Here is a 57,331-nt window from a genome sequence, read left to right as displayed (position 1 = left end):
GAAGTTTCTGGCTGCTGGTGTTCCTGACGGTGCTCTTCGGCTGGACCGCGCTGGTGGGCGTGGTGCGCGCCGAGTTCCTGCGCGCGCGCAACCTCGAGTACGTACGCGCCGCCAAGGCGCTCGGCGTGAGCAACTGGACCATCATGTTCCGCCACATGCTGCCCAACGCCATGGTGGCGACGCTGACCATGCTGCCGTTCATCGTCACCGGCACCATCAGCACCCTCGCGGGCCTCGACTTCCTCGGCTTCGGCCTGCCCTCCTCGGCGCCCTCGCTGGGCGAGCTGACGCTGCAGGCCAAGCAGAACCTGCAGGCGCCCTGGCTCGCGTTCACCGCCTTCACCGTCTTCGCCCTGATGCTGTCGCTGCTGGTCTTCATATTCGAAGGCGTGCGCGACGCGTTTGACCCCAGAAAGACCTTCTCATGAGCGCCAATATCCTCGAGGTCCGCGACCTGAAGGTCAGCTTCACCCAGGACGGCAAGCGCAGCCTCGCGGTGAAGGGCTTGAGCTTCGACATCCCGCGCGGCGAGACAGTGGCCCTGGTCGGCGAGTCCGGGTCCGGCAAGTCGGTCACCGCGCTCTCGACCGTTTCGCTGCTTGGGGACGCGGCGCATGTCGAAGGCTCGGTGCGCTACAACGATCAGGAGATGATCGGCGCCGACCTCCAGCGACTGCGCAAGGTGCGCGGCAACGACATCAGCTTCATCTTCCAGGAGCCGATGACCTCGCTCAACCCGCTGCACACGCTGGAAAAGCAGCTGGGCGAGAGCCTCGCGCTACACCAGGGGCTGACCGGCGAGAAGGCCCGGGCGCGCATCCTCGATCTGCTGAACAAGGTCGGCATCCGCGATCCCGAAAGCCGGCTTTCCGCCTACCCGCACCAGCTTTCCGGCGGGCAACGGCAGCGGGTGATGATCGCCATGGCGCTGGCCAACGGGCCCGAGCTGCTGATCGCCGACGAGCCCACCACGGCGCTCGACGTGACCATCCAGGCGCAGATCCTCGAGCTGCTGGCCGAGCTCAAGCAGGCCGAGAGCATGAGCCTGCTGTTCATCACCCACGACCTCAACATCGTGCGCAAGATTGCCGACCGGGTCTGCGTGATGAAGAATGGCGAGATCGTCGAGCACGGCCCCACCGCCGCGCTCTTCGCGAATCCGCAGCACCCCTACACGCGCAAGCTGATCTCGGCCGAGAGCACCGGCAAGCCCGATCCGGTCGAACCAGACGCAAAGGAGGTCGCGCGCGCCGACAACCTCAAGATCTGGTTCCCGATCCAGAAGGGCTTCCTGAAAAAAAACTGTCGGCTACGTGAAGGCGGTGAACGACGCCTCCTTCTCGGTCCGCGCTGGCGAGACCGTGGGCATCGTCGGCGAATCCGGCTCGGGCAAGACAACGCTGGCTCTGGCCATCATGCGGCTCATCCAATCACAGGGCGGCATCACCTTCGACGGGCGCGACGTGCGCGACCTCTCGACCCGCCAGCTGCGCAAGCTGCGTTCCGAGATGCAGATCGTGTTCCAGGACCCCTTCGGCTCGCTGAGCCCGCGGATGACCTGCGAGCAGATCATCGCCGAGGGCCTCGGCGTGCACGGCTCGCCCGACGGCCGGCCCGCGAAAGAGGTGGTGGCCGAGATCATGACCGAGGTCGGGCTCGACCCGGCCACGATGCATCGCTACCCGCATGAGTTCTCGGGCGGCCAGCGCCAGCGCATCGCCATCGCCCGAGCCATGGTGCTGCGGCCGAAGCTGGTGGTGCTGGACGAGCCGACCTCGGCGCTCGACATGACGGTGCAGGTGCAGATCGTCGAGCTGCTGCGCGATCTGCAGCGCAAGCACGACCTGGCCTTTCTCTTCATCAGCCACGACCTCAAGGTGGTGCGGGCGATGAGCCACAAGGTCATCGTGATGAAACAGGGCGACGTGGTGGAAATGGGCGACGCCGAGGAGATCTTCTCCGCCCCCAAGACCGAGTACACGCAAAAGCTGTTCAACGCGGCCTTCGAACTGGCGGGCTGAAATCCCTAACGGGGTGCCCGGGGCGACCAGCCCCGGGCCGGGCCGCGCTTCAGATCGCCGAGCTGTGCCCGGCCTTCGACAGCTCGTATGCGTCGAAGCTGCGCGCCACCATGCGGGTCAGCGGCCGCGCCCCCAGGGGAATGAAGAGCCCGTCCTCGGTGATCTCCAGCAGCCCGCCGAAGCGGTCATTGGCATCGCGGTACAGGCCCGCGAGCATCGTCTCGCTCGCGCCATAGTCCCGAACCAGCTCCTCGGAGCGGATGCGGAAATCGCACATCAGCATCTCGATCATCCGCGAGCGCAGCTTGTCCTCGCCGCGGAAGGTATGCCCGCGCGCGGTCGAGAAGTGCCCCTCGCGGATCGCCGCCACATGCGCCGACGTCGCCGGGGCGTTCTGCGCGAAGCCCTGCGGGAAGCGCGAGATCGACGAGGCCCCCACCCCGATCAGCACCTCCGAGGTGTCATCGGTGTAGCCCTGGAAGTTGCGGCGCAGCTTGCCGGTCTTCTGCGCGATCGCCAGCCCGTCGTCGGGCACGGCGAAATGGTCGATGCCGATCTCGGCGTAGCCATCCCAGGTGAAAAGCTGCCGCGCGGTCTCGAAGAGATCGAGCCGCTCGTCCGGCGTCGGCAGCGCATCCGAGGGGATCATCTGCTGCCGCTTGGCCATCCAGGGCACATGCGCGTAGCCGTAAAGCGCCACCCGGTCCGGACCCAGCGAAAGCAGCTTCTGCACCGACTCGGTGATCCGCGTCTTCGACTGGTGTGGCAGACCGTAAAGGATATCGGCATTGAGACTGCCGATGCCGCGCGCGCGGATCATCTCGATCGCCTTGCGGGTCACCTCGTAGCTCTGCTCGCGGCCGATGGTGGCCTGGATCTCGGGATCGAAGTCCTGCACCCCGATCGAGGCGCGGTTCATGCCCCCCGCGGCCAGCACGTCGAGCCTTTCGCCGTCGATCTCGTTGGGGTCGATCTCGACCGAGAACTCGGCGCCCTCGGCGAACTCAGCGACCTCGGCGACCTTGTCGATCAGCACCTTCATCAGATCGGGCGAAAGCAGCGTCGGCGTGCCGCCGCCCCAGTGCAGCCGCGACAGCTTCACGCCGCGCGGCAGGTGCCGCTTGAGCAGGTCAAGCTCGGCCTTCAGCGTCTCCACGTAACTCTCGACCGGGCCGAGAGTGGCGGTGCCCTGGGTGCGGCAGGCGCAGAACCAGCAGAGCCTGCGACAGAAAGGCACGTGCAGGTAGAGCGAGACCGTGCCATTTTCCGGCACGGCTTCAATCCACCGCGCGAAATCGCCCGGGGTGACGTCGCCGGAGAAATGCGGGGCCGTGGGATAGCTCGTATATCGCGGGACCTTGGCGTCAAACAGGCCGAGTCGGGAGAGTTGTGTTCGCGTAATCATACGCGTACGCTTACGAAAAAATTTCCGCGACAAGACTTTGACGCAGATCAAGATTTGGAAGCGCAATGCTGAACGAAAAGAGCCTTTCGGTTTCGCAAGATTGCAACGAGTGTCCGATTCGCCATCGCGCCGTCTGCGCGCGCTGCGAGTCGGATGAGCTCGAGCGGCTGGAAGAGATCAAGTATTACCGCAAGTTCGAAGCCGGGCAGACGGTGATCTGGTCGGGTGACCGGATGGAATTCGTCGGCTCGGTCGTCTCGGGCATCGCCACGCTCACCCAGACCATGGAAGACGGGCGCACGCAGATGGTCGGCCTGCTGCTGCCGTCGGATTTCGTCGGCCGACCGGGGCGCTCCTCGGCCGCCTATGACGTGGTGGCGACAACCGACCTGGTGATGTGCTGCTTCCGCAAGACTCCCTTCGAAGAGATGATGATGCGCACCCCGCATATCGCGCAGCGCCTGCTCGAGATGACCCTCGACGAGCTCGATGCCGCGCGTGAATGGATGTTGGTGCTTGGCCGCAAGACCGCGCGCGAGAAAATCGCCTCGCTGCTGTCGATCATCGCCCGCCGCGACGCCTCGATCAACATGCGCGACGTCTCGGCCCCGGGCGAGCGGATCACCTTCGATCTACCGCTCACCCGCGAGGCCATGGCCGACTACCTCGGACTGACGCTCGAGACGGTCAGCCGCCAGGTCTCGGCGCTGCGCAAGGACGGGGTGATCGAGCTCGAGGGCAAGCGCCACGTCACCATTCCCGACATGGGCCGGCTGCTCGAAGAGGCCGGCGACGACGCGGACGGCGGCGTCTTCGCCTGACCGCCCGCGCGCGCTGATCAGGCCTCGAAGAGCGGATCGAAACTGCCGTAGATCATCCGCTTGCCGTCGAAGGGCATGTCCATGGTCGCCTTCCAGCGCTCATCGGTCTCGAAGGAGGCGCCGCAGCGGTCGGCGGTCTCCTTGTCGGGCCAGGTCATCCAGCTGAACACCACCGCCTCGCCCTCCTCGCGCTTCACCGCCATGGGAAAAGAGGTCAACTTGCCCTCGGGCACCTCGGCCTCCCAGCATTCGTGGATCGACAAGGCCCCGTATTCCTTGAACAACTCCCAGGATTTGCGGGCTGCCTCCTGATAGGCTGCCTTGTTTTCCAGCGGCACGGGCGTCAGAAACCCCCAAACATGTGTCATGAGACATCTCCTGTTGCTCTTCCACATCCTAGGCGCATAATTAAGTTGATATCAACATGAATGAGACTACATGAGCGAGACGACGCCATCCCTGCCCTATGAGACCACGCTCGAAGTGCGCGACCGCTGCCTGTGCTTCCGCGCGCAGCGGGCGGCGCGTTCGCTTGGCCGGCGCTTCGACATCGCGCTGAAGCCGGTGGGTCTGACCAACGGGCAGTTCTCGATCCTGATGTCGCTGAACCGCCCGGAGCCGCCGCGCATCTCGGATCTGGCGCCCTTCCTTGCCATGGACCGCACCACGCTGACCGCGGCGCTGAAGGTGCTCGAGCGGCGCGGGCTGGTCGAGAGCACCGCCGACGCCGAGGACAAGCGCGGCAAGCGGCTGCGCCTGTCCCCGCGGGGACACGACGTGCTGCACGAAGCAATGCCGATCTGGCGCCGCGAACACGATGCGGTGGACGCGGCGCTCGGCGGGCTGGACCTCGAGACGCTGAAGGCGGCGCTGATGACGCTGGGCGAGATCTGAGCCCGTCCCCGCGGGGACGGTGCGCTCAGTGCTCGCGCAGGTAGGCCCAGGAGACGTAGCCCTTGGTTTCCGGCGCCCGGTCGAGGGCGGCCTCGCACCAGCGGGTGCCGCCGGTCTGGGTGCAGTCGTAGACCCGCAGGAGGGTGCCATTCGGCAGGCCGATGATCACGTCGAAGCCGGTGCCCGGCCCGCCGCGCATCTTGAGCATGTCGCCCTCCTCGACGCCGTAGACCTCGTAGCGGCCGCCCCAGCCCGAACTGGCGGCACATCCGCCCAATGTTGCGGCAAGGGCGAGCGCTGCCACGCCCCTCGTCATCGCGGTTCCGATCGTTGCGCGCATGGTTTTCTCCTGCTCGTTCTTTATCTGCCTCGAGCGGGAACTTATCGCCTTGCCCGCGCGAACGGAACCGCAACCGACGGCACCGCGGCGTTGCGCCCGCCCCGTGCGGTGCCGTGGCAACCCCTGCCCAGACATGGCAAGGGCGGACCCTCGGGCCCGCCCTCGGACGGCTTGCGCCGCCTGTCCGGTTTCTTGGCAGAGGCCTCTTCTCCCAAGCCTCAATGCGCGAGGAAAACCGGTACTTCCGCCAGTTCCAGCATGTTCCGCGTGGCGCCGCCGAGGATCGCCTCGCGGAAGCGGGAATGGCCATATGCGCCCATGATGATCATGTCGCCGTTCACGTCCTGCACGTGGCGGTTCAGGATGTCCGAGATCCGCGGCATGGTCTTGGTCAGCACGTCGATTTCGGCATGGACCCCGTGGCGCGACAGGTATTGCGACAGCATGCCGCCGGGATCGGAACGGTTCGGGCCGTGCTGCGGCGGGTCGATCACCACCACGTGGACCGCCTCGGCCTCCTTGAGGATCGGCATGGCGGCCCGCACCGAGCGCAGCGCTTCGGCGCTCTCGTTCCAGCCCAGCACGACGCGCTTGGGCTTGCTCGACGGGTCCGAGGCACGCGGCACCACCAGCACCGGGGCCTGCCCCTCGAAGAGCGCGCCCTCGACCACCGGCTCGAGCTCGACGCCGCGGTCCGGCCCGTAGGGCTTGGGAAGCACGACCATGTCGGCGAACCGCGCCCGGCCCGCCACGTGGCGGCCGATGTCAGCCAGCTGCGCGACACCCTCCTCGACCGCCGAACGCAGCTCGAATCGGTTCAGCCGCTCCTTCGCCGCCTTGGCCAGCGCGGTGGCGTCCTTGGAGGCACGGTCGAGTGTCTCTTGCAGGATGATCGCGTCGGCCCCGGCGTAATAATAGCCTGTCTGGGTGCGGTCGACGCCGAAGGCGAGCACATCCAGATGGGCGTCCCAGCACGCGGCAACCGCGGCGGCGTGGTCGATCGTCGAGTCGAGGAAACCCTCGTCCGTCACGACCGTGAGCAATGATTTGTAGCCCATAGCAATCTCCATGGTATTGTCCGGGAGGGCCCGACACCGGCACATTACGCCCGAAGGGCAACCCTTAGAATGACTTAACGCAAGACTTCGGTACCAAAGCCTTGATTCAGATCAAGGTTGGGCGGGGGCATTCACTTCACAACCCCGTCAGTCAGAACCGCTCGCGCGGTCAACGAATCGTGCGAGTCAGACGAAGGGACGAACGATGCTGAATTATATCAAGCTCATCGTGCTGGGGGTTGTCGCGCTCTTCGCGCTGATCGCCGCCAACTACGCACGAGACGTGGCTTACATGGTCAATGCGCTGACCATCTTCCTCCTCGCGGCGGGTCTGTTCCTCTGGACCCTCCGCAATACCGACGAGCCGGTGCCCGCCAGGGTGCGGGAACTCTCCTACATGGATGATGTGGTGCGCGCCGGCGTGATTGCAACCGCCTTCTGGGGCGTGATCGGCTTTGCCGTCGGCGTGTTCATCGCCACCCAGCTGGCCTTTCCCGCGCTCAATTTCGAATGGGCGCAGGGGCTTGCCAACTTTGGACGGCTGCGGCCGCTGCACACGTCCGCGGTGATCTTCGCCTTTGGCGGCAACGCGCTGATCTGCACATCGTTCTACGTGGTCCAGCGGACCTCGGCGACCCGCCTCTGGGGTGGCAATCTCGCCTGGTGGGTTTTCTGGGGCTACCAGCTGTTCATCGTGCTGGCCGCGACGGGCTACCTGCTGGGCGCCACCCAGTCGAAGGAATACGCCGAGCCCGAATGGTACGTTGACTGGCTGCTGACCGTCGTCTGGGTTGCCTACCTGCTGGTCTTCGTCGGCACGATCATCAAGCGCAAGGAACCGCACATCTACGTGGCGAACTGGTTCTACCTGAGCTTCATCATCACCGTCGCCATGCTGCATATCTTCAACAACCTGAGCATCCCCGTGTCGATCTGGGGCTCCAAGTCGGTGCAGCTGTTCTCGGGCGTGCAGGATGCGATGACGCAATGGTGGTACGGCCACAACGCCGTGGGCTTCTTCCTGACCGCCGGCTTCCTCGGCATGATGTACTACTTCGTGCCCAAGCAGGCCGAGCGCCCGGTGTTCTCCTACAAGCTGTCGATCGTGCACTTCTGGGCGCTGATCTTCCTCTACATCTGGGCCGGTCCGCACCACCTGCATTACACCGCCCTGCCCGACTGGGCCTCGACGCTCGGCATGGTGTTCTCGATCATCCTGTGGATGCCCAGCTGGGGCGGCATGATCAACGGCCTGATGACGCTCTCGGGCGCCTGGGACAAGCTGCGCACCGACCCCATCATGCGGATGCTGGTGATCTCCATCGGCTTCTACGGCATGTCGACCTTCGAAGGCCCGATGATGTCGATCCGCGCGGTGAACTCGCTGTCGCATTACACCGACTGGACCATCGGCCACGTGCACTCCGGCGCCCTGGGCTGGAATGGCATGATCACCTTCGGCGCGCTCTACTTCCTGACGCCGAAACTGTGGAACCGTGAGCGCCTCTACAGCCTGAGCCTCGTCTCCTGGCACTTCTGGCTCGCCACCATCGGCATCGTGCTCTACGCGGCCTCGATGTGGGTCACGGGGATCATGGAAGGCCTGATGTGGCGCGAGGTGGATGCCAACGGCTTCCTCGTCAACAGCTTCGCCGACACCGTCTCTGCCAAGTTCCCGATGTATGTGGTGCGCGCCCTCGGCGGCCTGCTCTACATCTCCGGTGCGATTATCATGTGCTACAACCTGTGGATGACCGTTAAGCGGGCTCCGGCCATCGAGGCCGAGGCTGCCACGGCGCATGCCACTCCGGCCGAATAAGGAGGGCCGAAGATGAGCATTCTCGACAAACACGGGATCCTTGAAAAGAACGTCACCCTGCTGGCCCTTTTCGCCTTCCTGGTGGTGACCATCGGCGGGCTGGTGCAGATCGTGCCGCTGTTCTACCTGGAAAACACCATCGAGGACGTGGAGGGCATGCGCCCCTACACCCCGCTGGAGCTGGCCGGGCGCGATATCTACATCCGCGAGGGCTGCTACGTCTGCCACAGCCAGATGATCCGCCCGATGCGCGACGAGGTGGAGCGCTACGGTCACTACTCGCTGGCGGCGGAGTCGCAGTACGATCACCCGTTCCAATGGGGCTCGAAGCGGACGGGGCCCGACCTCGCCCGCGTCGGCGGCCGCTACTCGGACGAGTGGCACGTCGATCACCTGACCAACCCGCAGTCCGTGGTGCCTGAATCGGTGATGCCCAAGTATGGCTTCCTCTCGGCCAAGCTGATCGACGGCGCGCATATGGAGGACCTTCTGGCCACCCACCGCATGGTCGGCGTGCCCTACACCGACGAGATGGTCGAGAACGCCTCGGCCGACTTCCGGGTGCAGGCGAACCCCGAGGCCGATTACGACGGGCTGCTCGAGCGCTACGGCGAAAAGGTCAGCGTGCGCAACTTCGACCGCGAGCCGGGCATCTCGGAAATGGATGCGCTGGTGGCCTACCTGCAGATGCTCGGCACGCTGGTCGATTTCTCGACCTTCACGCCCGACGCGAGCCGCTGAGGAGGGGACGAGATGGACACTTATTCCGCCCTGCGCCACTTCGCGGACAGCTGGGGCCTGCTGCTGATGTTCTTGTTCTTCTTGGGCATGGTGATCTGGATTTTCCGGCCCGGTTCCAAGCGCACGCATGACGACGCCGCAAGCATCCCGCTCCGCAACGACACCGCTCCGGCCGCTGCCCGCGTGCCCGAAGCACCCGCCCAGAAGTAAGGAGGCGAGGATCATGAGCGACAAGAAAGATACCAAGAGAGACGATCTCGATTACGAGACCACCGGCCATTCCTGGGACGGGATCGAGGAGTACAACAAGCCGCTGCCGCGCTGGTGGCTGATGGTCTTCTACGCGACCATCATCTGGGGCGTGGGCTACACCATCGCCTACCCCGCCTGGCCGGGCGTGCGCTCGGCCACCGCCGGCCTGCTCGGCTGGTCGACCCGCGGCGCCGTCGCCGAGGAGATCTCGGCGCAGGAGGCCAAGCTCGCCCCGATCAACGAGCAGCTCGCCTCGGTTGAGCTGACCTCGATCGCGAGCGATCCCGAGCTCAACGGCTACGCGCAGAACGCCGGGGCCGCGGTCTTCCGCACCTGGTGCGCGCAGTGCCACGGCTCGGGTGCGGCGGGGGCCAAGGGCTATCCCAACCTGCTCGACGACGACTGGCTCTGGGGCGGCTCGATCGAGGATATCCACACCACGATCACCCATGGCATCCGCAACGAGGACGATCCCGATGCGCGCTACTCGGAGATGCCCGCCTTCGGACGGGACGGGCTGCTGGAGCGTGAGCAGATCGCCGCGGTCAGCAACTACGTGATGACCCTGTCGGGCGAAGAGCCACAGGATGCCTCGCTGGTCGAGGAAGGCGCCACGGTCTTTGCCGACAATTGCGCCGCCTGCCATGGCGAGGATGGTACCGGCGACCGGATGCAGGGCGCGCCGAACCTGACCGACGCGATCTGGCTCTATGGCGGCGACTACGCCACGATCCACGAGACCGTCACCAATGCCCGTTTCGGCGTCATGCCGAACTGGAACGCCCGCCTGTCGGAAGCGGAAATCCGCGCCGTGGCCACCTATGTGCACGGGCTCGGCGGCGGCGAAGCCTCCGAGTGAGCACGTAGCAGGATACCCCCGGGCCGCGAGGCCCGGGGGCCAGACGCCGGTGCCCCGCCTGTTCGCGCGTTTCCAGGGGCGCCGGCGTTCTTTTCTCGCCGAGAAAGCGGACGTTTCACGTCTCTCAGCCCCGGCAATCTGCCTTGGCCGCATTTCTGCCCTTGGCACGCATCAAAATTCCGTTGATCATTGGCCCTACACCCCGGCGACGCCTGTCGCTTGCCCGGGGCGCCTCAGGCGCATCGGGACGAGGCGCATGTGTCGAGCGCGCGGATCGAGGGCTATTTGGCCCGAAGTCCGTCCGGGTCGCCGTCATGAAACTTTTTGCATATATTCCAAGCACTTTTGACCTCCTGAATACGCCATTTCGCCCTTCAAGTATTGATCGAAGGGCCCATTGCAGCCAGTCAGGAAGAATTCTGACATGTAAGATTGCTTGACATAATGAATTGGACCTCTCTCCCCCCTCTCCCTGCGCTCCGGGCCTTTGCCGCCTACGCCGAGACCGGGTCGGTGCAAAAGGCCGGCGCAGCCCTGAACGTCAGCCACGCGGCGATCAGCCAGCAGATACGAAACCTGGAGTCACATCTCGGCATCGGGCTGCTGGACCGCTCACGGCGGTCGATGGCGCTGACCGAGGAAGGCGCGCGGCTGGCACAGGCGCTGGCCGAGGGATTCGGGCGCATCGCGCAGGAGCTCGAGGCGCTGACCGGCGCCGAGGCCGACCGGCCACTGATGATCACCACCACGCCGAGTTTCGCCTCGTCCTGGCTGATGCCGAGACTGGCGCGATTTCGCGAGGCGCATCCCGAGATCAGCCTGATGCTGGACCCTTCGGCCAAGCTCGCGCCGCTGGAGCCCGGCGGCATCGACGTGGCGCTGCGATTCGGCTCGGGCCGCTGGCCGGGGCTCGAGGCGGAGCTGCTGGTGGAATCGCCCATCGCGCTGGTCGGTTCGCCGCGGCTGGTCGGGGACCGCGAGTACACCGAACCCGCCGAGCTGCGCAGCTTCCACTGGCTGCAGGAGCTGGGCACCAACGAGGCCACCGACTGGTTCGCCCAGTTCGGCATCGATCACGACGTCCGGCAGGGAGTCAGCTCGCTGCCCGGCAACCTGATGCTCGAGGCGGCGCGGCAGGGTCATGGCATCGCGATCACCGCCCGCGTCTTCGCCGAGGACGACATCGCCTCGGGCCGGCTGCGACTATTGTTCGAGGATAGCAGGCAAAAGGGCTACTATCTGGTCACCCGACCCGGCGTCATGCGTGCCCCGCTGCGGCTCTTCACCACCTGGCTGCGACGTGAGGCCGCAAAAGCTAAGTGAAAGATATGCTTATTGATGCAGGTCAAAGTTGGCGGCGCTTCGCGGCGTCAGAACGGGCGGCACAGGCAGATTCGAACCGGAGTACTTGCGGTGTCCGAGACCCAACCAGGCGCGCCCTCTCTCTACGCGGCGCGCGAGCCGATTTTCCCCCGCCGGGTGCGCGGGCACTTCCGCAATCTCAAATGGGTGCTGATGCTCGTGCTGCTGGGCATCTACTACATCACCCCCTGGATCCGCTGGGACCGGGGACCGGAGTTGCCCGATCAGGCGGTGCTGGTCGACCTGGCAGGCCGCCGGTTCTTTTTCTTCTTCATCGAGATCTGGCCACACGAGTTCTACTTCGTCGCTGGCCTGCTGATCATGGCGGGGCTCGGGCTCTTCCTCTTCACCTCGGCGCTCGGGCGGGTCTGGTGCGGCTATGCCTGCCCGCAGACCGTCTGGACCGACCTCTTCATCCTCGTCGAGCGCTGGATCGAGGGTGACCGCAACGCCCGCCTGCGCCTGCACCGGCAAAAGAAATGGGACCTGCGCAAGGCGCGGCTGCGGCTGACCAAATGGGTGGTCTGGCTGCTCATCGCGCTGGCCACCGGCGGCGCCTGGGTCTTCTACTTCACCGATGCCCCCACCCTGCTGGTCGACCTGGTGACCGGCAACGCCCACCCTGTGGCCTATACGACGATCGCCATCCTCACCGCCACGACCTTCGCCTTTGGCGGCTTCGCGCGGGAGCAAATCTGCATCTATGCCTGCCCCTGGCCGCGCATCCAGGCGGCGATGATGGACGAGGACACGCTGACCGTCGGCTACCGCGACTGGCGCGGCGAGCCGCGTGGCAAGCACCGCAAGGCCGAAGGTGCCGAGAGCCTCGGCGACTGCATCGACTGCAACGCCTGCGTCAACGTCTGCCCGATGGGGATCGACATCCGCGACGGCCAGCAGCTCGCCTGCATCACCTGCGCGCTCTGCATCGACGCCTGCGACGACGTGATGGCGAAGATCGGCAAGCCGCGCGGGCTGATCGACTACCTCGCCCTTTCGGACGAGACCCGCGAGCGCGCGGGCCACGCACCGCGCCAGGTCTGGAAGCACATCTTCCGTCCGCGCGTGCTCCTTTACACCGCGCTCTGGTCGCTGGTCGGCGTCGGCCTGCTGGTCGCGCTGATCCTGCGCCCAGAGATCGAGCTCAGCGTCGCACCGGTACGCAACCCGACCTTCGTCGTGCTCTCGGACGGCTCGATCCGCAACACCTACGACGTGCGCCTGCTGAACAAGCATGGCGAGGACCGGCCCTTCCGGCTGTCGCTCTCGGACGATGCCACCCTGCAGATCAGCCTCGAGGGCGAGACGGACACCACCGTTGACGTGCCCGCCAACGAGACGCACCTTCAGAGGGTCTACGTGACCGCAGCCGAGGGCACCCCCGAGGCCCAGGCAGACCGCACCGAGTTCCACATCTGGGTCGAGGACCTGACTACCGGCGACCGCGCCGCCAAGGCAACCATCTTCAACGGACGGACGATACAATGACCGAAGCACAGGACAGCGGACGCAAGCTCACCGGCTGGCACGTACTGGCGATCTTCGGCGGCGCCTTCGGGGTGATCATCGCGGTGAACATCGCGCTCGCCTACAATGCCATCGCCACCTTCCCCGGGCTGGAGGTGCCGAACTCCTACGTCGCCAGCCAGACCTTCGACACCCGACGCGCCGAGCAGGACGCGCTGCACTGGACCGCCCATGCCGAGCCGCGCGAGGATGCGGTGGTGCTGCGCTTCACCGATGCCGAGGGACAACCGGTGAAGCCCGCCGAGCTGAACGCAAGGCTCGGCCGCTCGACCCACGTCAAGGACGACCACGAACCCGAGTTCTTCTGGGATGGCCGCCAGTTCGTCGCCGCCGACGACCTCGCGCCGGGCCATTGGAACGTCTGGGTGAAGGCCCGCGCCGAGGATGGCACGCTCTTCGAGCAGCGCCTGGAATTCTTCATCAGGGGTTGACCGGATGACCGCCACCCTGCGCCCGCCCGCCTCTGCCTGCCCCGCCTGCGTCGCCGCCCCCGCCGCCGAGGCGCTGGCCGAGCGCGCGCAGCCAACCGAGGCGAAGCTGGCGCTCTCGCTGCCCACCATCCATTGCGCCGCCTGCATGACCGCGGTCGAGACCGCACTCGAAAAGGTGCCCGGCGTGCGCAGCGCCCGAGTCAATCTCAGCCAGAAGCGGGTGCGCATCGAGGCTGCCCCCGGGATCACCGCCGAGGCACTGATCCCCGTGGTCGAAGCGGCGGGCTTTGAGGCGCATGAGCTCGACGCCGGCACGCTGGCGGCCACCGCCACCGACAAGGCCGGGCGCGACCTGCTGATGCGCCTCGCCGTCGCGGGCTTCGCCGCGATGAACGTGATGCTGCTATCGATCGCCGTATGGTCCGGCGCCGAGGGGCCGACCCGCGATCTCTTCCACTGGGTTTCGGCGGCCATCGTCCTGCCGACCATCGCCTTCTCGGCGCAGCCCTTCTTCCGCAATGCCTGGACCGCGCTGCGCGCCGGGCATCTCAACATGGACGTGCCGATCTCTCTGGCGATCCTGCTGGCCATCGTCACCTCGCTCTGGGAGACGATCCTCTCGGGCGAGCACGCCTATTTCGACGCCGCCATCGCGCTGACCTTCTTCCTGCTGACCGGGCGCTACCTCGACCACCGCACCCGCGCCATCGCCCGCTCCGCCGCCGAGGAGCTCTCGGCGCTGGAAGTGCCCCGGGCCTGGCGGCTCACCGACGCAGGCGAGGAACATGTCCCCGCCGCCGAGCTGCGCGTCGGCGATCTGATCCGCGTGCGCCCCGGCGGGCGGATGCCGGTCGACGGCGAAATTACCGAGGGCTTGTCCGAACTCGACCGCGCGCTGCTGACCGGCGAGACCCTGCCCGTCTACGCCGCCCCCGGCCAGACGGTGAGCGCGGGCGAGGTGAACCTCACCGGCCCGCTTGTGGTCCGCGCCACGGCGGTGGGCCGCAACACCTCGCTGCACCGCATGGCCGACCTGGTGGCCGTGGCCGAGTCCGGCCGCGAGAATTACACCCCGCTCGCCGACAAGGCCGCCAAGCTCTATGCGCCGGGGGTGCATATCCTCGCCGGGCTGGCCTTCCTCGGCTGGCTGGCCTGGTCGGGCGACTTCCGCGTCGCGCTCAACATCGCCGCCGCCGTGCTGATCATCACCTGCCCCTGTGCGCTCGGCCTCGCCGTCCCCGCGGTGACCACCGCAGCCTCGGGCAAGCTCTTCAAGCAGGGACTGCTGATCAAGGACGGCACCGCGCTCGAGCGGCTGGCCGAGGTCGACACGGTGGTCTTCGACAAGACCGGCACGCTGACCGCGGGCACGCCGACGCTGACAAACTGCGATGCGTTCACCCGGCACGACCTAGAGATCGCCCTCGCCCTCGCCGAGGGCTCGGCCCACCCGCTCTCTGTCTCGCTGACCGCCGCGCTGCGCGCCGCCGGCATTGCCCCCGCCGAGGTCACCGGCATCACCGAAGTTCCCGGCCATGGCACGGAAGGGGTCTGGCGTGACGCGCCCGTGCGGCTCGGCCGCGCCGCCTGGACCGGCGGTGGGCAGAGCGCCACCACCTCGGCTTGGCTTCGCGTGGGCCACGGCCCGGCACAGGCCTTCACCTTCGAGGACAGCCTGCGGGACGGCGCCGAGGACGCCGTCGCCGCGCTGCGCGATATGGGCAGGCAGGTGATCCTGATCTCCGGCGACAGTGTGGCCGCGGTCGAGGCGTTGGCGACGCGCCTGCAGATCCCGCAGTGGGTCGCCGAGGCGCTGCCGCAGGACAAGGCAGCACGGATCAAGGCGCTCTCGGACGCGGGCCGACACGTGCTGATGGTCGGCGACGGGCTCAACGACACGGCGGCGCTGGCCGGCGCGCACGTGTCGATTTCCCCCGCGTCGGCGCTGGATGCGGCACGGGTCGCCTCGGACATCGTGCTGCTCGGTCGCTCGCTCGCGCCGATCCCCGGAGCGCTGTCGGTTGCCACGACCGCCACGAAGCGCATCCGCCAGAACTTCGCCATCGCCACCTGGTACAACGTGATCGCCGTGCCGCTGGCCGTGGTCGGGCTCTGCTCGCCGCTCATTGCGGCGCTTGCCATGTCGGCCTCGTCGATCACCGTCTCGCTGAACGCGCTGCGCCTCAAGGGAACAAGATGAACATCCTCGCCTACCTCATCCCGATCTCGCTGATCCTCGGCGGGCTCGGGCTCGGCTTCTTCGTCTTTACGGTGAAGAGCCGCCAATATGAAGATCCCGAGGGCGACGCGCAGCGCATCCTCTCGGGCAAATACGACGACCATCCCAAGCAGGACTAGAAGGCCCTGCGGGCCTGCCTCCGGCGGGAATATTTGGACCTAGAAGAAGGGGGGCGCCTTTCTTCTAGGTCCAAATATCCCGGGGGTGAGGCGCGCAGCGCCGAGGGGGCAGAGCCCCCTCCTGCGCACCGGTCCGGCGCCACCGTCCGGTGCCCCGGTCTCCGTCACGATCAGCCGCGCACGCGCTCGTGCAGCAGTCCGGCCGGTCCGCCGGTGCCGAGATCATCGTAGGCGCGCATCTCGTTGCGCGTGACCATGCGGTCGGCATTGCCGTCAAAGGCCATGATCGCGTCGAAGGCCGCATCGCCATAGGCCGCGACCAGCTCGGACCAGGTCAGCACGCCGTTGCGGTCGAGGTCGAGCTGCGAGAAATAACGGCCCTCGTCCCTGCTGCGGTCGGCGGGCACGCCCTCGTAGACGGTGAAGTCCCCGGCGAGCGCCGGGGCGGCAAGGCTGAGGGAAAGGACCGCGGCGGCGATCGGCGTAATGGCTTTCATCGGCTGTCTCCAAATGCTTCGGGCAAAGTCTTGAGTCTCGAACACCGCCGAGCATAGCACGGTTCCGGCGCGCCCGTGCAGGATCATCGCAGGATCATGTCAGCCGCCTTCTCGGCGATCATGATCGTCGGCGCATTGGTGTTGCCCGAGGGGATCCGCGGCATGACGCTGGCATCGACCACGCGCAGCCCGTCCAGCCCGCGGAAGCGCAATTGCGGGTCGAGCGGCGCGCCCTCCTCGGCACCCATGCGCACCGTGCCCACCGGGTGGAAGATCGTCGTGCCCACCTCGCCTGCGGCGCGGTGCAACTCCTCCTCGGTCTCGAACTGAAGGCCGGGTTTCAGTTCCTCGGGCGCGTAGCGCGCCATGGCCGCCTGCCCCATGATCCGGCGCACCTGCCGGATCGCATCGGCGGCGACCCGCCGGTCTCCCGCGGTCGAGAGGTAATTAGGCGCGATCACCGGCGCGGCCCGGCTGTCGCCGGAAGCGAGCCGCACCGTGCCCCGGCTCTCGGGGCGCAGGTTGCAGACGCTGGCGGTCATCGCAGGAAAGTTGTGCAGCGGCTGGCCGAAGGCCTCCAGCGAGAGCGGCTGAACGTGGTACTCGAGGTCCGCCGTCGCAAGCCCCTCGCGCGAGCGCGAGAAGGCGCCGAGCTGCGAGGGCGCCATGGACATCGGCCCGCGCCGCCGCAGCACGTAGTCGAGCCCGATCCTGCCCTTGCCGAAAAGCGTGCTGGCCAGCGTGTTCAGCGTCTTGGCACCGGTCAGCCGCCAGGCGCAGCGCAGCTGCAGATGGTCCTGCAGGTTGCCGCCGACCTCGGGCGCATCCAGCAGCACGTCGATGCCGTGCTCCCGCAGGTGCTCGGCCGGGCCCACCCCCGAGAGCTGCAGCAGATGCGGCGAGTTCACCGCCCCGGCCGAGAGGATCACCTCGCCCTCGGGCCGCACCTGGTGGCGCTGGCCGCCCTGCTCGTATTCGACACCGACCACCCGGCGCCCCTCGATCAGCAACCGGGTGACATGGGCCCCTGTCTCGACTTTCAGCCGGTCCGTGCGGGTGGTGCGCAAAAAGGCCTTGGCGGTGTTCATGCGCCAGCCGTTCCGCTGATTGACGCGGAAGTAGCTCACCCCCTCGTTGTCGCCGGTGTTGAAGTCATCGACCCGCGGGATGCCCTCCGCTTCGGCGGCCTTCATCCAGTCGTCGAGGATCTCCCAGTGCAGCCGCTGGTTCTCGACGCGCCATTCGCCGCCCGCGCCATGCGCCTCGGAGGGGCCGTCGACATAATCCTCGGACTTCTTGAAGAAGGGCAGCACCTCGTCCCAGCCCCAGCCGGACAGCCCCATCTGCCGCCAGCCGTCGTAATCCGCCGCCTGCCCGCGCAGGTAGAGCATGCCGTTGATCGACGAGCAGCCCCCCCAGCACCTTGCCGCGCGGGTAGAGCAGCGCGCGGCCGTTCAGCCCCGGCTCCTCGGCGGTACGGTAGCACCAGTCGGTGCGCGGGTTGCCGATGCAGTAGAGGTAGCCCATCGGAATGTGGATCCAATGGTAATTGTCGCGCCCGCCCGCCTCGAGCAGCAGCACCCGCCGCCCGCCCTCGGCGAGCCGCTTGGCGAGCACGCACCCGGCGCTGCCCGCGCCCACAATCACATGATCGAACGCCATTTTCCCTCCCGGCTCCTCGCTTTGACCGAAGGTAGGTCAGGGCGTGGCGGCACCGCAAGACGTCATGGCGGCGCGGTCCGTTCAGAGCGGCAGGGCGGTGGTCTTGAAGACGGTGCGCAGGGCGAAACTCGACTGCATCTGCGCCACGCCCGGCAGGCGGGTGAGATACTGGCGGTGGATGCGGGCGAAATCCTCGGTGTCCTCGGCGACGACCTTGAGGATGTAATCCGCCGTCCCCGCCATCAGGTGGCACTCCAGCACCGCCGGCACGCGTGCCACCGCCTTCTCGAAGGCATCGAGCACCTCGTCGGCCTGGGCGCTGAGCCGGATCTCGACGAAGACCGTGCTCGCCAGCCCCAGCTTGCGGGCATTGAGCAGCGCCACGTAGTCCTTCACGTAGCCCTCGGCCTCCAGCCGCTGCACCCGCCGGTGGCAGGCCGAGGCAGAGAGGTTCACCTTTTCCGACAGCTCCGCGTTGGACATGCGCCCCTGCTTCTGCAGCGCGCGCAGGATGCGTCGGTCGGTATCGTCGAGTTGCATGCGTGGTCTTTCGAAAACTTGGCGGTTTGGTCGAAGATTCTCCCCCCAATAGCGCTTTGGACGGGACACTTCAGCAAGGAAATTGCACGCGGGCGGGCGCATCCTGAGGGCATCAAAAGACGCCCGAATGGGCCAGGAGGAGGAGTTATCATGAAAATCGGTTGCCCGACAGAGATCAAGCCGCAGGAATATCGCGTCGGCCTCACGCCCAACGCGGCGCGCGAGGCGGCCAGCCATGGCCACGAGGTGATCGTGCAGCAGGGCGCGGGGCTCGGCGCCGGCTTCTCCGACGAGGATTACGCCGCCGCTGGCGCACGCATCGCGACCACCGCCGAGGAAATCTGGGCCGAGGCCGAGATGATCGTCAAGGTGAAGGAGCCACAGGCCGGCGAGCGCAAGCAGCTGAAACGCGGCCAGCTTCTCTTCACCTACCTGCACCTCGCCCCCGATCCCGAACAGACGCGGGACCTGCTGGAGTCGGGCGCGACCTGCATCGCCTACGAGACGGTGACCGACGCGCGCGGCGGGCTGCCGCTGCTGGCGCCGATGTCCGAGGTGGCGGGCCGCCTCGCGCCGCAGATGGGTGCCTGGTCGCTGCAGAAGGCCAATGGCGGCCGCGGTGTGCTGATGGGCGGCGTGCCCGGCGTGGGCCCCGCCAACGTGGTGGTTCTGGGCGGCGGCGTCGTCGGCACCCACGCGGCGCGCATCGCCGCCGGGATGGGCGCGGATGTCACCGTGCTCGACCGCTCGCTGCCCCGCCTGCGCCAGCTCGACGAGACCTTCGGCAGCCTGTTCAAGAACCGCTACTCGACCGAGGGCGCCGTGGCCGAGCTGCTGGCCGAGGCCGACATGGTGATCGGCGCGGTGCTGATCCCCGGCGCCGCCGCGCCCAAGCTGGTCAGCCGCGCGCAGCTCTCTACCATGAAGCCCGGTGCGGTGCTGGTGGACGTGGCGATCGACCAGGGCGGCTGCTTCGAGACCTCTAAGCCGACCACCCACCAGGACCCGGTCTACACGGTGGACGGCATCCAGCACTATTGCGTCGCCAACATGCCCGGCGCGGTGCCGCGCAGCTCGACGCTGGCGCTCGGCAATGCCACCCTGCCCTTCCTGCTGGCGCTGGCCGGCAAGGGCTGGCGCGTCGCCTGCGCCGAGGACCCGCACCTGCAGGCCGGGCTCAACGTGCATGACGGGCAGATCACCAATGCCGCCGTCGCCCGCGCGCTGAACCTGCCGCTCGAAAGCATCGAGAAGGCCCTCGCCGCCTGACCGGCTCCGCATCGCGACCATAAGAAGGGCGGGCCGCCAGAAGCGCCCGCCCTTTCTTCTAGGCTCAAATATCCCGGGGGAAGCTGCCGCAGGCAGCTGGGGGCAGAGCCCCCTCTTCCTTGGTCGTCAGAGCACCACGATCCCCGAATGCTTCGCCTTGTGCTCGGGCTCGACGTGGATCGTCACCCGGCAGCCGTCGATCCTCTCCTGCAGCGCATGCTCGATGCGATCGCAGATCTCATGCGCGGCATCGACGGACATCTCGCCCGGCACCACCAGGTGGAACTCGAGGAAGACCGCCTGCCCAGCCCGGCGCGAGCGCAGGTCATGCGCCTCGACCGCGCCCTCGGCATTGGCCGAGATCACCGCGCGCATTTCCGCCAGCTCCGCTTCGGGCACCGCCGCGTCCATCAGCCCGCCGACCGAGCCGCGGATCACCTGCCAGCCGGACCAAAGGATGTTGACTGCCACCAGCGCCGCCAGGGCCGCGTCGAGCCAGAGCCAGCCGGTCAGCACCGCCGCGCCGACGCCCACGGCCACCCCGGCCGAGGAGAAGACGTCGGTCAGAAGGTGCTTGCCGTCCGCCACCAGCGCCGGAGAGTTGAGCTTGCGCCCCTCGCGCAGCAGCACGTAGCACCAGAGCGCGTTGAGCACCCCCGCCGAGAGGTTGATGATCAGGCCGAGCCCGACCTGCTCGATCGCCTCGGGCTGCTGCCAGGCCCCCCCAGGCCTCGCGCAGGATCAGCACCGCGGCGACGACGATCAGCACGCCCTCGAGCACGGCGCTGAAATACTCGGCCTTGTGATGGCCAAAGGGGTGCTCCGCATCCGCCGGCTGTGCGGCAATGTGAATCGCCAGCAGCGCCGCCAGCGCCGTGGCGACGTTGACGATGCTCTCCAGCGCATCCGACATCAGCGCGACCGAGCCGGTCAGCCACCAGGCGAGGGTCTTGATCGCCAGCACGAGAATGCCGACGAATACGCTGCCGATGGCGATTTTCACGCTGCGTGTCATTCTGGTTCTCCGGAGGGGTCCGGGCGACTTAGCGATGTCGTCAGAGGCTCGCAACCCGGAACCCGCATCGGGTTCCGGGCCTGCATGGCGGGACTGCAGAATGCGCAAGTCAGCTCACTTCTTCAGCGCGTCGCGGATCTCGATCAGTATGTCGAGCTGCGACGGGCCGGTCTTCACTTCGGGGGCCACCTCGTCGGGCTTTTCCGCCGCAGAGCGAATCCTGTTGACCATCTTGACCAGCATGAAGACCACGAAGGCGATGATGAAGAAGTTGATCACCGCCATGAGGAAACTGCCGATGGCGAAGACCGGCGCCCCGGCGTCCTTGGCCGCGGACAGCGAGGGGTAGTCGCCGCCATCGAGCGCGTAGAACCAGCCCGAGAAGTCGATGCCACCGGTGAAAAGCGCGATGATCGGGTTGATGATGTCTCCCACGAGCGAGGTGACGATGGCGGTGAAGGCGGCGCCGACGATGATGCCCACCGCCATGTCCATGACGTTGCCCTTGGCGATGAAGTCCTTGAATTCCTGAAGCATGTCTCTGGGTCCTTTGGCCCGCCACGCGGGTCTTACTGTCGTTTGCGGGCCCAGAGGTGGCACGTTTGGCGTGGTGACGCCACGGAAAACCGGGGGACATTCCGCGCTGTGGCTGAGCCGGAGGCAGCGATCCCTCATTTTTTGTGCGTCGGGGCCCGGGCGCGTGGCGCAACCGGCTGTCCCCTTTGCCCCCGGAGCCCTGTCCCGGCATCGCTCACTGGCGGGAAATGATGAAAATTTTCGCACGTCTCAGGAGGCGAAATCGCGGTTTTCCGGGCAAAATCCGCGCGCCTGCCGCGGCGAAAGGCACGCAGGCCCCTGCATGTCGCTTTCCAGCGATGGAAAGTCGGGGCGATCCTTCGGCGCTGCAGCATCGCCCGCTATGCATCGGGCAATTGCCTGCGGGAGATGCGGATAGATGAAGACAGACGTGAAAGCCCTGGTGGTCGGCGGCGGTGCCGTTGGAACCTCGATCGCCTACCACCTTGCCGCGCGGCTGGTCGGACGTGATGCTGCTGGAGCGGGACGAGCTGACCTCTGGCTCGACCTGGCACGCGGCCGGACTGCTGCCCTATTTCAACATGAGCTATGCGACGACGCATATCCATGACTACTCGATCAAGTTCTACAAGACGCTCGAAGAAGAGACCGGGCTGAACGCCGGTTTCTCGGTAGTCGGCAACCTGCGCATGGCGCAGAGCCAGGCGCGGATGGACGAGTACCTGCTCTATTCCACCACCGCCCAGACCTGCGATGTCCCGCATGAATTCCTCACCCCGGCGCAGATCAAGGAGCGCTGGCCGCTGGTCAATACCGACGGGCTGATCGGCGCGCTCTTCCATCCGACGGACGGCTACATCAACCCCGCCGATGTCACCATGGCGATGGCCAAGGGCGCCCGTCAGCGCGGCGTGATGATCGAGCGCAAGTGGCAGGTCGACGGCTACGAATGGAAGGGCGACCACTGGGAGGTCACCGTCACCAAGACCGCCGAGAAGGGCGGCAACCTCGTCTCGACCGACGAGACCGTGGTGATCAAGGCCGAGCACGTGGTCACCGCCACCGGCAACCACGCCCAGCGCACCGCCAAGTTGCTGGGACTCAAGACCCCGGCCATCCCCGTCGAGCACCAATTCATCGTCACCGAGCCCGACCCCGCGCTGGTCGAATACCGCAAAGCCGGCAACCCCGAGCACCCGGTGCTGCGCGACGCCGATGCCAAGTGGTACGTGCGCGAGGAGCGCGGCGGCTGGATCCTCGGCCCCTATGAGCGCGGCGCCCCGGCCCGCTTCCAGTACGGCGTGCCCGACAGCTTCCGCGCCGACCTCTTCCCGCTCGACCTCGAGCGTATCGAGGAAGAGTACATGTCGATGATCCACCGCCTGCCGACCTCCGAGACCGTGGGCCTCAAGGACGACTTCAACGGCCCGATCTGCTATACGCCCGACGGCAACCCGCTGCTCGGTCCGGCGCCGGGCCTGCGCAACATGTGGCTGGCCGAGGGCTTCTCCTTCGGCATCACCGCGGCGGGCGGCGCGGGCTACTACCTGGCCCAGCTGATGACCGAGGGCGAGGCCGAGATCGACATGGGCAGCCTCGATCCCAAGCGCTTCGGGCAGGACTGGATGACCACCGATTACGCGGTCGCCAAGAACGAGGAAGCCTATGAGCACGTCTTCATCCTGCACCACCCGGACGAGGAACGCCCGGCGGCACGCCCGCTGCGCACCGCCCCCGCTTTTGAGCGGCAGAAGGCGCTCGGCGCGCAATTCGGTTGCGTCAACGGCTGGGAGCGCCCGAACTACTACGGCCCGCTGGATGCCGAGGACAATTTCGACCATGACGCCCGCAGCTTCCGCCGCGGCGGCTGGTGGCAATACGCCATGGAAGAGGCCAAGGCGATCCGCGAGGGGGTCGGCATCATCGACGCAAGCGCCTTTGCCAAGCATGTGGTCAAGGGACCCGGCGCCACCGCCTTCCTCGATCACCTGACCTGCAACAAGCTGCCCAAGGTGGGGCGGATCAACCTGACCTACGCGCTGTCGGTCAAGGGCACGACCCGCACCGAGTACACCATCGTGCGCCTCGCCGAGGACGAGTACTACCTTGTCAGCGCCGGCGCGCTGCACGCCTACGACGAGGACTTCCTGCTCAAGGCGGCCGAGGATTTCGGCTTCGATCAGGGGTATTTCCACGTCCAGGACGTGACAACGCAATGGGCGGTCTACGCGGTGGCCGGGCCGAAGTCGCGCGACCTGCTCAACGAGCTGGTGCGCGATGCCGAGCCGGAAACCGTTCTGTCGAACAAGCGCTTCCCCTGGCTGTCGATGCGCAACATCGAGCTTGGCATGTGCCCGGTGCGCGCCATCCGCGTCGCCTATACCGGCGAGCTCGGCTGGGAGCTGCACGTGCCGGTCGAGATGGGCCTCTACCTTTGGGACCAGCTAATGAAGGCGGGCGAGAAGCACGGCCTCAAGCCGGTCGGCGCCCGCGCGCAGAACTGGCTGCGCCAGGAGAAGAGCTACCGCGCCTATGGCCACGAGCTGGGCCGTGACGCGACGCCGATGGAGGCCGACCTGCCGCGCTTCATCGACCTCGGCAAGGAGTTCGCCGGCAAGACGGCGATGGAGGCCACGGGCGTGCGCTCGAAATGCGTCACGGTGCTTATCGACGGACCCGAAGATGCCGACCCCTGGGGCCGCGAGGCGCTTTATGATGGCGAGACCCGCGTCGGGCGGCTGACCTCGGGCGGCTATTCGGTGGCCTTCGGCAAGTCGATCGGCATGGGTTACGTCAAGCCCGAGCTGGCCGTGGCCGGAACCAGGCTGCAGGTTCGCATGCAGGGCAAGCTCTGGGATGCCGAGGTGACCGAGGACAGCCCCTACGATCCCGCCAACGCCAGGATCCGCATCGACGGCTGACGGCAGCGGTAGCCGTGACCGGAAAGATCGGGGCAAAAACCGCCCCCAATTGGGCGCGCCGCTAGGCCGGCGCGCCCTTTTTGCGGCCTCCGGCGGGCAGGGTTCCGCTTTGCCGCCGCGGACGCTTGCTGTTTGGCCTTGCCGCTTTAGTATGAGCCAAGCCAATTGCTGCCGCGCCAGAACGGACGGACACACAGACCTTTCTTTCTAAATTCATTTCACAGGGGCATTGCCGTGACGAGACGCGTTTCCAGACTTCCCTTCCCCCGATCGCGCGCGGCGGGGCTGTGCGCCGGCATCACCCTGGCCACGCTTCTCGCGACCCCGATGGCCGCGCAGCAGGAGAAGGCCGCCGAGGACCCCACCAAGATCGCCACCAAGGCAGGCCTGTCCTATTCCGACGAGTTCTCCGTCTCCGGCTCGCTCGCCTTCGGCCCCGTCACCAAGGTCAACGCCCGTGTCTCGGAAAGCGGGCAATGGTCGCTCGGCGCCTCCTACCTCTTCTCCTTCGGTATCCTGACTTTCACCGCCGGCAAGAACGAGTTCGACAACGGCTCGGTGCAGACCCACTACTCGCTCGGCGGCTTCGTCCCGCTGACCGCGATGGGGCTGAAGACCGGCAAGTGGCAGCTCTTCACGCCCTTCGGCTACACCTACAGCGAAGGCGAAGTCGCCGTCACCAGCCTCGAGCTGCACGAGACCGTCAACCTCGAGGTCACCAACAACAGCGGCTATCTCGGCATGTTCGCGATCCGCCCGATCACCGAGAAGTTCACCTTCCTGACCGGCGGCATCTACACGCGGGGGTCGGATGACTTCCAAGGCGTCTCGCTCGGCGGTGGCCTCTCCTACCACCTGACGCAGAACGACACGGTGGCGCTCTTCGGCTCCTACATCGACAATGATTTCGGCGAGGAGCAGAAGCTCGGCATCTCCTACCGGCACGAGTTCTGAACGCTGCGCCACGTCTTTGCGGTTGTCACGCGCCGGCCAGCGCATAGGTTCCCCGGCACGCAAGGACACGGAAGGGACACCGCATGGGACTGAACGTCTATCTCTCGGGAGAGATTCACACCGATTGGCGCGAGCGCATCATCAAGGGGGCACAGGGGCTCGACGTGACCTTCAGCGCGCCGGTGACCGACCACGCCGCCAGCGATGATTGCGGCGTCGCGATCCTGGGCGCCGAGGACAGCAAGTTCTGGCACGATCACAAGGGCGCCAAGATGAACGCCATCCGCACCCGCAAGGCGATCGCCGATGCCGACGTGGTCGTGGTGCGCTTCGGCGAGCAGTACAAGCAGTGGAACGCCGCCTTCGACGCGGGCTATGCCGCCGCGCTCGGCAAGTCGCTGATCATCCTGCAGCGCCCCGAGCACGACCACGCCCTGAAAGAGGTCGACGCCGCGGCTCTGGCGGTCACCCGCGAGCCCGAGGAAGTGGTGGCCACGCTGCGTTACGTGCTCACCGGGGCACTGCCCGAATAATAGGCTGTCGCCGCCACCGGGTGACGCCACGACGCGGCCCGCCACGCCGTACCGCGCGGCGCACGGGGCGCGACTTTCCGCCGCGCCCCTTTCGCAAGCAAATGCCGAGGGATGTGCGACGAGGTTCAGCGCCGAGTCGGCGGGCCAAAGTCCGCCGGATGTGCGGCAGCAAGACCCCACACGCGATTTCACGCGCATTTGCGCAGGCTGGGGGCTTTTTTTGCCGCGCCGTCCGACCCTATAACACCCGAGCCTTCACTCGAGGGGAGTCGAGGGCCAAAACGCGTATTTCTGGGGCGGGACACTTAATGTTTGGACTGGACAGACTCATGGGCGCCTTTTCGGCGGACATGGCCATCGACCTCGGCACGGCGAACACGCTGGTCTACGTGAAAGGTCGCGGAATCATTCTGTCCGAACCGTCGGTTGTGGCCTATCACGTCAAGGACGGCGTCAAGAAGGTGCTGGCCGTCGGCGAGGATGCAAAGCTCATGCTGGGGCGCACCCCCGGCTCGATCGAAGCCATCCGGCCGATGCGCGAGGGCGTCATCGCGGACTTCGACACCGCGGAAGAGATGATCAAGCATTTCATCCGCAAGGTGCACAAGCGCTCGACCTTCTCGAAGCCGAAGATCATCGTCTGCGTGCCGCATGGCGCCACGCCGGTTGAGAAGCGGGCGATCCGCCAGTCGGTGCTGAGCGCCGGCGCACGCAAGGCCGGCCTCATCGCCGAGCCCATCGCCGCGGCCATCGGCGCCGGCATGCCGATCACCGATCCGACCGGCAACATGGTCGTCGACATCGGCGGCGGCACCACCGAGGTGGCGGTACTCTCGCTGGGTGACATCGTCTACGCGCGCTCGATCCGCGTCGGCGGCGACCGCATGGACGAGGCCATCGTCAACTACCTGCGCCGCCAGCAGAACCTGTTGGTGGGTGAAGCCACGGCCGAGCGTATCAAGACCTCGATCGGCACCGCGCGGATGCCCGACGACGGGCGTGGCAGCTCGATGCAGATCCGTGGCCGCGACCTGCTGAACGGCGTGCCGAAGGAAACCGAGATTTCCCAGGCCCAGGTGGCCGAGGCGCTGTCCGAGCCGGTGCAGGCGATCTGCGAGGCGGTGATGTCCGCACTCGAGGCCACCCCGCCGGACCTGGCGGCCGACATCGTCGACCGCGGCGTCATGCTGACCGGCGGCGGCGCGCTGCTGGGCGACCTCGACCTGGCGCTGCGCGAGCAGACCGGTCTGGCCGTATCGATCGCCGAGGAGAGCCTCAACTGCGTGGCGCTCGGCACCGGCAAGGCGCTGGAATACGAAAAGCAGCTGCAGCACGCGATCGATTACGACAGCTGATCCCTTTCGGGATCGTCCCGGCTGCGGCATAGTCCGGGGCGGGTGCAGGGCCAAGGCCGCACCCGCCCTGCACCGCCCCTGAGGCACACGTGACGCAGAGGCCACCCGCAGAGACCCGATGGCGAAACACGGCACCAACAGCGAAGACTATTCCGCCCCGCTGAAGCGCCTGCTTCTGGCGGTGCTGATCCTGTGTCTCACCGGGCTCTTCGTCCTCTGGCGCATCGACAGCCCGCGCGTCGAGCGGTTCCGGGCACAGGTGATCGACACCATTATGCCCGGGTTCGACTGGGCCATGGCGCCGGTGACCGGCGCGGTCACGATCCTGCGCGATTTTCAGTCCTACCAGCGCATCCACGAACAGAACCAGGAGCTGCGCCGCGAGCTGCGCCGGATGACCGCCTGGAAGGAAGCCGCGCTGCAGCTCGAGCAGGAAAACGCCAAGCTGCGCGACCTGAACAACGTGCAGCTCGACCCGCGGCTGACCTATATCACCGGCGTGGTGCTGGCGGACAGCGGCTCGCCCTTCCGCCAGTCGGTGCTGATCAACGTCGGCAGCCGCGACGGGATCGTCGACGGCTGGGCCACGATGGACGGTATCGGTCTTGTCGGGCGCATCTCGGGGGTGGGCAACAACACCGCTCGGGTCATCCTGCTGACCGACGCCAGCAGTCGCATCCCGGCGACCATCCAGCCCTCTGGCCAGCGCGCCATGGTGGTCGGCGACAACTCGGCCAACCCGCCGATCGATTTCCTCGAGAACCCCGACCTGGTGAAGCCCGGCGACCGTATCGTAACCTCGGGTGACGGCGAGGTCTTCCCGCCGGGTCTGCTGATCGGCCAGGTGGCGCAGGATCCGGGCGGGCGACTGCGCGTGCGCCTTGCCGCCGACTACGAGCGGCTTGAGTTCCTGCGCGTGCTGCGCGACCACGGCGCGCGGCGGGTCAGCACCCCCTCGGGGCTCATCCTGCCCGAGACACCGCCCGAGGCGCCCCAGCCCGAGGCGGTGACCGATCCCACCGTGCCACCGCTCAGCGATGCGGAGCCCGGGTCCGGGTCGGAGGCCGGCAATGGCTGAGAGCAGCCGCCCGGCCAAGGTCTGGATGATGCGCACCATTTTCGTCGCCCTGACCTTCGCGCTGATCTTCTTCCACCTGCTGCCGCTCGACCTGATGCCTTCCGCCTACGCGGGACCTGACGTGCTGACCGCCATGTGCTTCGCCTGGGCGCTGCGCCGGCCTGACTACGTGCCGGCGCTGCTGGTGGCCGGGGTCATGCTGCTGGCCGACCTGCTGTTCCAGCGCCCGCCGGGGCTCTGGGCGGTGCTGGTGCTGATGGCCACCGAGTCGCTGAAGAACCGTGACGGGCCGCGGCGCGAACAGACCTTCCTGATGGAATGGATCACCGTCGCCGTAGTGCTGGCGGTGATCACGATCCTGTTCCGGCTGGTGCTGGGGCTCTTGATCGTGCCCGAGGGAACCTCTTTCCTAGCGCTCATGCGATACGCCACCACCGTGATCTGCTATCCTCTGGTGGTCCTGCTGTCGCAGGGGCTGTTCGGCGTGCGCCGGATGGCGCCGGGCGATTTCGACCATGCCGGGAGACCGATGTGAGACGCACCCCCAAGGAGAGCTCCGACAGCTGGCGCCGCATCTCGCGCCGCGCCCTGCTGCTGGGCGGCGCGCAGCTCGGCTTTGCCGGGATGCTGGGGCTGCGCATGCACCACATGCAGGTCGACCAAGCCGACGAGTTCCGCCTGCTGGCCGAGGAGAACCGCATCAACATGCGGCTGATCCCGCCGAGTCGCGGGCGCATCTTCGACCGCAAGGGCAAGATCATCGCCGAGAACACGCCGACCTACCGCATCACCATCGTGCGCGAGGATGCGGGCGACGTCGAGGACGTGATCTCCAAGCTCTCGGCGCTGGTCGAGCTGGACGAGGACGAGCTGAACCGCGCGCTGGCCGAGATGCGGCGCTCCGCCCCCTTCCTGCCGATCACCATCGCCGACCGGGTGAGCTGGGAGTCGATCAGCCGCGTCGCCGTCAACGCCCCTGCCCTGCCCGGCGTCACCCCCGAGGTCGGCCTGTCACGCTTCTACCCGCAGCACGGCAACTTTGCGCATGTGGTGGGTTACGTCGGCCCCGTATCCGAGCGCGACCTTGCCCGCTACGAGGATCCCGAGCCGGTGCTGCGCATCCCGCGCTTCCAGATTGGCAAAGTCGGCGTCGAGGCCAAATACGAGGAACAGCTGCGCGGCAAGGCCGGCGCCAAGCGCGTCGAGGTCAACGCCGTGGGCCGGGTCATGCGCGAGCTCGACCGCCGCGAGGGCGACAATGGCGCCGACATCCAACTGACCATCGACGCCGACCTGCAGGATTACGTACAGGCACGGCTCGGCCATGAATCCGCCTCCTGCGTGATCATGGACGTGGAGAAGGGCGATCTGCTGGCCATTGCCTCGGCCCCCTCCTTCGATCCCAACAAGTTCGTGCGCGGAATCTCGGTCGCCGACTACGCGATCCTGCGCGACAACAACCACCGCCCGCTCGCCTCGAAGACCGTGCAGGACGCCTACCCGCCGGGTTCGACCTTCAAGATGGTTACCGCGCTCGCCGCGCTCGAGGCCGGGATCCTCTCGCCCGACGATACCGTCTGGTGCCCCGGCCACATGGAGGTCGGCTCGCGCCGCTTCCACTGCTGGAAGCGCACCGGCCACGGTCACCTGACGCTGGAGCAGGCCCTGCAGCAGAGCTGCGACGTGTTCTTCTACGACGTGGCGCTGAAGGTCGGCATCGACAAGATGGCCGACATGGGTCACCGGCTCGGCCTCGGCGTGCCGCCGGACGTGCCGATGTCGGCGGTGACCTCGGGCATCATGCCGAGCAAGGAGTGGAAACAGCGCGAGCGCGGCAAGGGCTGGCTGCTGGGCGACACTGTGAACGCCTCGATCGGCCAGGGCTTCGTGCTGGCCTCGCCGCTGCAGCAGGCGATCATGACCGCCCGCCTTGCCAGCGGGCGCGCCATCCATCCGCGGCTGATCAAGACCATCGACGGCGTCGAGACCGAGATTGTCGGCGGCGAGGAGCTCGATATCAACCCCAACCACCTGCGTTACGTGCGCAAGGGCATGTCGGCGGTGATGAACAGCAACCGCGGCACCGGCTACCGCTCACGCGTGGTCTCTGCGGGCTACGAGCTGGCCGGCAAGTCCGGCACCAGCCAGGTGCGTAACCGGGTCGTCGCCAACGACGAAGTGCCCTGGGAGGAGCGCGACCACGCGCTCTTCGTCGCCTACGGCCCCATCGCCGCGCCGAAGATCGCGGTCTCGATCGTGGTCGAACACGGCGGCGGCGGCTCCTCGGCCGCGGCCCCCATCGCCCGCGACGTGGCGCTGCAGGCGCTCTACGGCGGCACCCCGCCGCTCGACGCCTACCCCTCGTCCGACCACGAGAAGATCCGCGAGCAGCAGGAGCGGCTTGACCGTGAACGCCTCGAGCGGGCGGAACAGGCACGGGGGCGCGCGTGAGCTATCTCGAATACACGGTCAAGACCACGCCCACGGGCTGGCGCAAGGTGCTCTACATCAACTGGCCGCTGGTGATCCTGCTGACCGCAGTGGCCAGCGTCGGCTTCCTGATGCTCTATTCGGTGGCCGGCGGCAGGCTCGACACATGGGCCGAGCCGCAGATGAAGCGCTTCGGGCTCGGGCTGGCGGCGATGTTCGTCACCGCCATGGTGCCGATCTGGCTCTGGCGCAACCTGTCGGTCCTGGCGTACCTGGGCTCGCTTGGCCTGCTTATCGGGGTGGAGCTCTTCGGCACCGTCGGCATGGGCGCGCAGCGCTGGATCGACATCGGCTTCATGCGGCTGCAGCCCTCCGAGCTGATGAAGATCGCACTGGTGATGGTGCTGGCCGCCTATTACGACTGGCTGCCCCTGAAGAAGACCTCGCGGCCGCTCTGGGTGCTGATGCCGATCCTGCTGATCCTGCTGCCCACCGGGCTGACGCTGATCCAGCCCGACCTCGGCACGGCGCTGCTGCTGATGATCGGCGGCGGGCTGATCATGTTCCTTGCCGGGGTGCACTGGGCCTATTTCGCCGTGGTGATCGCCGCCGGGGTGGGCACGATCTTCACCGTCTTCGAGTCGCGCGGCACGGACTGGCAGCTTCTAAAAGACTACCAGTTCCGCCGCATCGACACCTTCCTCGACCCCTCCACCGACCCGCTCGGGGCCGGCTATCACATCACCCAGGCCAAGATCGCCATGGGCTCGGGCGGCTGGACCGGGCGCGGCTTCATGCAGGGCACCCAGTCGCGGCTGAACTTCCTGCCCGAGAAGCACACCGACTTCATCTTCAACACGCTTGCCGAGGAGTTCGGCTTCGTCGGGGGCATGTCGCTGCTGACGCTTTACGTGCTGATCCTGCTGTTCTGCATCTTTGCCGCGCTGCGCAACCGCGACCGCTTCTCCTCGCTCTTGACGCTGGGCATCGGGCTGACCTTCTTCCTCTACTTCGCGGTCAACATGTCGATGGTCATGGGGCTTGCCCCGGTGGTCGGCGTGCCGCTGCCGATGGTGAGCTACGGCGGCTCGGCCATGCTGGTGTTGATGATCGCCTTCGGCCTCGTGCAGAGTGCCCACATCCACAGGCCACGCTAGACTTCGCAAGGACTCCCATGACCACGACGATCCTCTTCGCCGCCCCGCAGGACAGCTGGGACGCCTACCGCGCGCCGCTCACCGAGGCGCTGGACGCCGCCGGGATCGACTACCGCCTCTCCCGCGACATCCCCGCCGAGGAGGTCGAGTACATCGTCTACGCCCCCAGTTCCGGGCTGACCGATTTCACCGGCTTCCCGAGGCTGAAGGCTGTGCTCAGCCTCTGGGCCGGGGTCGAGAAGATCGTCGGCAATGACAAGCTGTCGGTTCCGCTCACCCGCATGGTCGATGACGAGGGGCTGACGCAGGGCATGGTGGAATATGTCACCGGCCACGCGCTGCGCCATCACCTTGGCATGGATGCGCATATCATAAATCCCGACCATGTCTGGCTGAACAAGGCGCCGCCGCTGGCGCGCGAGCGCCCGGTCACCGTGCTCGGCCTCGGTATGCTGGGACGTGCCTGCGCCCGGCAGCTGGCGCAGATCGGCTTCCCGGTGACCGGCTGGAGCCGCACCCCGCGCGAGATCGACGGCATCCGCTGCCTGTCGGGCGCTGAGGGGCTGGCCCAAGCGCTCACCGGGGCCGAGATCGTCGTTCTGCTGCTGCCCTTCACCCCGCAGACCGAGAACACCCTCGCGCGAGAGTTGCCTGCTCGCCCCTGGTGCGGCGATCATCAACCCCGGCCGCGGCCCGCTGATCGACGACGACGCGCTGCTCGCGGCGCTCGATGCCGGACAGGTCGGCCATGCCACGCTTGACGTCTTCCGCGTCGAGCCGTTGCCGCAGGACCACCCGTTCTGGGCGCACCCCAAGGTGACCGTGACACCCCATATCGCCGCCGAGACCCGCGCCGACTCGGCCTCGCGGGTGATTGCCGAGAACCTGCGGCGCGGCGTCACGGGCGCGCCCCTGCTGCATCTTGTGGACCGGGGCGCGGGATACTGATAAGGCGCGGCGCATCTTAACTGGAGATGCTGCCGCCATGCCCCTGCCCGAGACCTTCGACCGCAATGTGAAGATCGCCCCGTCGATCCTCTCCGCCGATTTCGCCAATTTCGGCGCCGAGATCCGCGCCGTCGAGGCGCAGGGTGCGGACTGGATCCACGTCGACGTGATGGATGGCCACTTCGTGCCCAACCTCACCTTCGGCCCGCCGCTGGTAAAGGCGATCCGCCCGCATATCTCGACCGTGATGGACGTGCACCTGATGATCGCCCCGGTCGACCCCTACATCGAGGCCTTCGCCGAGGCCGGCGCCGACATCATCACCGCCCACCTCGAGGCCGGCGCTCACACCCACCGCACGCTGCAGGCGATCCGCGCTTGCGGCGCAAAGGCAGGCCTTGCGCTCAACCCCGGCACACCGGTCGAGGCCGCCGCGCCGCTGCTGGATCTCTGCGACCTCGTCTGCCTGATGACCGTGAACCCCGGCTTCGGCGGGCAGAAGTTCATCCATAGCCAGGTCGCGCAGGTGAAGAAGCTGCGCGAGATGATCGGCGATCGCGAGATCCACATCGAGATCGACGGCGGTGTCGACCCCTCGACCGCCCCGCTGGTGGTCGAAGCCGGCGCCGATGTGCTGGTCGCTGGTTCCGCCGTCTTCCGCGGCGGCTCGGTCGACAACCCCGCCCCCTACGGCGAGAACATCCGCGCCATCCGCGCCAGCCTCGAGGGCTGAGCCTCCTGTAAATCCGTATCGAGTTGGCGCCAAATGCCGATCAAGATCCGGCATCCCGGCACCAACAGAGATATGAAGGGCGCCCCTTGGGGCGCCCTTCTCATTGACAAATAGCGAGGAAAGCCGACCTGGCACGCGTCCGGCTGTTCTGGAGCGAGCACCCGGCTCGGGCCCAGTGCGTCGAGCGACCGCAAATCGAAATGCTGCATGGCCGGGCAGATGCAGCGCGACAGATCGGGATATCGCGGCATATTTCCTATCGCTGACCTCCAAGCATGGCGGTCTGAGCCTGATCGGACGGACCAAGGGTGGCATGAACACCAAGCGGCACGCCGTCGCCGATGCCGAGGGACGGCCGTTGAGGCTGTTCATGACTGCGCGGGCCGGGTCAGCGACGACACCGGCGCCGGGGCCCTGCTGAGCAGCCTGCCAAAAGCACAATGGCTCCGTGGCGACCGTGGCTATGATGCAGACTGGTTCGGAGAAGGGCTGAAAGACAAGGGATCGAGGGTTTGCATCCCGGGCCGGAAGGGTCGAAAGACCACGTTTCGATATGATCGCCGCCGCTACGAGCGACACAAACGCATCGAGATCATGTTCGGCAGGCTCAAGGACTGGCCCCGCGTCGCAAGCCGCTACGACCGATGCCCGAAAGCCTTCCCCTCAGCCATTGCCCTAGCCGCAACCGTCATCTTCTGGCTCTGAAAAATGAATGAGTCTGGTGCCTAGGGGCGTGGTTCCGATGATGGCGTGCTGCGGACCGAAGCCTGCACCCGGGTGATCTCGGTGGCGGACCTTGGGGCGGCAGGGCGGCAAGCTGACGTCTCCGCATCCCCGCGGCACGTTTCGTGCGGCCATAAACGCTTGACCGAGATGGTCCGGTCAACGAAGTCCCGAGCCTGGTGGTTCGAAGGTGCTCTCACGCCCGCAGCTTACGGCCGGCTCTTCGGTGCATGGGCATGAGCGCCGACATCGGGACCTCTCAGGCTGGCGGATGCAGTCCGAAGGAGCGTTCCAGCACTTCGCCCGCTTCCAGACACAGGTCTTCGCGCCAGGGCGGTGCAACCAGTTGCACACCCGAGGGCACCCCGACCTCCAGCCCGGAGCAAACCGACAGCGCCGGGAGTCCGAGCAGCGGGATGCCAATCTGAGGCACCTGAGCCTCCCAGAGGCGTGCAATGGCCTCAGGACCGTTGAGGTCTTCGTCTTGGGCGAAGGGCAGCTCGGCCGAGACCGGCATCAGCACCAAGGGGTAATCGAGAAGGAAGGCCCGCCACGCCCGGATCAGCCGCGCGCGGCGGCTGAACAGCTCGCTGAACTTCGCAAGATCGATGCCCCGCGCCCGCTCCTCGTAGAAGCTCAGCAGCGCGATGGCACCCGGATCACCCTCGAGCTTCGCCGCCGCCAGCTTGTCGGAATGCGCGTCCGAAAGCCAGAGGTCGATCTGCAGTTCCACCGCCTCGCGGATGTCGGGCACCTGCGTTGGCTCCTCGACGTGCCAACCCGCCTTGCGCAGGACCTCGGCGGCGCGATCGAGGTCGGCGAGGATGCGCGGATCGGTGTCGATGCCGCCGGGGCGCTTCATCAGCGCCACACGTGGCGCCACGGCAGGTCCGGTGAGCGGCACCGGTGCGCTCCAAGGATCATCGGGCGCATAGCCCGACATGCCCTCGAGCCCCAGGCGCAGGTCATCGACCCGGCGCGCCAATGGCCCGGCCACGGCCATGAGCTGCGGGCCGATGGCGCGGTCCGGCCCCGAGTGGTTGAAGGCTGGCACCCGCCCCGGCGTCGGCCGCAGCCCCTGCACCCCGCAGGCATAGGCCGGGTAGCGGATCGAACCGGCGATGTCGGTGCCATGGGCGATGTGCCCGAGCCCCGCCGCCGTCGCCGCCCCTGCCCCGCCCGAAGAGCCACCGGGTGTCAGCGCAGAGTTGTGGGGGTTGCTGGTGGTGCCGTGCAGCTTGTTGGAACTGAACCAGCGGTAGGAGAAGGCCGGGCAGTTGGTGCGCCCGACGACGATGGCCCCCCCGCGTGCGCATGTTGCGCAGGAAGGGGCTGTCCTCGTTGGCAATGAGGTCCTTGGCCAGCGTCGTGCCGTTGGTAGTCGCGTAGCCCTTCTGGTCGGCGATCACCTTGACCGTCACCGGCACGCCCGCCAGCGCGCCGCCATCCTCGCCCGCCGCGATGCGGGCATCGAGCGCCTCGGCGTCGCGCATTGCCTCCTCGCCGGTGTCCTGCACGATGGCGTTGATCGCCGGGTTCAGCCGCGCCACCCGGTCGAGCGTGGCGCGCGTCACCTCGGCGGCCTTGAGCGTACCGGCACGAACGCGGGCGGCCAGCTCGCGGGCGGTCAGGGCGTTGGGGTCTGTCATGATGAGGGGTCCGGAATCAGAGAGAGGACAGTCGTTCGCGGATCGCCCGCACGACGAAGCGGCGTTCGGGGATGCTGGCGACATGCGGGGTGACGAGCACCTTAGGGTGCGTCCAAAGCGGGTGACCCTGCGGCAGAGGCTCGGTTTCGAAGACGTCCATCGAGGCCCCCGAGAGGTGCCCGCTGTCGAGCTGGGCAATCAGGTCGTCCTCCACGACCTGCCCGCCGCGCCCCATCTGCACCAGCGCCGCGCCCTGCGGCAGCTTCGACAGGAAGCCCGCGTCGATCAGCCCGCGTGTGGCCTCGGTGAGGGGCAGCACGTTCACCAGGATGTCGGTTCGGGCGAGGAAGGCATCGAGCCCGTCCCCGTGGAAATGCTCCACACCCGGCTCCGCCGGGTCGGGGGCGCGGCGCGAATAGCCCGCCACCGGATACCCGAGCCCGATCAATCCCTTGGCAATGGCGCGACCCATGTGGCCGAACCCCAGAACCCCCACGCGGCGGTAGGCCGGCGAGAGCCCGATGACCCTACGCGCCCACTCCCCGCTGGCCTGCTGGGCGACGTAGCGGCCCATGTCGCGGTGATGCCAGAGCACGTGGAAGGCTGCAAAACCCGCCATTTGCAGCGCCTGGTCGGCGTCCTCGACACGGTAGACCGGCACATGCGCGGGGCGCGACGGACAGGCCATGATCGCGTCGGTCCCAGCCCCTGCCGAGAAGATCGCCTTGAGCCCGGTCATGCCCTCGAAGAGATCGTCGGGCGGGATGAAGGTGAAGACGAAATCCACCTGCGCCGGATCGTGAACATCCTGCCTCTGCATGACGGTGAGCTCGGGCGCATCCTCGGCGAAGACCCCGCTGAAGTGCGGCCAGAGTTCGACGCCGCCGGTCGTCGTGATGACGCCCCTCATGCGGCGCCTGCCTTCGCCCAGTCTGCGCCCGGAACGGCGGCCAGAAGTTGCCGCGTGTAGTCCTGTTGGGGCCTCAGGAATATGTCGTGCACGGTTCCGATCTCCACCAGCCTGCCCTTCTGCATCACGGCGATCCTGTCGCAGAGCTGCGCCGCCACCCGCAGGTCGTGGGTGATGAAGAGGATCGACAAGTCGAAACGCTCGCGCAGATCGCGCAGAAGGTCCAGCACCTGCGCCTGGATCGACACGTCCAGCGCCGAGACCGCCTCGTCGCAGATGATCAGCTCGGGATCCATGGCGAGCGCGCGGGCGATGCCGATGCGCTGGCGCTGGCCGCCCGAGAATTCATGCGGGAAGCGGCTGGCCGCCTCGGCGCCGAGGCCAACGATGTCCAGAAGTTCGCGCGCGCGGGCCTGCGCCTGCGCCTTGGGCACGCCCTTGGTGATCGGCCCGTCTGTAAGTGCTCCCATGATCCGCTGGCGCGGGTTGAGCGAGGCATAGGGGTCCTGAAACACCATCTGCACCTTGTGGCGCTGTTTGCGCAGCTCCTCCTCCGACAGCGCCGCCAGATCGGTGCCGCCGACCAGCACCTGCCCGCCGTCCGGCGTCACCAGCCGCACCGCGGTGCGGCCCAGCGTCGACTTGCCCGAACCGGACTCGCCCACGAGCCCCAGCACCTCGCCGCGCCCGACGGTGAGCGAGACGTCATCCACCGCGCGCACCTCACGCACCGGGCGGAACATGCCGCCACCGGTGCGATAGACTTTGCGCAGCCCCTTGATCTCCAGCGCCGGCACCTCGCGCGGCGCACGGGCGGGCGGCAGCTTGCCGGTGGGGATCGCATCCAGAAGGCGGCGGGTGTAGTCGTGTTGTGGGTCGGTCAGCACCGACGCAGCGCTTCCGCGCTCGACCACGCTGCCCTCGCGCATGACGATCACCTGATCGGCGATCTCGGCCACCACGCCGAAGTCATGGGTGATGAACATCACCGCCATGCCGCGCTTGTCGCGCAAATCCAGGATCAGCTTCAGGATTTGCGCCTGCGTGGTCACGTCGAGCGCGGTGGTCGGCTCGTCGGCGATCAGCAGCTTCGGCTCGAGCGCCAGCGCCATGGCGATCATCGCCCGCTGCCGCTGCCCGCCCGAGAGCTGGAACGGATAGGCGCGGATGATCTTCTCGGGATCCGGCAGCCCGACCTCGCGGATCAGGTTCAGCGCCTTCTCGCGCCGCTCTTGTTGGGAAAAGCGGTCATGCGCGGCAAAGACCTCGGCGATCTGCTCGCCGATGCGCATCAGCGGGTTGAGCGCGGTCATCGGCTCCTGGAAGATCATCGCGATGCGCGCGCCGCGCAGCGCCTGCTTCTCGGCCTCCGGCAGGCGCAGGATGTCGCGCGCCTCGAACAAGGCGCGCCCCGATTTCACCGTCACGCCCGGCGGCAGCAGCCCCATCAGCGCGTTGGCGGTCATCGACTTGCCCGAGCCGCTCTCGCCCACGACGCAGAGGATCTCGCCCTTCTCGATGGCAAAGGAGATGTCCTCGACCGCGAAGGCTCGGTCGGCGCCCTGCGGCAGCCCGATGCTGAGGTGTTCGATCGAAAGCGCGCTCATGCCTTGCCCCTCCGGCTCAGGTGGGGGTTGAGGGCGTCGTTCAGCCCCTCGCCGATGAGGTTCAGCGCCAGCACCGTGATGACGATGGCGATGCCGGGGAAGAAACTGAGCCACCAGGCGCTGCGGATCACCGTGCGCGCAGCCCCGATCATGTAGCCCCAGCTCATCGCGTTGGGATCGCCGAGGCCGAGGAACGACAGCGAGCTTTCCAGCAGGATCGCGGTGGCCACCATCAGCGAGGCCATGACGATGATCGGCGAGACGGTATTGGGCAGCACCTGCGTCAGCAGGATGCGCGGCCGCGACAGGCCGGCGAGGCGCGCGGCATCGACGAACTCGCGCTTGCGCACCGACATGACCTCGGCCCGCACCAGGCGCGCCACCGGCGGCCAGGAGACGATGGCGATGGCGATGGTGATCGAAGCCAGCGTCGGCTCGAAGATGGCAACCAGCACGATGGCCAGCGCGAAGTTGGGAATGGTCTGGAAGAACTCGGTGAAGCGCATCGCGCCCTCGTCCACCCAGTTGCCATAGAAGCCCGCGAGCGCCCCCAGCGGCACGCCGATCAGCAGCGCGACCAGCGTCGAGACAAGGCCAACCAGCAGCGATACGCGCGCGCCATAGGCCAGCTGCGAGGCAACGTCGCGGCCCAGCGTGTCGGTGCCGAGCGGCAGACCGTCCATGCTGAAGGGCGTCAGAAACGGCCGCTGCACCATCTGCCAGGGCGTGTGCGCAAAGATCAGCGGCGCGAAGAGCGCGATCCCGATGACCGCCAGCAGCAGCACCACGCCGATCATCGCCCCGATGTTGGAAGAGAAGCGTTTCCACATGACTCAGACCCTCCTCATGCCTTTGCGCCGATGCGCGGATCGACCAGCCGGTAGACGATGTCGGTCACGATGTTGAAGAGGATCACCATCGCCGCCGAAACCAGGAAGACGCCGAGGATGGTGTTGTAGTCGCGCGCCGCGAGGCTTTCGAACATCAGCCGTCCGATGCCGGGCCAGGCAAAGACGGTCTCGGTCAGCACCGCGCCGCCCACCAGCTGCCCCGCCTGCAGGCCCGCCAATGTCACCACCGGCAGGATCGCGTTGCGCAGGATGTGGCGGCGGCGGATGGCCGGGCCCGAGAGGCCCTTGGCCTTGGCGGTCTTGACGAAATCGAGCTGGCTGACCTCGAGCATCGAGGCGCGGGTCATCCGCATGTAGACCGCCATGAAGAAGAGGCCGAGCGTCAGCGCCGGCAGCACGAGGTGCTTGGCGATGTCGAAGGCCCGGGCAAGACCGGTATAGCCCGCCCCCACCGTCTCGTAGCCGAATCCGGGCAGCCAGCCGAGCCAGACCGAGAAGACCAGCACCGCCATCAGCGCCGCCCAGTAGAGCGGTGTCGCGTAGAAGAGCAGCGCCAGCGTGGTCAGCAGGCTGTCCGAGGCTTTGCCCACCCGCGCCGAGGCAGCGACACCGAAGGCGATGCCCAGCACCAGCGAGATCACGAAGGCGGTCAGCGTCAGCAGCAGCGTCGCCGGGAGCCGCTCGGCGATGAGCTGCGCGACGGGAGCGCCCTGCCGGAAGGAATAGCCCAGATCGAGCGTCAGCACGCTGCCGACGTATTTGCCGAGCTGCACGTAGAACGGCTGATCGAGACCGAAGCGCTCGCGCAGCTGTTCGATCATCTGCTCGTCCGCGGCTCCGGCCTCGCCCGCCAACACCACCGCCGGATCGCCCGGCGCAGCGTGCAGCAGGCAGAAGTTCAGGACCGCGATGGCCAGAAGCGTCACGAAGGCCTTGAAGGCCCGCGACAGGATGACTGTGACTATGCTCATTGGCCCCCGTTCGACACGCCGGTCGTCCCGTTGGTTCCTGTCCCCCGCCGGAGGACGGCTGAGGGGCGGACCGGAACCGGCCCGCCCCGTGCTTCAGGTTACTCTTCGACCCAGGCGTCGCGCGGACCATCGTTCACGCCGATGGCGGTGGTCACCAGATCCTTGACGTTGCAGCGGTAGATGGTCGGGAACTCCAGTTCCTGAAGCCAGGCCACCGGCACATCATCGACGATCTCCTTCTGGATCTCGGCGTAGGCGGCGGCACGGTCCTCGGCGTTCACCATGCCCGCAGCGGCGGCCCATTTCTCGTCGAGTTCAGGATTTTCGTAGCCCTCGACGTTGTTCCAGGGGCTGCCCTTGCTGATCTGGCTCGCCACGTAGTTGCGCGACACGCCGAGCGCCGGATCGCCGTACTGGTAGAGGTAGGTGAAGGCGAGGTCGTAGTCCCACTGTGAGGTCTTCTCGTTCCAGCCCGCGACGTCGGTGCTGTCGATCTCGGCATTGATGCCGACCTCCGACAGGTTCTGCCGCACCGCCTCGGCCCAGCGTTGCCAGGTCTCGCCGTAAGGCAGCGGCAGGATGCGTACGGCCTCTCCGCCGTAGCCCATCTCGGCCAGAAGTTCCTTGGCCTTGTCGGGGTTGTAGTCGTACTGGGTGACGTCGTCGCTGTAGAAGTTGGTCGAGGAGGCGACGGGGCCGGTGGCGACCTTGCCGAAGCCGTTCCACACCACGTCCTTCACGAAGTTCCGATCCATGGCGTACATCACCGCCTGGCGGAAGCGCACGTCCGAGGTCGGCCCCTCGCGGTTGTTCATCCACATCCACGACAGCGGCGCGAAGAACTCCCAGCCCGCGCCGGTCGAGCAGACGCCCTCCATCGCGGTCAACCGCGGCACGTCCCAGTTCTCGACGGAGCCGCCGGGCAGTACGTCGACCTCGCCGGTTTCGAAGGCGACGGCACGGGCCGCTGCATCGGGGATCACGCGGTAGAAGACCTCGTCGAGGTAGGGCTTGCCCTCGAGGTAATAATCCTCGTTCTTCACCAGGTGGATGTAGCTGCCCTTTACCCACTCGTCGAACTTGAACGGGCCGGTGCCGATCGGCGTCGCGTTCATCTCGTTGGTGGCGTAGTCGGTGCCCTCGTAGATGTGCTTGGGGACAATCGGCATGGTGCCCGCCTCAAAGGCGTTGATGAACGGGCCGAAGGGCTCCTTCAGTTGGAACACCACGGTGGTGTCGTCGGGCGCGGTGATGCTCTCGACATAGGCCAGCGAGGCGCGCAGGCGGGCGTGGGTCTCGCGCAGGAAGACATCGGCCGAGAAGACCACGTCATCGGCGGTGAAAGGCTCGCCGTCGTGCCATTTGACGCCGTCATGCAGGTGGAAAGTGTAGGTCAGCCCGTCGTCCGATATCTCCCAGCTCTCGGCCAGGCTCGGCTGCGGCTCGAGGTCGGAATTGTAGCGCAGCAGGCTCTCGTAGATGTCGCCCGCCACCAGCTGCGTCGGCCCGTTCTGCACGAGGCCCATCATCAGCCCCGGTGGCTCGGGCTGCACGACGATGTCGAGGCGGCCGCCGGACTGCTGCGCGGCGAGCGGCGCAGCGAAGGTGGCGGCGATCAGGAAGGTGGTCGCTCTGAGTGTGTTCATGGGGTTCCTGTTGGTTCTGTTTGACTGCTTTTCTTCGAAAGTCAGGCCCCGGAAACTGACCGGGGCAGGCAGTGGCTCAGCCCCTGTAGTCAGGGGCTTGAGCTTCGAGCCGGCGCAGGTGCGCGGCCCATTCGGGGTCGGGTTTGCCGCGAAGCTCAACCGAGTCATAGGCATGCTGGTACTGGCGCGCGGTGTGCTCGGCGACCTCCTCCGGCAACACGTCGGCCGTCAGCCCCATACCGAGCGCGGCCACCTGCGCCTTGCAGGATCGCTCGAGGTTGAGCGCCAGCTTCACCGCCTCGGAAACCGAGCGGCCCAGCAGCAGCGTGCCGTGGTTGCGCAGCAGCATGACCTGCCTTTCACCGAGATCGGCAACGATGCGCTCCCGCTCGGCAAGATCGAGCGCGATGCCCTCGTAGGCGTGGTAGGCGACACGCCCGTGGAATTGCGCCGACCATTGGTTGAGGCTGAGCAGCCCCTCCTTCACCGACGACACGGCGACACCCGCGACGGTGTGGGTGTGCAGCACGCATAGGGCGTCATGCCGGGCCATGTGCACGGCAGAGTGGATGGTGAATCCCGCGGCATTCACCCCCGCCCCATGGGGATCGTCGATCACCGCGCCGGTCTCGTCCACCGTCACGAGGTTCGCCGCCGTAACCTCGTCGAACCGCAGGCCAAAGGGATTCAGCAGGAAACGCTTTTCGCCTTCCGCGCCGTCCGGCAGGCGCGCCGAGATATGGGTGTAGATTCCGTCATCCATTCCCTCGAGGGCGATCAGCCGATAGGCGGCGGCAAGGTCGCGGCGGAGGGTCTGGACCGTGGAAGTCGGCGCGCCATCTGGCATTCGGCTCTCCTCTGGTAGGCTCGCCCCGGGGGCGAGCACCGTGCACATTCTTCCCCATCGTAAGGGAAGCCCCCCTGCCTCGGTCAAGGGAATTGTCGACAATCGCCAAAACAACATCTACGCTGGGGCAAATTCAGGCGCATGACGGCATGGCGAGACCTCCACAACATACCGGCTTTCAACCTCTTGACCGCGAGGGGCTCGTGCAGCGCGTCGCAACGCTGCTCAGCAAGGCCATCGTCACCGGCCAGCTCGCCCCCGGGGCGCGGCTCTCGGAATCGGTTGTCGCGCGCGAACTGGGCGTCAGCCGCGCTCCGGTGCGCGAGGCGGCGCGGCTGCTCGAGAACTCCGGGCTGGTGACCTACCACGCCAATCGCGGCTTCTTCGTGCGTGAGACCTCGGCCGAGGCGCTGAACGATCTTTACGAGCTGCGCATGGTGATCGAGATCGCCGCCGCGCAGCGGGTGCTGCGACACGGGCTGACGGACACCATCGACCGGCTCGCTGCGCAGATCGACGTGCTGCACGAAGTTGCCGCTGCCGGCGCCGACATGCTGACCCAGGTCGAGGCGGACATGGAGTTCCATCGCCTGCTCTGCTCCGGCAGCGGCAACCCCAAGTTCCTTCATGTCTTCGAACAGATTGCCGCCGAAACCGAATTCTCGATCATGGTGATCGGACGGCTCTACGACGATCCGCACAAGATCGCCGAAACCCACGAGCCAATCGTCAACGCTCTGCGCCATGGCGACGAGGTGGCGACGCGCGAAGCCATCCGCTATCACATCGGCGTCGCACAGGAGCTGGTGACGCGGCAGTTCCGCGACGTCGAGGCCGGGACCGCGGAGCGCTGAGCGCCCTTCCGGCCCCGCCCCCCCCCCGAGGGCCTGACGCCAGAAAAAGCCGGCGCGCTTGGGCTGACATTGCTCGCCCCCCATCGTCTTGAACACCCTCGATGCCGGCTTCGCACAGTGAAGCGGACGTGGCTCCGCTGAGTTCTGTCCCCGAAAGCAGCCGTTCAGGCGGAGCGCGGCGATCGGCTCCACCGAGCCCATTTGCGCGGCAAGTCTCGCCTGAGACACGCTCAAGCCTGCCTCCGGCGGGAATATTTGTGCCTAGAAGAAAGCGCGGCGCGCCTGCCTTTCTTCTAGGCACAAATATCCCGGGGGAGAGGCGCGCAGCGCCTCGGGGGCAGAGCCCCCTGCCGCGTTCGACACAGGAAGGGCGCCGCGATCCCTCGCGGCGCCCTTCTTCAGACCTGGCTGTTGCGGCTCAATGCCCGCCGAGGATCCCCGTGCGAACATGGTAGTCCGCCGCCAGCGCGTAATCGGGATCGTCATCGCTGTCGATCATCAGGTGCCCGGCCTTGGTCAGCAGCCGGTGGCAGTCGCGCGACAGGTGGCGCAGCTGCAGCCGCTTGCCCGCGGCCTCGTATTTCGCCGCCAGCGCCTCGATCGCCTGCAGCGCCGACTGGTCGACCACCCGGCTGTCGGCGAAATCGACAATCACCGACTTCGGGTCTCCTTCGATGTCGAAGAGCTCGGCGAAGCCGTCGGTCGAGCCGAAGAAGAGCGGGCCCTGGATCTGGTAGACGCGGGCGCCCTCGGGGGTGGTGTAGCTCTTGGCATGGATGCGGCGCGCATTGTTCCAGGCATAGGCCAGCGCCGAGACGATCACGCCGACGACCACCGCCACAGCCAGATCCTCGAAAACCGTCACCACCGTCACCAGCACGATGACGAAGGCATCCATCAGCGGCACCTTGGCGAGGATGCGCAGGCTGTTCCAGGCGAAGGTGCCGATCACCACCATGAACATCACCCCGACCAGCGCGGCGAGCGGGATGAGCTCGATCAGCGGCGAGGCGAAGAGGATGAAGGACAGCAGGAAGAGCGCCGCGACAATGCCGGCGATCCGGGTGCGCCCGCCGGATTTCACGTTGATCATCGACTGGCCGATCATCGCGCAGCCGCCCATGCCGCCGAAGAAGCCGGTGACGACATTGGCCGTGCCCTGGGCGATGCACTCCTGGCTGGCGCCGCCGCGCTGGCCGGTCATCTCGCCGACGAGGTTGAGCGTCAGCAGGCTCTCGATCAGGCCGATGGCGGCAAGGATCACCGCGTAGGGCAGGATGATCTGCAGGGTCTCGAGGTTGAACGGCACCATGGGCAGATGGAACGGCGGGAAGCTGCCCTCGATCGAGGCCATGTCGCCGACCCGCGGCACGTCGAGCCCGAAGGCGATGACGATGGCGGCGGTCACCGCGATGCCCGCCAGCGGCGCCGGGATCACCTTGGTCACCTTCGGCAGCAGCCAGATGATCGCCATGGTCAGCGCCACCAGCGCCAGCATCATCCACAGCTGCAGGCCCGAGAGCCACTCGCCCGCCGAGACGCCGGGCACCGCCGTACCGGGGACCTTGAACTGCGTGAGCTGCGCCATGAAGATCACGATCGCCAGCCCGTTGACGAAGCCCAGCATCACCGGGTGCGGCACCAGCCGGATGAACTTGCCCCAGTGCATGACCCCGGCGAAGATCTGCAGCAGGCCCATCAACACCACCGTGGCAAAGAGGTACTCGACGCCATGGTCCGCAACCAGCGCCACCATCACCACGGCGAGCGCGCCGGTGGCGCCCGAGATCATCCCCGGACGGCCGCCGATCAGCGCGGTGATCAGCCCGACGAGGAAGGCGGCATAGAGCCCGACCAGCGGGTGCACCCCCGCAACGAAGGCGAAGGCCACGGCCTCGGGCACCAGCGCCAGCGCCACGGTCAGGCCGGACAGGATGTCGGTGCGGATCTGGGCGGGGGTGAGCCGCGCCGTGGGCGAGAGGCTCAGGTCGGGTTTCTGAATACGGCTGGCGTATCGCGCCAGGAGGGCTTTGGCCATGGGGAGCTATCCAATCGGTCGGTTTGCGCGCGCCCTTGCCCATAAGGCACGCAGGCCGCGAGCGCTACCCGGCGGCGCCGGATTTCAGCGGATCCGCCGGAAGTGATGCAGAAGCGGCATCCGGATGCGCTGCGTCCCGGCAGAGGCCGGCCCTTTCCTTCGCCGCCGCCCCGGGGCAGGCTGCGCCCAAAAGGAGACCGCGCATGGCAAAGACGATGATCGGGGTGATCGGCGGGTCGGGGGTCTACGACCTCGACACGCTGGAGGGACGCGAGTGGGTCACGGTGACGACGCCCTGGGGCGATCCCTCGGACCAGATCCTGACCGGCACGCTCGGCGGGGTGAAGATGGCCTTCCTGCCCCGCCACGGGCGCGGCCACAGGCTGTCGCCCTCGAATGTGCCCTATCGCGCCAATATCGACGCGTTGAAGCGGCTCGGGGTGACAGACGTGATCTCGGTCTCTGCCTGCGGGTCCTTCCGCGAGGAGATGGCGCCGGGGGATTTCGTCATCGTCGACCAATTCATCGACCGCACCTTCGCACGCGACAAGAGCTTCTTCGGCACCGGCTGCGTGGCGCATGTCTCGCTCGCCCATCCCACTTGCCCGAGGCTCGGCGCCCATGCCCTTGCCGCCGCGCGCGACGCGGGGATCACCGTGCACGACGGCGGCACCTACCTCGCCATGGAGGGCCCGCAGTTCTCGACGCTCGCGGAATCGCGCCTGTACCGCGAGAGCTGGGGCGCCGACGTCATCGGCATGACCAACATGCCCGAGGCGAAGCTCGCCCGCGAGGCCGAGCTCTGCTACGCCTCCATCGCCATGGTCACCGATTACGACTGCTGGCACGAAGCGCACGGCGCGGTCGAGGTCTCGGACATTCTCAAGGTGCTGCAGAGCAACTCCGAGAAGGCCCGGGCGCTGGTCTCGCGGCTGCCGGCGCTGCTCGGGGCGACGCGCGCGCCCTGCCCGCACGGCTGCGACCGGGCGCTCGACCATGCGCTCATCACCGCCCCCGCCGCGCGCGATCCCGAGGTGCTGGCAAGGCTGGATGCCGTGGCTGGCCGGCTGCTCTGAGGACCCGCACTCCGCCATTGCCCCGCGCGCGCCGCCGCGCCAGACTGCCCGCCGAACAGGACAGGACCCCGACATGCCCCTCGATCTCTGGCTGACCTTCGTCGCCGCCTCCGTCGCGCTGCTGCTGATTCCCGGCCCGACGGTGCTGCTGGTGCTCTCCTACGCGCTTTCCAAGGGCCGCTCGGTGGCGCTGGCCTCGGCAGCGGGCGTGGCGCTCGGCGATTTCACCGCGATGAGCCTGTCGCTCGCGGGCCTCGGTGCGCTGGTGCTGGCCTCGGCCACCGCCTTCACCATGCTGAAGTGGATCGGCGCGCTCTACCTGGTCTGGATGGGGGCGAAGCTGCTGCGCTCGGCACCCGGCGCCGGGCTGGCGGTGCCCCGCGGCGAGGTCAGTGCCCGCGGCGTCTTCGGCCATGCCGCGGCGGTGACCGCGCTCAACCCCAAGAGCATCGCCTTCTTCATCGCCTTCGTGCCGCAGTTCGTCGACGCCTCTGCGCCGCTCCTGCCGCAGTTCGCGCTGCTGGTGGCAACCTTCGTCACCCTTGCGGCGCTCAACGTGCTGGCCTATGCGCTGGCCGCCGACCGGCTGCGCCGGCTGATCGGCCGCCCCTCGGTGCTCGCCTGGCTCACCCGTGCCGGCGGCCTGGCGCTGATCGCCATGGGCGCCCTCACCGCCACGCTGCGCCGCGCCGCCTGACCCTGCCGCGCGCGGCGACGTTCACAGGATCCTTCCGATGAAGCCCCCCAAGACCATTCCCGATTACATCCGCACGATCCCCGACTATCCGCACGCCGGCATTCTCTTTCGCGACGTGACGCCGCTCTGCGCCGATCCGCAGGGCTTCCGGCTGGCGGTGGACCAGCTGACCCTGCCCTTCACCGGCCAGAAGATCGACAAGGTGATCGGCCCCGAGGCGCGAGGGTTCCTGCTCGGCGGCGCGGTGGCGCACCAGCTCTCGGCGGGCTTCGCGGCGCTGCGCAAGCAGGGCAAGCTGCCGCCGCCGGTGATCGCGCAGAGCTACGCGCTGGAATACGGCGAGGCAACGGTGGAGCTGTCGGAACAGGCGATCACCCCCGGAGACCACGTGCTGCTGGTGGATGATCTCATCGCCACGGGTGGCACCGCCGAGGCGGCGGTGGCGCTGGTTGAGCGGCTCGGCGGCACCGTGGTCGGCGCCGCCTTCATTGTCGACCTGCCCGATCTCGGCGGGCGCAAGCGGCTCGAGGCGCTCGGCGTCAAGTTGCATGCGCTCTGCGCTTACGACGGCCTCTGACCCAAAAACAACGGCGGCGCCTCCCGGCCCGCCGCGTTTCTTCTCTTTGCAAATGCGCCGGGGCGTGAGTTGGCCGTCAGGCCAAGAGGGGGGCAGCGCCCCCTTTCCCCTGTCGCTCAGGCCGCGTTGCTGTTGGCCGCCTTGCGCGGGGCGGTCGAATTGCGGTCGATGAAATCGAGCACCAGCGGCCGGATATTGCTGCGCCAGCTGCGCCCGGCGAAGATGCCGTAATGGCCCGCGCCCGGCTCGAGGTGCTGGCCCTTCTTGCTGTCCGGCAGGCCGGTGCAGAGACCGAGCGCCGCGACGCATTGGCCCGGGGCCGAGATGTCGTCATTGGCCCCCTCGACGGTCATCACCGCCACGTCGGTGATCTTGCCGATGTCGACCTTGTGACCGTTCACAACGAAATTGTTCGAGGCGATCTCGCCGTTCTTGAAGATCCGCTCGACGGTCGAAAGGTAGAACTCGGCCGTCATGTCCATGACCGCGAGATATTCGTCGTAGAAGCGGTTGTGCGCGTCGTAATCCGAGGCCTCGCCGCGGGTGACACGGAGGATCTGCTCGGAGAAGGCCTTGGAATGGCGCTCGGCATTCATCGACATGAAGGAGGCCAGCTGCAGAAGGCCCGGGTACACCGCCCGCCCGACACCGGCATATTTGTAGCCGACGCGCTGGATCATCGTCTCTTCGAGCTGTCCCATGGTCACCCGGTGGCCGAAGTCGGTGACATCAGTGGGCGTGGCATTGGGGTCGATCGGCCCGCCGATGAGGGTCATGGTGCGCGGCTGCGCGGCGGGCTCGAGCTCGGCGAGATAGGCGGTGGCGGCCAGCGTCAGAGGCGCCGGCTGGCAGACCGCGATCACGTTGGTGTCCGGCCCCAGCGCGCGCATGAAGTCCATCAGGTAGAGGGTGTAGTCCTCGATGTCGAACTTGCCTTCCGAGACCGGGATGTCGCGAGCGTTCTTCCAGTCGGTGACGTAGAGTTCGCAATCGGGCAGCAGCGAGACGGCGGTCGAGCGCAGCAGCGTCGCGTAATGGCCGGACATGGGCGCGACCAGCAGCACCTTGCGCTCCTTGGTCGGGCGGCCGACCACCTGGAAATGCACCAGGTCGCCAAAGGCCTTCTCGACCACGGTGGTCGGTTCGACCACGTGGTCGCGGCCGTCGGTGCAGGTCACGGTGCGGATGCCCCAGTCGGGTTTGACCACCATGCGCTCGAAGGTGCGCTCGGTCACCTCGCCCCAGGCGGCCATCCAGCCGATCATCGGGTTGGGGATTGCCGCAAAGGCCGGATAGGAGGCCATGGTCCGCGCGGTGGCCCCGAGCCACTGGTTGGTGTTCCGGAAGGTCTCCATCAGATCGTAGGTCGCCATTTGACGCATGCGCGTGTCTCCAAAGATGCGGTCGCTCACAGCGTCCGGCGCCTGCGTGCCTCCCGTCACGCACCCGCCGCCGATCCGGGCCCCGGACCAATTCGCCGCTTTGCCCCCCGCTCTGCCGCCGTTATTCTGCAACATGCCGAAAGTAGGGGGGATTCGACCTTATGACAACTACTCCGGGCACGGACGTCACGTCTGACCGCGCACGACTCGAAGCAAACATTGAGAAGATCGAAGCCCTTTCTCAACGTCTTATGGAAGCAATTTCGCGACGAAAGCCGATCAATCCTGCATTAAATGGCCCTGACCCCCTTCTCTACGGGAAGGCCGCACACGCCTATTGGCAGGCCTGGATGAACAACCCCGCCAAGGTGTTCGAGCAGCAGGTGTCCTATTGGGGCAAGGCGCTGACCCACTACCTCGAGGCGCAGACCGCGCTTGCCGGCGGGCAGCTCACCCCGCCGCAGGACACCGGCCCCCGGGACAAGCGCTTTTCCAACCCGCTCTGGGACAGCCACCCCTATTTCAATTTCATCAAGCAGCAATACCTGATCAGCGCCGAGGCGATCCACCGCTCGGTCGACGAGATCGAGGAGCTCGACCCCAAGGAAAAGAAGCGCCTGCGCTACTTCGCCCGGCAGATCGTCGACATGATGGCGCCGACCAACTTCTTCGCCACCAACCCCGACGCGCTGCAGAAGGCACTGGAAACCGAAGGCGAGAGCCTGGTGAAGGGGATGGAGAACCTCGTCGCCGACCTCGAGGCCAACAACGGCGAGCTGGTGGTGCGTCTCGCCGACGAGAACGCCTTCAAGCTCGGCGAGAACATCGCCACCGCCGAGGGCGAGGTGGTCTACCGCAACCGCATGATGGAACTGATCCAGTACAAGCCCACCACCGAGAAGGTGCGCGAGACGCCGATCGTGCTCTTCCCGCCGTGGATCAACAAGTACTACATCCTCGATCTCAAGCCGCAGAACAGCCTGATCAAGTACATCGTCGATCAGGGCTACACGCTCTTCGTGGTGAGCTGGGTGAATGCCGACGAGAGCTATAGCGACGTCGGCCTCGAGGAGTATGTCGAGGACGGCTACCTGACCGCGATCCAGCAGGTGCGCGAGATTTGCAGCACCGAACAGGTCAATGCCGTCGGATACTGCATCGCCGGCACCACGCTCGGTCTGACTCTCTCTCTGCTCAAGCAGCGCGGCGACAGTTCGGTGAAATCGGCGACCTTCTTCACCACGCTCACTGATTTTTCCGACCAGGGAGAGTTCACGCCCTTCCTGCAGGACGATTTCGTCGACGGGATCGAGGCCGAGATCAATGCCAGCGGCATCCTGAAGAGCTTCATCATGTCGCGCACCTTCTCGTTCCTGCGCTCGACCGACCTGATCTACACCCCTGCCATCCGCAGCTACATGATGGGCGAGACGCCCCCGGCCTTCGACTTGCTCTACTGGAACGGCGACGGGGCGAACCTGCCGGGCAAGATGACGATCCAGTACCTGCGCGGGCTCTGCCAGCAGAACCTCTTCTCGCGCGGGGAGTTCGAGATGCTGGGCCACAAGCTCGACATCGCCGACGTGGACGTGCCGCTGATGTCGATCGCCGCAGAGGGCGACCACATCGCCGCCTGGAAGGACTGCTACCGCGGCGTGCAGAAGATGGGCTCGCGCTCGAAGACCTTCGTGCTGTCGGAGTCGGGCCATATCGCCGGCATCGTGAACCCGCCGAGCAAGAACAAGTACGGCTATTACCTGAACCCCGACCTCAAGCTCTCTGCCGAGGACTGGCAGGCCAGCGCGGCCTTCCATGACAAGCAGTCGTGGTGGCCGGTCTGGGAGGCCTGGCTGCGCAAACGCTCGGGCAAGCTGGTCCCTGCCCGTTCCCCCGGCGATTCGGTTCATCCCGCGCTCTGCCCCGCGCCCGGCGAATACGTACGGGTGAAGGCAGCGTAACCTAGCGTCAATTCAGGGTCTTGCACGATTTTCGCTGCAATGCGGCGAAAATCCTTGAAATGCTGCACTGCAGCATTCATATTGTAGTCAGCCGATAGACAAAGCGCGGGGTGGGCCCGCCAGGCTGAATACGGGAATTTAAGGATGGCTAAGACTCAAGACTTCACCGCCATGATGAAGGACATGATGGGCGCGTTCCCCGTGGACACCAAGGCCATGGACGAAGCCTTCAAGACTTCTGCAACGCTGAACGAGAAACTCTCGGCGGTTGCGCTCGAAGCGGCTGAAAAGTCCACCGAGATCTCCGCCAAGTGGACCAAGGAAACGCTGGCGAAGCTCTCTGACATGTCCAAGGTCAAGAAAGAGCCTGCCGACTATGCCAAGGCGATGACCGACTTCGCCTCCGCGCAGGCCGAGGTCGCTGCCGAGAACATGGCCGCCTTCGCCGAGATCGCGAAGAAGGTGCAGATGGACACCGTCGAACTGATGATGGCCGCTGGCAAGGACTTCACCGAGGATGCCTCCGCGGCGGTCAAGAAGGCCACCGACGAGATGACGGCAGCCGCCAAGAAGACCACCGCGGCCGCCGCGAAGTAAGACCGGTTTCGCTCCGTACTCCCCGGGGCGAGCAGCTGTTGCGCCTTTCCTCTCCTCCCATGTTTCCGGCGCAATGCGTGGGGCGGGCTCTTCAGAGCCCGCCCTTTTTCTTTGCCGGGCTCAGGGGACGCAGGGACAAAAAAAACGCGGCCCCCGGAGGGACCGCGTTCCGATCTGGCACTGGGGACGCAGCTCAGCCGACGATGGTCGCCTCGGTCGCGGCGCGCAGCTCGTCCTCGGTCACGCCCTCGGCGGTCTCGACGATCTTCAGACCGCCCTCGACCACATCCAGAACACCGAGGTTGGTGATGATCCGGTCGACCACGCCCTTGCCGGTCAGCGGCAGGGTGCATTCCTTCAGCACCTTGCTCTCGCCGTGCTTGTTGGTGTGGTCCATGACGACGATGACGCGGCCGACGCCCGCCACGAGGTCCATGGCGCCGCCCATGCCCTTGACCAGCTTGCCCGGGATCATCCAGTTCGCGAGATCCCCGTTCTCGGCCACTTCCATCGCGCCGAGGATGGCCGCCGCGATCTTGCCGCCTCGGATCATCGCAAAGGACATCGAGCTGTCGAAGTAGGAGGTCTTGGGCAGCTCTGTGATGGTCTGCTTGCCGGCGTTGATGAGGTCGGGATCCTCTTCGCCCTCGTAGGGGAAGGGACCCATGCCCAGCATGCCGTTCTCGGACTGCAGCGTGATCTCCTTGTCGCCGACGTAGTTGGCGACAAGCGTCGGGATGCCGATCCCGAGGTTCACGTACATGCCGTCTTCGAGTTCCTCGGCCGCGCGCGCGGCCATCTGGTTGCGATCCCAGGGCATCAGGCTTCCTCCCGCTTGCGCACGGTGCGCTGTTCGATCCGCTTCTCGTGCTCGCCCTGGATGATGCGATGCACGAAGATGCCAGGCAGGTGGATGTGATCCGGGTCGAGCTCGCCCGGCTGCACGATCTCCTCCACTTCCATGACGCAGATCTTGCCGCACATGGCCGCCGGCGGGTTGAAGTTGCGCGCCGTCTTGCGGAACACGCAGTTGCCGGTGGTATCGGCCTTCCACGCCTTGACGATCGACAGGTCGGCAAAGATGCCCTCTTCGAGGATGTAATCCTCGCCGCGGAAGTTTTTCACTTCCTTGCCCTCGGCCACGACGGTGCCGACGCCGGTCTTGGTGTAGAAGCCGGGGATGCCGGCGCCACCGGCGCGCATGCGCTCGGCGAGCGTGCCCTGCGGGTTGAACTCGAGCTCGAGCTCGCCCGACAGGTACTGGCGCATGAACTCGGCGTTCTCACCCACGTAGGAGCTCATCATCTTCTTGATCTGCTTGGTGTCGAGCAGCTTACCAAGGCCGAAGCCATCGACGCCGCAGTTGTTCGACGCGATGGTCAGATCCTTGACGCCGCTCTCGACCATGGCGTCGATCAGCAGCTCGGGGATGCCGCAGAGGCCGAAGCCGCCCGCCGCGATGGTCATCCCGTCGAAGAGCAGCCCGTCCAGCGCCTCGGCGGCGGAGCCGTAAACTTTCTTCATTCCGTCCTCCCGAAAGAAAGAGTCTGCGAGACTTGTCACCCGCGGGACCCGCAGAGTCAACGAAGCCTCCCCCGCGGATTGCGGGGTTCGCGCCAAGTCACCTTCGCATGCGCAGCAAAGTGGCGCTGCGGCGCAGCATTCCCGAGATTGCCGGGCAAGGGCAAGCCCTTTTCTTCTAGGTGAAAATATCCCCGCCGGAGGCGCAGGCGCGCAACGCCTGACATGCGACGGCCCGCGCCACCAGGGGCGCGGGCCGATCCGCCGGTCCACAGCAGGACGGGCTCAGTCGTCGCCCGACTTGGCCGCGCTCTTCTTGGCCGGGGCCTTCTTCGCCGGGGCCTTCTTGGCGGTCGTCTTCGCGGTCGTCTTCTTGGCCGCCGCCTTCTTCGGCGCGGCCTTCTTCTTGCCGGACTTCGCGGCCTTCTCGGCGATCCACTCGAGCGCCTGCTCCATGGTGACGCTCTCGGGATCGGTGTCCTTGGGCAGGGTGGCGTTCACCTTCTCCCATTTCACGTAAGGCCCGTAGCGCCCGTCGAAGATGGCGATCTTGCCGCCTTCCGGGTGATCGCCCAGCTCCTTCAGGGCCTTGGCCGCGGCGCGGCCGCGCCCGCCGGGGTTCGCCCGCTTTTCGGCCAGCATCTCGACCGCGCGGTTCATGCCGATCTCGAAGACATCTGCCGGGTCCTTGAGGTTCACATAGGTCGGCTTCGCGTCATCCGGGAGCTGGTGCATGATATAGGGGCCGAAGCGCCCGAAGTTGGCCGAGACCGCCCCGCCCTCGGGGTGCTCGCCGATCTGCCGCGGCAGCGACAGAAGCACCAGCGCCTTCTCCAGCGTCAGATCGTCCTTCGACCAGCCGCGCGGCAGCGAGGCCCGCGGCGGCTTCTTGTTCTCGGGCGTAGGCTCGCCGCGCTGCACGTAGGGGCCGAAGCGCCCGGCTTTGAGCCAGATCTCGTCGCCCTGGTCCTCGCCGAGAAGCCGCTCGTCGCCCTCGGCCCCCTCGCCCGCGATCGGGCGGGTGTAGGTGCACTCGGGGTAGTTGCCGCAACCGACGAAGCCGCCGGTGCGCGAGGTCTTCAGGTGCAACTGGCCGCTGCCGCACTTGGGGCAGATGCGCGGATCGGAGCCATCCTCGCGCGGCGGGTAGAGCTGCGGCGCCAGCGCGTCATCGAGCACGTCGAGCACTTCGGAGATGCGCAGCTCGGAAGTTTCCGAGATCGCCGCCGAGAAGTCGCGCCAGAACTTGCCCAGCAGCGCCTTCCAGTCCATCTCTCCGGCCGAAACCTCGTCGAGCTCGTTCTCCAGCTCGGCGGTGAATTCGTAGCCCACGTACTTGCGGAAGAAGTTGAGCAGGAAGATCGTGACGATCCGGCCCTTGTCCTCGGGGATCAGGCGGTTCTGCTCTTTCTTGACGTACTCGCGATCCTGGATGGTGGTGATCACCGACGCATAGGTCGAGGGACGCCCGATGCCGAGCTCTTCCATGCGCTTGACCAACGTCGCCTCGGTGTAGCGCGGCGGCGGCTGGGTGAAGCTCTGGGTCCCCAGAACGGCGCTGTTGTCAGACAGGATCGACGAGACGCCCGAAGCAGAGGTGGCGCGCTCGGCGGCCTTCTCGTGCTGCGCCTTGAGGCCGGACTTGGCGAAGGCGGCGTTCTCGCCCTGCATGATCTGCGGCAGGCGCTTGTCGTCGTCATCCGCGACATCGTCGCGGCCCTCTTCGTAGATCTTCAGGAAGCCGTCAAAGACGATCACCTGGCCGGTGGCGCGCAGGCCGACCTGCTGGTCATCCGAGCCGATCTCGACCGTGGTGCGCTCGAGCCGCGCCGCCTCCATCTGGCAAGCCAGCGTGCGCTTCCAGATCAGGTCGTAGAGCTTGCGCTGATCATCCTCGCGCAGCTTCAGCTCCGAGGCATCCTTGGTCATGTCGGTCGGGCGGATGCACTCGTGCGCTTCTTGCGCGTTCTTGGCCTTGTTCTTGTAGATGCGCGGGCTGCCCGGCACGTAGTCCTTGCCAAAACGGTCGGCGATGGCGTCGCGGCAGGCGGTGACCGCCTCGGGCGCCATGTCGATGCCGTCGGTCCGCATGTAGGTGATGTGCCCCGCCTCGTAGAGCCGCTGCGCCGCGTTCATGCAGGCCCGCGCCCCCATGCCGAACTTGCGGCTCGCCTCCTGCTGCAGGGTCGAGGTCATGAAGGGCGCCGAGGGGTTGCGGGTGCTGGGCCGCGCCTCGACCGACAGGATCTTCAGCGCGCGCTTGGCCACCGCCTGCACCGCCATCTCGGCCTGCGTGGCGTTCTCGAGGTCGTAGCGGTCAAGCTTCTTGCCGGCAAGCGTGGTCAGCCGCGCCTCGTACTCCTGGCCGCGCGGCGTCGTCAGCAGCGCCTTCACCTGCCAGTATTCGCGAGGGTTGAAGGCCTCGATCTCCATCTCGCGCTCGACGATGAGCCGCAGGCAGACCGACTGTACCCGCCCCGCCGAGCGCGCGCCCGGCAGCTTGCGCCAGAGCACCGGCGAGAGGTTGAAGCCGACGAGATAGTCGAGCGCGCGGCGGGCCAGATAGGCCTCGACCAGCGGCGCGTCGATCTCGCGCGGGTTCTTCATCGCCTCGGTGACGGCGGCCTTGGTGATCGCGTTGAAGGTCACCCGGCTCACTGCCGTGTCCTTCTTGATCGAGCGGCGCTTGGTGAGCGCCTCCTTCAGGTGCCAGGAAATGGCCTCGCCCTCGCGATCGGGGTCAGTCGCGAGAATGAGCGCATTGTCGTTTTTTAAGCGCCTCGGCGATGGCGGAGACGTGCTTGCGCGAGTCGTTGCCGATCTCCCAGGTCATGTCGAAGTCGTGCTCGGTATCGACCGATCCGTCCTTGGCCGGCAGGTCGCGCACGTGGCCATAAGAGGCGAGCACCGTGTAGTCGGATCCCAGATACTTGTTGATTGTCTTGGCTTTGGCCGGGGATTCGACGACGACGACGGGCATCAATAAGACCTCATTGCAACGCTGTGCTCAAAACGGCTTGCCTGCCGCTATGGCGGCGCAACATGTGGGACGCAAGGGGGAAATGTCAATGTGGCCCGCTCGCGGGACCCTTGCAACACAGACAGATTGCCGCGATTTGGCGTGGTTTCCGGGCTCAGGATGGGCGGCTGAGCAGCCCGCCGGGGCGGCGTTCGAGCCGGCCCTCGAGCTCCAGATCGGTGAGCGCCGGGGCGATCTGCCCCACTGCGCCGCCAAGATCGCGGATCACCTGGTCCTCGGGCACCGGCACCGGTCCAAGCCGGTCGAGGATCCGCTGGTGCAGCGCCAGCGTCTCGGCCCGGCTGCGACGCTCGGGTGGTGGTGGCGGGATCGCCTCGATCACCTCCGCGAGGTCGGGCGGCTCGGGCCGGGCCAGCGCCTCGATCACATCCTCGGCGTGGCGCACCAGTTGGGCGCCGTCCCGCAAGAGCAGGTTGCAGCCTCCGGCACGCCCGTCGAGCGGATGGCCCGGCACCGCCAGGACCTCTCGCCCCTGGTCGAGGGCGCAGCGGGCGGTGATCAGCGAGCCGGATTTCACCGCCGCCTCGACCACCACGACGCCCCGGGCCATGCCCGATACGATGCGATTGCGGGTGGGAAAATGCCGGGCCTGCGGCTGCACCCCCATGGGCTGCTCGGACAGCAGCAGGCCGCGCGCCCGGATCTCGGCGGCAAGCCGCGCGTTTTCCCTGGGGTAGACCACATCGACCCCACCGGCCATGACGGCCGCCGTGCCGCCGCCCGTGCCGCCTGAATCGCCTTCCGCTGCGCCGCCCTCGAGCGCCGCGCGGTGCGCCTCGGCGTCGATGCCGCGCGCCAGGCCGGAGACCACCAGCCCTGCATGTCGCGTTCGGCGACGGTGCCGGTGAGCTGGATCAGCCGGTCGGCCAG

46 protein-coding genes and 8 pseudogenes (1 of these 54 cut by a window edge) are annotated in these 57,331 nt (G+C 67.0%); 31 read left to right on the top strand and 23 right to left on the bottom strand.

Annotated elements, in window-relative coordinates:
* Positions 1–428: the 3' portion of an ABC transporter permease gene (locus CLG85_RS07665; protein ID WP_095880930.1), read on the top strand. 778 nt of this gene lie to the left of the window's left edge; the window shows 428 of its 1,206 coding nt (coding positions 779–1,206); its start codon lies beyond the left edge, outside the window; its stop codon occupies positions 426–428.
* A pseudogene (locus CLG85_RS07660) lies at positions 425–2,021 on the top strand (ABC transporter ATP-binding protein). Before CLG85_RS07665 ends, CLG85_RS07660 begins: the two are co-directional and overlap by 4 nt.
* A gap of 49 nt (positions 2,022–2,070) precedes the next feature.
* Here CLG85_RS07660 and hemN read toward each other — a convergent pair.
* Positions 2,071–3,426 carry an oxygen-independent coproporphyrinogen III oxidase gene (gene hemN, locus CLG85_RS07655; RefSeq protein WP_095880932.1) on the bottom strand — a complete coding sequence of 452 codons (1,356 nt, stop codon included), beginning with the start codon at positions 3,424–3,426 and terminating at the stop codon, positions 2,071–2,073.
* A 65-nt stretch (positions 3,427–3,491) separates the two neighbouring features.
* On the opposite strand from hemN, the gene fnrL reads away from it, so the two are divergent.
* Complete coding sequence (fnrL, locus tag CLG85_RS07650; RefSeq protein WP_095880933.1) at positions 3,492–4,247, top strand: transcriptional regulator FnrL; 756 nt, start codon at positions 3,492–3,494, stop codon at positions 4,245–4,247.
* A 17-nt stretch (positions 4,248–4,264) separates the two neighbouring features.
* On the opposite strand, the gene CLG85_RS07645 is transcribed toward fnrL, so the two are convergent.
* Positions 4,265–4,615 (bottom strand): DUF1428 domain-containing protein, encoded by a 351-nt coding sequence (locus CLG85_RS07645; RefSeq protein WP_095880934.1) that lies wholly within the window; start codon positions 4,613–4,615, stop codon positions 4,265–4,267.
* Between the two features lie 70 nt (positions 4,616–4,685).
* Here CLG85_RS07645 and CLG85_RS07640 point away from each other — a divergent pair, with 70 nt between their 5' ends.
* Positions 4,686–5,141 carry a MarR family winged helix-turn-helix transcriptional regulator gene (locus CLG85_RS07640; RefSeq protein WP_095880935.1) on the top strand — a complete coding sequence of 152 codons (456 nt, stop codon included), beginning with the start codon at positions 4,686–4,688 and terminating at the stop codon, positions 5,139–5,141.
* 25 nt (positions 5,142–5,166) lie between these two features.
* On the opposite strand, the gene CLG85_RS07635 is transcribed toward CLG85_RS07640, so the two are convergent.
* Together CLG85_RS07635 and CLG85_RS07630 are read right to left on the bottom strand one after the other, a co-directional pair.
* A complete protein-coding gene (locus tag CLG85_RS07635; RefSeq protein WP_224843828.1) occupies positions 5,167–5,481 on the bottom strand; it encodes an SH3 domain-containing protein in 315 nt (104 codons plus the stop codon).
* Between the two features lie 218 nt (positions 5,482–5,699).
* Entirely contained in the window at positions 5,700–6,539 is an 840-nt protein-coding gene (locus CLG85_RS07630) for a universal stress protein (RefSeq protein WP_095880936.1), read from the bottom strand.
* A 205-nt stretch (positions 6,540–6,744) separates the two neighbouring features.
* On the opposite strand from CLG85_RS07630, the gene ccoN reads away from it, so the two are divergent.
* The 9 genes from ccoN (at position 6,745) to ccoS (ending at position 15,888) form a co-directional block, all read left to right on the top strand.
* Positions 6,745–8,358, top strand: coding sequence for a cytochrome-c oxidase, cbb3-type subunit I (gene ccoN, locus CLG85_RS07625; RefSeq protein WP_095880937.1), 1,614 nt, complete (start codon positions 6,745–6,747; stop codon positions 8,356–8,358).
* Positions 8,359–8,370: 12 nt separating this feature from the next.
* The gene (gene ccoO / locus CLG85_RS07620) at positions 8,371–9,099 is read left to right on the top strand and encodes a cytochrome-c oxidase, cbb3-type subunit II (RefSeq protein ID WP_095880938.1); all 729 of its coding nucleotides are present in this window, start codon (positions 8,371–8,373) and stop codon (positions 9,097–9,099) included.
* 12 nt (positions 9,100–9,111) lie between these two features.
* The gene (locus CLG85_RS07615; RefSeq protein ID WP_095880939.1) at positions 9,112–9,309 is read left to right on the top strand and encodes a cbb3-type cytochrome c oxidase subunit 3; all 198 of its coding nucleotides are present in this window, start codon (positions 9,112–9,114) and stop codon (positions 9,307–9,309) included.
* 13 nt (positions 9,310–9,322) lie between these two features.
* Entirely contained in the window at positions 9,323–10,210 is an 888-nt protein-coding gene (ccoP, locus tag CLG85_RS07610) for a cytochrome-c oxidase, cbb3-type subunit III (RefSeq protein ID WP_095880940.1), read from the top strand.
* Between the two features lie 444 nt (positions 10,211–10,654).
* Positions 10,655–11,533 carry a LysR family transcriptional regulator gene (locus CLG85_RS07605; protein WP_095880941.1) on the top strand — a complete coding sequence of 293 codons (879 nt, stop codon included), beginning with the start codon at positions 10,655–10,657 and terminating at the stop codon, positions 11,531–11,533.
* A 90-nt stretch (positions 11,534–11,623) separates the two neighbouring features.
* On the top strand, positions 11,624–13,060 hold the full coding sequence (ccoG, locus tag CLG85_RS07600; protein ID WP_095880942.1) for a cytochrome c oxidase accessory protein CcoG: 1,437 nt from the start codon (positions 11,624–11,626) through the stop codon (positions 13,058–13,060).
* The gene (locus CLG85_RS07595) at positions 13,057–13,530 is read left to right on the top strand and encodes a FixH family protein (protein ID WP_095880943.1); all 474 of its coding nucleotides are present in this window, start codon (positions 13,057–13,059) and stop codon (positions 13,528–13,530) included. The genes ccoG and CLG85_RS07595 overlap by 4 nt, the downstream gene beginning before the upstream one ends.
* Before the next feature lie 4 nt (positions 13,531–13,534).
* Positions 13,535–15,730 carry a heavy metal translocating P-type ATPase gene (locus CLG85_RS07590; protein ID WP_260348663.1) on the top strand — a complete coding sequence of 732 codons (2,196 nt, stop codon included), beginning with the start codon at positions 13,535–13,537 and terminating at the stop codon, positions 15,728–15,730.
* Entirely contained in the window at positions 15,727–15,888 is a 162-nt protein-coding gene (gene ccoS / locus CLG85_RS07585) for a cbb3-type cytochrome oxidase assembly protein CcoS (protein ID WP_095881226.1), read from the top strand. The genes CLG85_RS07590 and ccoS overlap by 4 nt, the downstream gene beginning before the upstream one ends.
* A gap of 170 nt (positions 15,889–16,058) precedes the next feature.
* Here the strand turns inward: ccoS and CLG85_RS07580 are convergent, their stop codons facing one another.
* From CLG85_RS07580 to CLG85_RS07570, 3 genes and pseudogenes are all read right to left on the bottom strand, one after another.
* Complete coding sequence (locus CLG85_RS07580) at positions 16,059–16,385, bottom strand: EF-hand domain-containing protein (RefSeq protein WP_095881227.1); 327 nt, start codon at positions 16,383–16,385, stop codon at positions 16,059–16,061.
* Positions 16,386–16,468: 83 nt separating this feature from the next.
* Positions 16,469–18,047, bottom strand: a pseudogene (locus tag CLG85_RS07575) (GMC family oxidoreductase).
* A gap of 81 nt (positions 18,048–18,128) precedes the next feature.
* Positions 18,129–18,587, bottom strand: a complete 459-nt coding sequence (locus CLG85_RS07570; protein ID WP_092425238.1) for an Lrp/AsnC family transcriptional regulator — start codon at positions 18,585–18,587, stop codon at positions 18,129–18,131.
* Positions 18,588–18,737: 150 nt separating this feature from the next.
* Between CLG85_RS07570 and ald the strand changes: the two genes are divergently transcribed.
* The gene (ald, locus tag CLG85_RS07565) at positions 18,738–19,856 is read left to right on the top strand and encodes an alanine dehydrogenase (RefSeq protein ID WP_260348661.1); all 1,119 of its coding nucleotides are present in this window, start codon (positions 18,738–18,740) and stop codon (positions 19,854–19,856) included.
* Positions 19,857–19,982: 126 nt separating this feature from the next.
* Here the strand turns inward: ald and CLG85_RS07560 are convergent.
* Positions 19,983–20,871: pseudogene (locus CLG85_RS07560) on the bottom strand (cation diffusion facilitator family transporter).
* 114 nt (positions 20,872–20,985) lie between these two features.
* Positions 20,986–21,408 carry a large conductance mechanosensitive channel protein MscL gene (gene mscL / locus CLG85_RS07555; RefSeq protein ID WP_095882790.1) on the bottom strand — a complete coding sequence of 141 codons (423 nt, stop codon included), beginning with the start codon at positions 21,406–21,408 and terminating at the stop codon, positions 20,986–20,988.
* Between the two features lie 418 nt (positions 21,409–21,826).
* Between mscL and CLG85_RS07550 the strand changes: the two are divergent.
* The 11 genes and pseudogenes from CLG85_RS07550 to CLG85_RS07500 form a co-directional block, all read left to right on the top strand.
* Positions 21,827–24,329, top strand: a pseudogene (locus CLG85_RS07550) (GcvT family protein).
* A 234-nt stretch (positions 24,330–24,563) separates the two neighbouring features.
* Positions 24,564–25,283, top strand: a complete 720-nt coding sequence (locus tag CLG85_RS07545) for a hypothetical protein (protein ID WP_217989768.1) — start codon at positions 24,564–24,566, stop codon at positions 25,281–25,283.
* An 83-nt stretch (positions 25,284–25,366) separates the two neighbouring features.
* Positions 25,367–25,816 (top strand): YtoQ family protein, encoded by a 450-nt coding sequence (locus CLG85_RS07540; protein ID WP_095882792.1) that lies wholly within the window; start codon positions 25,367–25,369, stop codon positions 25,814–25,816.
* A 308-nt stretch (positions 25,817–26,124) separates the two neighbouring features.
* Positions 26,125–27,171: a rod shape-determining protein gene (locus CLG85_RS07535; RefSeq protein WP_095882793.1), complete on the top strand. Its 1,047-nt coding sequence runs from the start codon at positions 26,125–26,127 to the stop codon at positions 27,169–27,171.
* A gap of 118 nt (positions 27,172–27,289) precedes the next feature.
* Positions 27,290–28,249: a rod shape-determining protein MreC gene (gene mreC, locus CLG85_RS07530; RefSeq protein WP_235865428.1), complete on the top strand. Its 960-nt coding sequence runs from the start codon at positions 27,290–27,292 to the stop codon at positions 28,247–28,249.
* A complete protein-coding gene (locus CLG85_RS07525) occupies positions 28,242–28,784 on the top strand; it encodes a rod shape-determining protein MreD (protein WP_095882794.1) in 543 nt (180 codons plus the stop codon). The genes mreC and CLG85_RS07525 overlap by 8 nt, the downstream gene beginning before the upstream one ends.
* Positions 28,781–30,700: a penicillin-binding protein 2 gene (gene mrdA, locus CLG85_RS07520; protein WP_095882795.1), complete on the top strand. Its 1,920-nt coding sequence runs from the start codon at positions 28,781–28,783 to the stop codon at positions 30,698–30,700. Before CLG85_RS07525 ends, mrdA begins: the two co-directional genes overlap by 4 nt.
* On the top strand, positions 30,697–31,836 hold the full coding sequence (gene rodA, locus CLG85_RS07515) for a rod shape-determining protein RodA (protein ID WP_095882796.1): 1,140 nt from the start codon (positions 30,697–30,699) through the stop codon (positions 31,834–31,836). Before mrdA ends, rodA begins: the two co-directional genes overlap by 4 nt.
* 17 nt (positions 31,837–31,853) lie before the next feature.
* Positions 31,854–32,784, top strand: a pseudogene (locus CLG85_RS07510) (2-hydroxyacid dehydrogenase).
* Positions 32,785–32,821: 37 nt separating this feature from the next.
* On the top strand, positions 32,822–33,517 hold the full coding sequence (gene rpe / locus CLG85_RS07505) for a ribulose-phosphate 3-epimerase (RefSeq protein ID WP_095882798.1): 696 nt from the start codon (positions 32,822–32,824) through the stop codon (positions 33,515–33,517).
* 259 nt (positions 33,518–33,776) lie between these two features.
* A pseudogene (locus tag CLG85_RS07500) lies at positions 33,777–34,222 on the top strand (IS5 family transposase); the annotation flags it as partial.
* A 277-nt stretch (positions 34,223–34,499) separates the two neighbouring features.
* Here the strand turns inward: CLG85_RS07500 and CLG85_RS07495 are convergent.
* The 8 genes and pseudogenes from CLG85_RS07495 to CLG85_RS07460 form a co-directional block, all read right to left on the bottom strand.
* Positions 34,500–35,588, bottom strand: coding sequence for an amidase (locus CLG85_RS07495; RefSeq protein ID WP_260348659.1), 1,089 nt, complete (start codon positions 35,586–35,588; stop codon positions 34,500–34,502).
* Positions 35,589–35,613: 25 nt separating this feature from the next.
* Positions 35,614–35,889 (bottom strand): annotated as a pseudogene (locus CLG85_RS07490) (amidase family protein); the annotation flags it as partial.
* Positions 35,890–35,905: 16 nt separating this feature from the next.
* Positions 35,906–36,799 (bottom strand): 2-hydroxyacid dehydrogenase, encoded by an 894-nt coding sequence (locus CLG85_RS07485; RefSeq protein WP_095882799.1) that lies wholly within the window; start codon positions 36,797–36,799, stop codon positions 35,906–35,908.
* Entirely contained in the window at positions 36,796–38,406 is a 1,611-nt protein-coding gene (locus tag CLG85_RS07480) for an ABC transporter ATP-binding protein (protein ID WP_260348658.1), read from the bottom strand. Before CLG85_RS07480 ends, CLG85_RS07485 begins: the two co-directional genes overlap by 4 nt.
* A complete protein-coding gene (locus CLG85_RS07475) occupies positions 38,403–39,236 on the bottom strand; it encodes an ABC transporter permease (protein ID WP_095882801.1) in 834 nt (277 codons plus the stop codon). Before CLG85_RS07475 ends, CLG85_RS07480 begins: the two co-directional genes overlap by 4 nt.
* Before the next feature lie 14 nt (positions 39,237–39,250).
* Positions 39,251–40,228, bottom strand: coding sequence for an ABC transporter permease (locus CLG85_RS07470; RefSeq protein WP_095882802.1), 978 nt, complete (start codon positions 40,226–40,228; stop codon positions 39,251–39,253).
* Between the two features lie 98 nt (positions 40,229–40,326).
* On the bottom strand, positions 40,327–41,874 hold the full coding sequence (locus CLG85_RS07465; RefSeq protein WP_095882803.1) for an ABC transporter substrate-binding protein: 1,548 nt from the start codon (positions 41,872–41,874) through the stop codon (positions 40,327–40,329).
* Between the two features lie 76 nt (positions 41,875–41,950).
* Positions 41,951–42,721 (bottom strand): class II aldolase/adducin family protein, encoded by a 771-nt coding sequence (locus CLG85_RS07460; RefSeq protein WP_095882804.1) that lies wholly within the window; start codon positions 42,719–42,721, stop codon positions 41,951–41,953.
* A 149-nt stretch (positions 42,722–42,870) separates the two neighbouring features.
* Here CLG85_RS07460 and CLG85_RS07455 point away from each other — a divergent pair, with 149 nt between their 5' ends.
* The gene (locus CLG85_RS07455; protein WP_095882805.1) at positions 42,871–43,575 is read left to right on the top strand and encodes a GntR family transcriptional regulator; all 705 of its coding nucleotides are present in this window, start codon (positions 42,871–42,873) and stop codon (positions 43,573–43,575) included.
* Between the two features lie 418 nt (positions 43,576–43,993).
* On the opposite strand, the gene CLG85_RS07450 is transcribed toward CLG85_RS07455, so the two are convergent.
* Positions 43,994–45,613 carry a SulP family inorganic anion transporter gene (locus CLG85_RS07450; protein ID WP_260348657.1) on the bottom strand — a complete coding sequence of 540 codons (1,620 nt, stop codon included), beginning with the start codon at positions 45,611–45,613 and terminating at the stop codon, positions 43,994–43,996.
* Between the two features lie 203 nt (positions 45,614–45,816).
* Here CLG85_RS07450 and CLG85_RS07445 point away from each other — a divergent pair, with 203 nt between their 5' ends.
* The 3 genes from CLG85_RS07445 (at position 45,817) to CLG85_RS07435 (ending at position 47,963) form a co-directional block, all read left to right on the top strand.
* Positions 45,817–46,689 carry an S-methyl-5'-thioadenosine phosphorylase gene (locus tag CLG85_RS07445; protein WP_260348656.1) on the top strand — a complete coding sequence of 291 codons (873 nt, stop codon included), beginning with the start codon at positions 45,817–45,819 and terminating at the stop codon, positions 46,687–46,689.
* A gap of 73 nt (positions 46,690–46,762) precedes the next feature.
* Positions 46,763–47,386 carry a LysE family translocator gene (locus CLG85_RS07440; protein WP_260348655.1) on the top strand — a complete coding sequence of 208 codons (624 nt, stop codon included), beginning with the start codon at positions 46,763–46,765 and terminating at the stop codon, positions 47,384–47,386.
* A gap of 37 nt (positions 47,387–47,423) precedes the next feature.
* Complete coding sequence (locus CLG85_RS07435) at positions 47,424–47,963, top strand: adenine phosphoribosyltransferase (RefSeq protein WP_260348654.1); 540 nt, start codon at positions 47,424–47,426, stop codon at positions 47,961–47,963.
* 116 nt (positions 47,964–48,079) lie between these two features.
* Here CLG85_RS07435 and phaZ read toward each other — a convergent pair whose 3' ends face one another.
* Complete coding sequence (gene phaZ / locus CLG85_RS07430) at positions 48,080–49,345, bottom strand: polyhydroxyalkanoate depolymerase (protein ID WP_095882943.1); 1,266 nt, start codon at positions 49,343–49,345, stop codon at positions 48,080–48,082.
* A gap of 161 nt (positions 49,346–49,506) precedes the next feature.
* Here phaZ and CLG85_RS07425 point away from each other — a divergent pair, with 161 nt between their 5' ends.
* Together CLG85_RS07425 and CLG85_RS07420 are read left to right on the top strand one after the other, a co-directional pair.
* Positions 49,507–51,303 carry a PHA/PHB synthase family protein gene (locus tag CLG85_RS07425; RefSeq protein ID WP_095882939.1) on the top strand — a complete coding sequence of 599 codons (1,797 nt, stop codon included), beginning with the start codon at positions 49,507–49,509 and terminating at the stop codon, positions 51,301–51,303.
* A 144-nt stretch (positions 51,304–51,447) separates the two neighbouring features.
* On the top strand, positions 51,448–51,900 hold the full coding sequence (locus CLG85_RS07420) for a phasin family protein (RefSeq protein WP_095882940.1): 453 nt from the start codon (positions 51,448–51,450) through the stop codon (positions 51,898–51,900).
* Positions 51,901–52,093: 193 nt separating this feature from the next.
* Here the strand turns inward: CLG85_RS07420 and CLG85_RS07415 are convergent, their stop codons facing one another.
* From CLG85_RS07415 to CLG85_RS07400, 4 genes and pseudogenes are all read right to left on the bottom strand, one after another.
* A complete protein-coding gene (locus CLG85_RS07415; protein WP_095882941.1) occupies positions 52,094–52,720 on the bottom strand; it encodes a CoA transferase subunit B in 627 nt (208 codons plus the stop codon).
* On the bottom strand, positions 52,720–53,424 hold the full coding sequence (locus tag CLG85_RS07410) for a CoA transferase subunit A (protein ID WP_095882942.1): 705 nt from the start codon (positions 53,422–53,424) through the stop codon (positions 52,720–52,722). Before CLG85_RS07410 ends, CLG85_RS07415 begins: the two co-directional genes overlap by 1 nt.
* A gap of 282 nt (positions 53,425–53,706) precedes the next feature.
* Positions 53,707–56,401, bottom strand: a pseudogene (gene topA, locus CLG85_RS07405) (type I DNA topoisomerase).
* Between the two features lie 154 nt (positions 56,402–56,555).
* On the bottom strand, positions 56,556–57,331 hold a 776-nt coding region (locus CLG85_RS07400; protein WP_260348653.1), incomplete at its 5' end, for a DNA-processing protein DprA.

Origin of the sequence: Alloyangia mangrovi, from assembly GCF_002300555.2 — a bacterium.
Classification (GTDB): Bacteria; Pseudomonadota; Alphaproteobacteria; order Rhodobacterales; family Rhodobacteraceae; genus Salipiger; species Salipiger mangrovi.
The sequence above is the reverse complement of the archived record's forward strand: the minus strand, read 5'-3'. Positions and strand labels throughout refer to the sequence as shown.

Excerpts from the sequence above, each read along its gene's own strand:
- CLG85_RS07410 (WP_095882942.1), bottom strand. The coding sequence starts at position 53,424 with ATGAAGAAAGTTTACGGCTCCGCCGCCGAGGCGCTGGACGGGCTGCTC.
- CLG85_RS07425 (WP_095882939.1), top strand. The coding sequence starts at position 49,507 with ATGACAACTACTCCGGGCACGGACGTCACGTCTGACCGCGCACGACTC.
- ccoS (WP_095881226.1), top strand. The coding sequence starts at position 15,727 with ATGAACATCCTCGCCTACCTCATCCCGATCTCGCTGATCCTCGGCGGG.
- CLG85_RS07440 (WP_260348655.1), top strand. The coding sequence starts at position 46,763 with ATGCCCCTCGATCTCTGGCTGACCTTCGTCGCCGCCTCCGTCGCGCTG.
- CLG85_RS07635 (WP_224843828.1), bottom strand. The coding sequence starts at position 5,481 with ATGCGCGCAACGATCGGAACCGCGATGACGAGGGGCGTGGCAGCGCTC.
- ald (WP_260348661.1), top strand. The coding sequence starts at position 18,738 with ATGAAAATCGGTTGCCCGACAGAGATCAAGCCGCAGGAATATCGCGTC.
- CLG85_RS07420 (WP_095882940.1), top strand. The coding sequence starts at position 51,448 with ATGGCTAAGACTCAAGACTTCACCGCCATGATGAAGGACATGATGGGC.
- CLG85_RS07615 (WP_095880939.1), top strand. The coding sequence starts at position 9,112 with ATGGACACTTATTCCGCCCTGCGCCACTTCGCGGACAGCTGGGGCCTG.
- phaZ (WP_095882943.1), bottom strand. The coding sequence starts at position 49,345 with ATGCGTCAAATGGCGACCTACGATCTGATGGAGACCTTCCGGAACACC.
- CLG85_RS07480 (WP_260348658.1), bottom strand. The coding sequence starts at position 38,406 with ATGAGCGCGCTTTCGATCGAACACCTCAGCATCGGGCTGCCGCAGGGC.
- CLG85_RS07435 (WP_260348654.1), top strand. The coding sequence starts at position 47,424 with ATGAAGCCCCCCAAGACCATTCCCGATTACATCCGCACGATCCCCGAC.
- CLG85_RS07580 (WP_095881227.1), bottom strand. The coding sequence starts at position 16,385 with ATGAAAGCCATTACGCCGATCGCCGCCGCGGTCCTTTCCCTCAGCCTT.
- CLG85_RS07535 (WP_095882793.1), top strand. The coding sequence starts at position 26,125 with ATGTTTGGACTGGACAGACTCATGGGCGCCTTTTCGGCGGACATGGCC.
- ccoN (WP_095880937.1), top strand. The coding sequence starts at position 6,745 with ATGCTGAATTATATCAAGCTCATCGTGCTGGGGGTTGTCGCGCTCTTC.
- CLG85_RS07455 (WP_095882805.1), top strand. The coding sequence starts at position 42,871 with ATGGCGAGACCTCCACAACATACCGGCTTTCAACCTCTTGACCGCGAG.
- CLG85_RS07630 (WP_095880936.1), bottom strand. The coding sequence starts at position 6,539 with ATGGGCTACAAATCATTGCTCACGGTCGTGACGGACGAGGGTTTCCTC.
- fnrL (WP_095880933.1), top strand. The coding sequence starts at position 3,492 with ATGCTGAACGAAAAGAGCCTTTCGGTTTCGCAAGATTGCAACGAGTGT.
- CLG85_RS07540 (WP_095882792.1), top strand. The coding sequence starts at position 25,367 with ATGGGACTGAACGTCTATCTCTCGGGAGAGATTCACACCGATTGGCGC.
- CLG85_RS07415 (WP_095882941.1), bottom strand. The coding sequence starts at position 52,720 with ATGCCCTGGGATCGCAACCAGATGGCCGCGCGCGCGGCCGAGGAACTC.
- CLG85_RS07450 (WP_260348657.1), bottom strand. The coding sequence starts at position 45,613 with ATGGCCAAAGCCCTCCTGGCGCGATACGCCAGCCGTATTCAGAAACCC.
- CLG85_RS07525 (WP_095882794.1), top strand. The coding sequence starts at position 28,242 with ATGGCTGAGAGCAGCCGCCCGGCCAAGGTCTGGATGATGCGCACCATT.
- CLG85_RS07445 (WP_260348656.1), top strand. The coding sequence starts at position 45,817 with ATGGCAAAGACGATGATCGGGGTGATCGGCGGGTCGGGGGTCTACGAC.
- CLG85_RS07475 (WP_095882801.1), bottom strand. The coding sequence starts at position 39,236 with ATGTGGAAACGCTTCTCTTCCAACATCGGGGCGATGATCGGCGTGGTG.
- CLG85_RS07605 (WP_095880941.1), top strand. The coding sequence starts at position 10,655 with ATGAATTGGACCTCTCTCCCCCCTCTCCCTGCGCTCCGGGCCTTTGCC.
- ccoO (WP_095880938.1), top strand. The coding sequence starts at position 8,371 with ATGAGCATTCTCGACAAACACGGGATCCTTGAAAAGAACGTCACCCTG.
- CLG85_RS07465 (WP_095882803.1), bottom strand. The coding sequence starts at position 41,874 with ATGAACACACTCAGAGCGACCACCTTCCTGATCGCCGCCACCTTCGCT.
- CLG85_RS07570 (WP_092425238.1), bottom strand. The coding sequence starts at position 18,587 with ATGCAACTCGACGATACCGACCGACGCATCCTGCGCGCGCTGCAGAAG.
- mreC (WP_235865428.1), top strand. The coding sequence starts at position 27,290 with ATGGCGAAACACGGCACCAACAGCGAAGACTATTCCGCCCCGCTGAAG.
- CLG85_RS07460 (WP_095882804.1), bottom strand. The coding sequence starts at position 42,721 with ATGCCAGATGGCGCGCCGACTTCCACGGTCCAGACCCTCCGCCGCGAC.
- CLG85_RS07640 (WP_095880935.1), top strand. The coding sequence starts at position 4,686 with ATGAGCGAGACGACGCCATCCCTGCCCTATGAGACCACGCTCGAAGTG.
- ccoP (WP_095880940.1), top strand. The coding sequence starts at position 9,323 with ATGAGCGACAAGAAAGATACCAAGAGAGACGATCTCGATTACGAGACC.
- mscL (WP_095882790.1), bottom strand. The coding sequence starts at position 21,408 with ATGCTTCAGGAATTCAAGGACTTCATCGCCAAGGGCAACGTCATGGAC.
- CLG85_RS07590 (WP_260348663.1), top strand. The coding sequence starts at position 13,535 with ATGACCGCCACCCTGCGCCCGCCCGCCTCTGCCTGCCCCGCCTGCGTC.
- CLG85_RS07595 (WP_095880943.1), top strand. The coding sequence starts at position 13,057 with ATGACCGAAGCACAGGACAGCGGACGCAAGCTCACCGGCTGGCACGTA.
- hemN (WP_095880932.1), bottom strand. The coding sequence starts at position 3,426 with ATGATTACGCGAACACAACTCTCCCGACTCGGCCTGTTTGACGCCAAG.
- CLG85_RS07645 (WP_095880934.1), bottom strand. The coding sequence starts at position 4,615 with ATGACACATGTTTGGGGGTTTCTGACGCCCGTGCCGCTGGAAAACAAG.
- rpe (WP_095882798.1), top strand. The coding sequence starts at position 32,822 with ATGCCCCTGCCCGAGACCTTCGACCGCAATGTGAAGATCGCCCCGTCG.
- CLG85_RS07485 (WP_095882799.1), bottom strand. The coding sequence starts at position 36,799 with ATGAGGGGCGTCATCACGACGACCGGCGGCGTCGAACTCTGGCCGCAC.
- CLG85_RS07470 (WP_095882802.1), bottom strand. The coding sequence starts at position 40,228 with ATGAGCATAGTCACAGTCATCCTGTCGCGGGCCTTCAAGGCCTTCGTG.